Origin of the sequence: Paraburkholderia sp. J41 (genome assembly GCF_905220235.1) — a bacterium.
Taxonomy (GTDB): domain Bacteria; phylum Pseudomonadota; class Gammaproteobacteria; order Burkholderiales; family Burkholderiaceae; genus Paraburkholderia.
Genome location: NZ_CAJMZE010000017.1, coordinates 1 through 57671, shown reverse-complemented (window position 1 = coordinate 57671; position 57671 = coordinate 1). Strand labels below are relative to the sequence as shown.

The following is a 57671-nucleotide window of genomic DNA, read 5'->3' as shown; positions in this document are numbered from 1 at the left end:
CATCGAAGCCGAAATCCAGCGCGCGCTCTCGCGCCGCGTGGATCTCAAGTCGGGCGGCTATCTCGTGATCGACCAGACCGAGGCGATGACCACGATCGACGTGAACACGGGCGGCTACGTGGGCGCGCGCAACTTCGACGACACGATCTTCAAGACCAATCTCGAAGCGGCGCACACCATCGCGCGCCAGTTGCGCCTGCGCAATCTGGGCGGCGTGATCATCATCGACTTCATCGACATGGAGAACGTCGAGCACCGCGACCAGGTGCTCGGCGAACTCAAGAAGGCGCTCTCGCGCGACCGCACGCGCGTAACCGTGAACGGCTTTTCGCAACTCGGGCTCGTGGAAATGACGCGCAAGCGCACGCGCGAGTCGCTCGCGCACGTGCTGTGCGAGCCCTGCCCCACGTGTCTCGGCAAGGGTCAGGTGAAAACGCCGCGCACCGTTTGCTACGACGTGCTGCGCGAAATCCTGCGCGAGTCGCGCCAGTTCAATCCGCGCGAGTTTCGCGTGGTGGCGTCGCAGCAGGTCATCGACCTGTTTCTGGAGGAGGAGTCGCAGCATCTGGCCATGCTGATCGATTTCATCGGCAAGCCGGTTTCGTTGCAGGTCGAGTCGAATCTGAGTCAGGAGCAGTACGACATCGTGCTGATGTAAGGATTTTTCGCTCTCACGGAATATCAGCCCGGATCACAAAGCGCCCGGAAACCCCCACCAGACGGGATCTTTGTTTCAGGCGGAATCATTGAGTATCATTCACGATCAGGGCATCGCGCCTCAAATGGGTAGCTAGATGACGGATTTGCCGTCAACGCCTACTGTGCGCTCGACATGCTACGTTTCTGGCTCAACGGCGACCTGCCGTTGCCCCCCGAATACGAGCCGGTGCTCCCGCTTCTCGCAAAGCCGTTCGGTACGCCTGAGACCACGCAACTCTGCGAGGCCGAACCGCCCGACTGAGAATCCACCCGGAAGACGGGCACGGGAAGCGGATCCGGGAGGGTATGGCCGCACCACCCCAGAACCATCTGCGCGTATCGGCAAAAGGTCTGATAGCATCCGGCACTTGTCGAGACGGATGCCAACCGATGATCGAACCCATTGCCCCACGCTGCCAGCAAGCCACGATCGAGGTAGCGCATTGGGAGGTGGACGCCGAATTTGGGATTTTCCCCCAAGGGGCGCGGGCCAAGGATGCAGTGTTCGCCCCAGACTTACCGGCTGACCCGTGTGTGGCTCCCCACAAGCGCTACCTGTTCAAGCGATCAAAGCGCAGTTATCCCGACCAGTTCTGGGGTGAGATCGTCGCGTACCGCGTTGGCTGCCGGATCGGCTTGCAGGTACCGCCCGCCTTTTCCGCCGTGAATTCAGAGACCGGCTACCCCGCCGCATTGATTGAATGGTTCTACGATGACCAGGAGCGCTTTGTCCTCGCCGGGGACTATCTCCAGTCCATCGTGCGGGATTTTGATCGGGTCAAGGGCTGAGTGGATTCTTCGAGCGCTGGCGCTCGGAAAAACCCTGACGGAAGACTGGCGTCAATGGCTCGCCGATATGTGCTGTTCGATGCAGTCATCGGTAACACCGACCGGCATCAAGACAACTGGGGGTTCGTTTTCGCGCCAGGACATCAGGAGGGCCCTGTGTCATGTCGCATCGCGCCGCTCTTTGACAACGGAACGAGCCTCGGGCACGAGCGATTCGCGGATCGTGTAAAGAACTGGTCCGACGCTGACTGCGACCGATACATTGCATGCGGCACCCATCACATCGGGAAACGGCGCGAGACCGGAGCAAGTACAGAGAAGCATCCCGACCTGGTGGGCTTTATTGTGGATATGTGGCCTGCCACGCGCGCGGTTCTGGTGGATCGTCTAACCTTACTGGAAACGGGATTGCCTGAGTTGCTGGATGATCTGGGTCCGCTTGGCGGGCCGGTGGCGTTTTCACCAGATCGTGCGGCCTTCGTTCGCCGACTACTGGAGCGCAGGATAGCGCTGCTCCAAGGAATTATTAATGAACCGCATATCCCTCATCCGTGAGCCTCAGAGGCTGTTGCTCACCTGGCAACCGCCCGTTACCGAGCCTTAAGCACGGACAAGGCGCGTTGTCGCGGAGATCGTGCGCTCTGGAAACGAAGTGGTTTTTCGATATCTGCCCGACGCCGACGATTACAAGGCTGCCGTGAAGTGCGGGTTTTCGGGCTATCCGGCTTTCCGGCCGGGTACCGTCGAGCACCATCAAGGAGTGCTCGAAGCGTTCACGCGTCGATTGCCGCCGAGAGCACGCGAAGACTTCAGCGACTTTCTGGCACGGCATCGCCTGCCTGACCCGTTCCCGCTTTCGGACATGGCATTGCTTGGCTACACGGGTGCAGCACTGCCGAGCGACGGCTTCGCACTGGTGCCTGACTTTCCAGATGAGCCCGAGTCCTTCGACTACATCACGGAACTGGCCGGCGTGCGACACGTACACGGCACGGATCTTTCCGATGTTTCAGCCGGAGACGAGGTGCAGTTTGCTGTCGATCGAGAAAATCCGGTGGAACGTGACGCACTCTTCGTCACGCACAACGGCAAGCCACTCGGCTACGTCAATCGTGCGCTACGTAACCGGGTCGCCCATTGGGCAGCGAAAGGGCATCTTTCCGCGCGCATTGAACGCCTGAATGCAAAGCCCGAGCGTCCGCTGGTCTACGTGCGAATCGAATATCGGTGACGCCTCAGGGGAGCAAACGCCACAAGCAGCCCGCGTAACCACTGTCGACGCCCATTAAAAGCCGACCCTCGCGAGTCGGCTTTTAATGGGCGTCAAGCTTTCGCCTCACACCCCGAGCGTGCTTCTTGGGTATACGCAATCATGTTCGCTGCGGCTGGCGTACCGCGGCGTCCCGGGAGCGGGACTCCGAACGCGCCGGGATTACTGCGCGAGTGCCCGGATCATCACCCTAAACCCGCAGAGCCTGTGGACGGGTTTGCCCCCGGCGCGACAGGCCCCTATTCCTGCTCTCGCTTTGCCTGATGCCCTTGGTACGTTTGGACGTGCAATGCACATCGTCATCAAACCACCAAAGGAATTCGCATGAAAACCTCAGTACCGCCCTGTTGCTTGTGGCATCAGCCGCCAGTTTGACTGGCATGTATCGTCCCGCGCCGATGGAAACCGCACAAGAGCCGGTAGGTGTAGCAACGGCCGGGGTTGCTGTTGGCTGGTATGGCGACCGATACTATGACGGCCATCGCTATTGGCAGCGCGACGAGTGGATACATCGCCACCCCAACAATCAAAACTGGAATGCCCAGCACGACGAGCGCCACCACGAAGCCAGTCACAGCGACGCTCGTAACGGCAGCGATCACCGGAGTGACGAGCGCCGCCGCGATCGCTACGACCAGTAACGATCCGAGCACCGCCGCGAACCTACGGAGACGGGGACAAAAAGCCGACTTGCGAGGGCCGGCTTTCGCGTTTGGGCTAACCGTCCGGGACCGGCCCAAATAACGGTCGTGACTTCCATCTCTTCTCCCAACGAACATGAAACCCGGATTAGCGATATACCTTGCCGCGTGTCTCGCGCTGGCCACCCACGCCGCCGAGTCACGCGCGGACCAACCGCAGCAGTTCCACTTCGGGGCCAGCGCGCCGGAGGAGCCCAGTGAGGAGGTCAAGCACATGCGCCTGAACTGGGCACAACATGGGGCGCAGCTCGCCCTTGCCGACAAGGTTAGAGAACGCGTGCGGTTGCATCTCAAGCCCCACGACCCGAACACTCCCGGCAATGCTGCGGCTTTAATCGAGGTCCACCTCGCTGATGATGGGAAAATCACAAGTGCAACGCTCTTGCGCAGCAGCGGATATCCCGAATGGGATGAGAAAGCGATGGCAGCAGTAAGAGCGGCTTCACCTCTTCCGGCTGGCATGCGGAAACTCAAGATCACCGTCCAGGCCGATTGCCGCCTAGCTCAAACTCCATGACGAAACGACACAACCGCCGCCAACGCAAGAAGCTGCGCCTTGGCGAATTTCAGGAACTAGGGTTCGCTGTAGCGGCATCGCTTCGCCACGGGCTCGACACCGTGCAACGCGATGCCCTGATCGATGCCTTTATCGTGGAGTGCGTTGAGGCGCATTGCATGTTCTTCGGCGGCGGCATCAATGAGGCGCTGAACGGCTACATCGTCGCGGACGGGGTGCGTGCATCGGCCACTGACGTACAGCGTGCACTCGTTCACAGGTGGCTTGCTGCATGCCCCGAAGTCACTGGCGTAACCGTCTCGCCGCTCTCCGACGCGCGGCACGGACACGACTGAAGCGTGCCCACATTGGCAAGCTGATGACCGGCTTCCCCTTGACGAAGCTTCGCGCGACCGCTGTGGACCGCATGCGCCGCCATGTCTTGATGTGCGACGGCGCCCGTCCACGAAGATGCGATGCTGGAGAGTGATACGGTCGCGATTCCCGACTTGCGAGGATCGACTTTCGTGTTTCAGTCAGCGGCATCCGGTTCGCTATCGCCGGAAAGCAGATCGGATAGTTCATCGGGACGCAGACGCCGCATCGCCCTCTCAACATTCCTGTCGTAGTGACGATCATTGGGATTGTGGCCGGCGTGCGCCCTGCGCGCGTACTTCTGCACGAAGAGACCAAGCGCACCGACCAGGCGGGCGCGCTTTCGATCGTCACTCACGCCAAACTCCAAGGTTCGACCTTACCGCCTTGGATCACGAAGTGCTTTCTGTCGGAGCCCGGTTCAAAAAAGCGCCAATCTTCATCGTCGGGCGCGGCATCAGTAACAATGGTGAGACACAGTCGCCGCGGCATTGAGATGGACACGTTGCCGCTATCACCGACCACCACGCGCTCGACAGTGAGCGGACCGCCGTCGGCAATGAGACCTCGTATCCGCTCTAGCGTCGCGCGAGTGCCCTCGTCTGAAACGGTGAAATCCGAGGCATCTGCGAAGATCTCATTGGCGCGCTCGATTTTCCAGTCGCATTGGACGTGCAGCGCCCACGCACCAACTCGCTTGACGGTCCCGCGCTTCGTTGTCATTTCGCGAAGGGGGCCGAACTGCAAGGTGAGCATGTCCGCTGCTCGCCCGGCTGCGCTTAGGTCCAGCCCGATAAGGACAGAAAGACGCTGCTCAATTTGTTCCCGCGTATCAATCATTTCAATCACTCCCGCCAAACAAGTCTTGAGCGCGGTCCATGAGTCCGTGGTAGTCCATTTCGTCATCGTCCTGTATGTCGTCGTGGAGTTGCCTGGCCTGATCCTGATTCAAGCCGAGGGCCTTAACCACCGCCCGGAATTGCTTGTTTTGCGCCTGATTATTCCCTGGCCGCCCATCGCCGGCCGCAAGCTCCTCCGCGTCGCCATCCGGCATATCGGGCTGGTAATCGAACGGCTGGGCATCGCCAAGCGGCGTCGCACCGTCACCGGAATCCGCGCTGAACAGGTCATCGTCAGAAGCGCCGGTGCCATCACCGCCGTCGCTGTCTGAATCTTCGTCACCACCGCCAAGCATCGCACCTGCCGCCGACTCAACGAAGCCAAAACCATCGTCAGCCGTGGCGGGGACGCCCAAGGGCGGCCTTGGGTCAAGTATCACACTCACGATCCCAGCCCCCGAGTCCAGCGGTGGCAACTCATCATTGGCCCGCTTCAGCGCCTCAAACTCAAGGTAGTTATAGACCTTGGACGGGTAGGCACCACCGCCGCCGCTCGTCGCGGGCCAGCGCTGCGGCAGGTGGGCCGGCGGCGCAACGCGCGGCACTCCCCGGTATTCACGGTTCACAACCGGCACGAGCTGCCCGGATGCCACCGCATCACATAGGAGTTTCTTGACCCCGGCGTTATCGGCCGGCAGGTTCCAGTGCGCCAGCTTCAACCGGTCGCGCACAAACGCCTGAACGTCGCGCAGCGCCCTTTCGCCGGTAATCGTGCGCAAATCCCAGTTCGGGAGGAAATGGCGGGCAAAGGTCGCCGTATCGTCCGCGAGTCGCCTGAGCCGGTCTTTCTCCCACAACTCGCTCTTGTCCACTTCGCTCAGTGGCCGCGCATTCCACGAGTAAGAGGCGCTGTCCCGCCCCGCGTTCGGATAAAGCTGGCGGGCCGACATATTGCGGTAGCCGCGCCCCCAGCTTGTCAGGTCGTAATATTGTGGTCCCGGAACCAGTGTGCACAGCCACCCGTTTTCCAGCGGTACGTCGAGCGTGTTCCACGTCATGCGCTACCCCGTCAATTGCCATTGGCGACGGCAGGTATACGTAGCACGCTGGCTGGCGTAACACCTTGCGCGATCTGGACCGACGCTCATTTGATGCGAAAAGTATTGGCGGGCGCCCGACGCGAGAATGTTCAGGTCCGGCGGAAACGGTGGCATCGATCTCATGTATCAGCAGGTATCATTAAATACCAGTCCATCACGCCTCAAATGGGTAGCTACGTGGGTAGCCAGCCACAAAATTCCGCACCAATCACAGATCAATTCGTTGATTTCATGTGGATTTTTTAGCAATACATGAGCAATATGATCGTGCTGATGTAGCGCGCCGCCTCGTACCTGGGCATCACCGGAGCATCGCAGTTTGAATCACCAGCGCGTCACCATCGAACACCTCGGCGAATTCGACGAAATCGTCGACGTGAGAACCCCGCTCGAATTCGCCGAGGATCATGTGCCCGGCGCGATCAACGCGCCCGTGCTCAGCAACGAGGAGCGCGTGCTCGTCGGCACGCTGTATCGCGAGTCGCCGTTCGACGCCACGCGCGTGGGCGCCGCGCTCGCCGCGCGCAACATCGCGCATCATCTGGACACGACGTTCGCGGATCGCCCGCGCAACTGGCGTCCGCTCATCTATTGCTGGCGCGGCGGCAAGCGCTCCGGCTCGATGACGACGATGTTCAACATGATCGGCTGGCGCGCGAAGCAACTCGAAAACGGCTACAAGGCGTACCGGCACAGCGTGCTCGAAGCGCTCGACGCGTTGCCTCGCGCGTTCGGCTACATCGTGCTCGCGGGCCCGACGGGCAGCGGCAAGACGCGGCTTCTGAACGCGCTCGGCATGGCGGGCGCGCAAACGCTCGATCTCGAAGGACTTGCCGCGCATCGCGGCTCGTTGCTCGGCGCGCTGCCCGCGCGCGCGCAGCCCGCGCAGAAGTGGTTCGACACCACGCTCGCGCAAACGCTGCGCGGCTTCGACGCGGCGCGCCCGGTGTTCGTCGAGGCGGAAAGCAAGCGCATCGGCGCGATCACGCTGCCCCTCGCCCTCGTCGAACGCATTCACAGCGCGCCGTGCGTGGTGGTCGAAGTCGGCCGCGAGGAACGCGTGTCGCTGCTGCTCGAAGAGTACGGGCATCTGCTCGACGAGCGCGACTACTTTCGCGAGCAGCTCGTCAAGCTCGCGCCGCTGCACGGGCACGAGCGTATCGACAACTGGTGCGCGCTGCTTGCGCAGAACCGGCGTGTGGAGTTGTCGGAAGCGCTGGTGGCCGAGCATTACGATCCGGCGTACACGCGCAGCACACGGCGCAATTATCAAAAGTTCGCGAAGTCGCTGCATTTCGCGTTTCGTCCGATGACGGGCGATACGCTCGCTCAGGCGCGTGCGCTGCTCGAGCAGATCGACGCCTTGCCGGCCGATGCCACGGCAACGGCAACGTCGCGCTCCGTCTAGGCCTGTTGGCTGAAAAAGCGCCCGGGCCGCACGACAACGCGCGGCCCGGGCAAAGCCGCCGGCGTACCGGCGGCGGAGGTATTGCTGACGCTCGCGAACCAGGGTGCCGTGCGAACGGCGCGGCGAACCGGCGAAGCGCAATAGTCGCGACCGGCGCGGCTTAGCGCGAGTACATCGCGTTCCAGTCTTGATTCGACACGGCGGCACGGCCGCCTGCCTGCGACGCGTTCGCGACGCCGCCGTAACCGGTGTTCGCGCCGTTGGCCGCGGCGACCTTCGCTTCGGCGGCCTGGATCGCTTCGGGATAATGGGCGTTGTCGCCGTCGCCCACGCGGTAGCCCGCTTGCTGGAGCGCCGCGAGTTCGGCGCGGACCTGGGCGCGCGTCACGGGCGAGGATTGGGCGAACGAAGCGGCGGGTGCCACGAGCGCGGAAAGGACGACGGCAGCGGCGACGGTTTGAAACAGGGACTTCATGTTACGACCTCCATTGGACTGTAGCGGTCTCGATGCGACGACATGTGCAGGTGACCGATGCATGCAGTCTATGCCTCGCTCACCCCAGGGTTAACCCCCAATCCTCCAAAGGAATGTTCCTGAACGGCGCACAATCGCCGCAAACCTCGCTGGGCGCGCGAACGCGCCTCGGCGCTTGCCGGACGCAAGCTTGGATCGAACACGAAGAAAAACGGAGCGCGCGCGAGAACGGCTCGCGGAGAAAGCGGCGTTGCGCGCGTAAATCGGCCGTCTCGATTAGCCGTCTAAATTGGCCGCCTCGATCAGCCACCTGAATTAGCCGCCTGAATTGGCCGTCTCAGTGGGCCACGTCAGTCAGCCGTGAATCACCGCACGATGGACGCGAGCGGCGCGGACGCGCCGGTGTCGGGCAGCACGGCCGAGATCGCTGCACAGACTTCGCCGACTTCGGCGGGACGGCCCGCGTCGCCGAGCGACATCGCGCGGCCCGGCACGTCGATGCCGAAGTGGCGCACCGAGGTGGCCGTGAAAATCATCACCGTCGGGCGGCCCACGGCGCTCGCGAGATGCACGAATCCCGTGTCCGTGCCCACGACGAGCGCCGCCGCGTCGATATGCTGCGCGACCTCGGTCAAGCTGAGCCGGGGCAGCACGACGGCACCCGGAATGCCCGCCGCAATGGCCTCGCCCTCGCGGCGCTCGGCTTCCGAGCCCCACGGCAGCAGCGCCGTCAGGCCGCGTTCGCGCAAATGCGCGCCCACGCGGTGCCAATGTGCCGCGGGCCACTTCTTTTCGTCGCTGGACGTCGCGTGAAACAGCAGCGCATACGGCGCATGCACGGCGCCCGCGAGCGGCGCCGCCGGCCTGGGCACGACGAGCCCGAAATCGGGCGCGCTGTCGACGGCATAGCCGAACGTGTCCCCCACGGTCTTGCGCAGGCCTTCCCACGCGAGCAGATCCTCGCGCGGCGGATAGCGCCGGTTGTAGGCGAACGCCGCGCCGGCCTCGCCCAGACTCTCGCGGCGGTAGCCGTAGGTCAGCCGTCCGCGCGCCAGAAACGCAATGATCGCGCTCTTGTAGACGCCGTGCAGGTCGAGAATCGCGTCGTACTTCACGCTGCGCAGCTCGCCGATCGAAGCCGCGATGGACTTGAGGTCGTTCAGGCTGCGCGCGCGCTTGAAGCGGCGCAGCGGCGCGCACAGCACGCGGCCGATGCCGGGATTCCAGCTCAGGATGTCGGCGAAAGCGGCGTCGGCGGCCCAGTCGACCTGCACACCGGGAAAGGCGCGGTGCAGGTCGGCCACGACGGGCTGGCCATGGACGATGTCGCCCATCGACGTCACTTTGACTATGAGAATGCGATCCATGGCGGGCAAGGCGAGGGAAACCGAATGAAAGGTCGCGGCCGGCCGGGGCGGTCCGCCGCTGTCCGAAGGACCGGCGATTATACTTCAGCGCCTGTCCGCCGACCGGCCCGCGCCGTCAGAACCGCACCGGGCACGGGGCCAGAACCAATCGGAGTGGGATGAGGTCGATGAGTTAAAATCGGACGCCCGTGATCGCCCGCGCCGATATCCCGCTCATCTGGCCCCTACGCAGCCCCGGAAGGTGGCGCGAGGCCCCGCGAGCATGCCACCGGGCTGGAGTCCACTGTTTGAAGATCCTGCTGACCAATTTCCATTACGGCCGCGGCGGCGGCCACGACACCTACGTCGGCGTGATTGCCCGCGGCCTCGCGCAACGCCACGAGGTGTTCGTCGCCGCACCGGCCACGAGCCGGCTGTATGCGCACGTCAGCGCGATCGCGCAAGTCCGGGCCTTGCCGCTCGAATTTCCCGCCAAGCTCAAGGAAGTGCGCCGCATGGTGCCGGCGTGGCGCGCGCTGCGCGATCTGCTCGAGCGCGAGCGCTTCGACATCGTGCATGCGAACGGTTCGCCCGATCACCGTCTGCTGATGTTCGCGATGATGGGCATGAAAGGCCCGCGCCCGCGCGTGGTCTGGACCAAGCACAATTCCATCGCGATCAAGGCCGATTTCCTCACGCGTGTGCGCGCGACGCGCGCCACCGACGCGGTGATCGCCGTTTCGGATTCGACGGCCGCGTTCGTGCGCGATTCGGTCTACGGCGGCAAACCGGTCACGGTGGTCAAGAACGGCGTCGACATCGACGCGTTTCAGCCCGCCAGCGCCGCGCAAACGCTCGCGGCACGCGCCGTGCTGCTCGGCGAGGCAAATGCCGGCAAATTCGTGCTCGGCACGGTCACGGGATTCGACTGGTACAAGGGCACGATGGACATGGTCGCGGCCGTGGCCGCCCTGCCCGCCGAAGCGCGCGACGCCATGCTGATCGTCGTGGTGGGCACCGAGCCCAGCGAGGAGCAATGGCGCGAGATCGACCGGCTCGGCATGCGCGGGCAGGTGCGCGTGGAAGGTTTCGTGGAGGACGTGAAAGCGTACGTGCGCGCGTTCGACGTCGGTTTCGTGGTGTCGTATGCGATCGAAACGGTGTCGTTCGCGTGCCGCGAAATGATGGCGATGGGCAAGCCCGTGATCGTCGCGCGCTACGCGGGTCTGCCCGAAAACATCGAAGACGGCGTGGACGGCTGGATCGTCCCGCCGCACGACCCGGCGGCGCTCTGCGTGACGCTCGCGCAGATTTTCGCGCGGCGCGATCAACTCGGCGCAATGAGCGTGCGCTCGCGCGCGAAGGCCGAACGCGAGTTCTCGCAGCAGGATTTCGTCGATCAGACGGAACAGGTGTATTTGCAGCAGTTACCGAAGTCGCCACCGGCGCGGTCCTGACGTTCGGGACACGCGAGCAACATCGGCCCCGGCTGTCCCCACTCACGAGCCACGGGTCCATTCTTATTCATTACGACATGGCGAATCGGGTCATTCATCTCTTCAACGGGTTTCTGAATCCGCACGGCGGCAGCGAAACCGAGGCGCTCGCGCTCGCGGAGCAACTGCGCGCGCACGGCGAAGTGAAACTCTGGGCGACGTCGTCGCGCAGCCCCGCCGAACTGCGCGAGGCGCACGGCATCGAGCGCATCACGCTCGCGCGCGCGGTACGCGGGCGCCTCGCCCACGGCTCGGGGCGCGACGCCGGCCCGGACGGCGGCACCTACGTGTTCGTCGGCGCGCACTGGCGCAACCGGCTCTGGACGCTCGTGGTGCCCCCGCCGCAGCGGCTCATCTACGTATTCAACACGTTTCATCCGAAGATTCTTTCGTTGACGTCGCAACATCCGCCGCTGCTGCGCTGGCCGAAAACGGAGTACGTGTTCATCTCCGAATTCCAGAAGACGCTGCTCGCAACGCCGGGCGTGATCCATCCGTCGCCGATCGACATCGCTCGCTTCACGCCGGCCGCCAACGCGTATGCGAAACCGGCGGGGCATCGGCCCGTGGTCGGCCGCCTGAGCCGCGACACGCTCGCCAAGCACGACCCCGAGGACTTCGCGCTTTATCGCGAATGGTCTGCCAATGGCGCGGACGTGAAGCTCCAGGGCGCGACCTGCATCGCGGGCGCACTCGAAGCCGATCCGCACCTCGAACTGCTGCCCGAGGGCGCAAGGGCCGCCGTCGATTTCCTGCGCTCGCTGGATGTGTTCTACTACCGAACAGGCAGCCACGTCGAAACCTTCGGGCGCGTGGTGTTCGAAGCCATGGCGTGCGGGCTGCCCGTCGTGTGCCACCGGCGCGGCGGCTACGCGGCGAGCATTCGCCACGGCGAAAACGGTTTCCTCTTCGACACGACCCAAGAGGCTCGCGAGATCATGCGCGTGCTGCTCGATCAGCCGGCGTTGCGGGCGAAGATCGGCGCCAATGCGCGGCGCACGGTCGAAGCGCTCTATTCGCGCAGCGCGCTCGAGCGCCGCGCCCAGTTCTACCACGGCCAGGCAATGGCTTGAGATCGCAAACAAGGAACCGCAACGTATGCAAATGACGCTCTCCGATCGAAGCCGGCCGGCTCGGGTGGAATCCTGGCCCCTGCTATTCGCCCGGTTTTCGGCGGTGCTCACGCTCGCGGCCGTGCCCGTTTCCACGGCGGGCGTGAATCTCGCGAGCGCGCTCGTGCTGCTGTTCGCCGTGTGCTCGCCCGAGGCGTGGCGCGGCTTGCGCAAGATCGGCGCTTCGCCCACGAGCGTAGCGGCCATCGTGCTGTTCGCTGCGCTCTCGCTGAGCCTGCTCTACACCACGGCCAGCATGAACGAAGCGGTCAACTTCCTCATGAAGTATCGCAAGCTGCTGATTTTCCCGATCCTGCTGCTCGTGTTCCAGGGCGAAGGCAGCTCGAAATGGGGGGGCGCCGCGATCTGGGCGCTTTTTGCCGCGCTCACGGTAGCAATGCTGCTCACCTACACGAACTTTTTCGGCTGGACCGCGATCGGGCCGATGCACGACACGCAAGGCCCCGTAAGCAAGCCTTGGGTGTTCAAGGATCACATCTCGGGCGGCCTGATGATGGCGTACCTCGTCTGGCTCTCGGTCGCGCTTGGCCGCGCCGCAACCCGCGCCGTGTGGCGCTCGCTGCTCTATCTGACCGCGCTGCTCGCGCTCGTGAACGTGCTGTTCGTGCTCCAGGGGCGCACGGGCCAGGTCGTCGCGCTGCTTTACATCGGGCTTTTCATCCTCTGGCAGCTCGCGCAGATCCTGAAGGCGCGCGCCGGGCGTAAGCAGATGGCGGCGACGCTCGTGTGCATCGTCGCGTGCGTGGGCCTCGCCTGGTATGCGTTCACGGCCAAGGATTCGCGTCTCGCCGACACGGGCCAGGAAATCACCACTTTCGAGAAGAAGAACGAAGATACCTCGGCGGGCGTGCGCCTCGAGTTCTACCGGCGCAGCGTCGATCTTTTCGCGCACCGGCCCGTCGCGGGCTATGGCGTGGGCAGCGTGCTGCCCGAGTTCGAGCGTCTCACGAAAAACCAGACCGGCGCGCGCGCCACGATGGCCGGCAATCCGCATAACGAATTTCTGCTGATGGCGGTGCAGCTCGGCGTGATCGGCGTGGCGCTGTTCGTCTGGCTGCTCGTCGCGCTCTATCGCGAATGCCGACGCGTGGAACCGCTTGCGCGCATGCTCATCTACGGTTACCTGCTCGCGTTCGTGGCCGGATGTTTCGCGAATTCGCTGCTGCTCAATTTCACCGAAGGCAGTCTGTTCGTGCTGCTGAGCGGCACCCTGCTCTACAGCCGGCGCGCTCCGGAAAACGCCCTGTAACGGCCTATCACGCTCTGTCAAGCGCTGCAACGGCCGCGCCCGGGGCGATAACCACGAAAAAGGCGACCCGCGGGTCGCCTTTTTTCATTCGATGCCGCCGCCGTTCAGCGCCCGGCGTTCACGCTTCGCCCTGCTGATACTGGATGCGATGCAGGTGCGCGTAGAGCCCCTGCTGCTCCAGCAGTTCGCGGTGCGTGCCGCGCTCGACGATACGCCCCGCCTCCATCACCAGAATGCGATCCGCGCGCTCGATGGTGGAGAGCCGGTGCGCGATCACGAGCGTCGTGCGGCCCTTCATGAGCGTTTCGAGCGCGGCCTGCACGTGGCGCTCCGATTCGGAGTCGAGCGCCGAGGTCGCTTCGTCGAGAATCAGGATCGGCGCGTCCTTGTAGATCGCGCGCGCGATGGCGAGACGCTGGCGCTGCCCGCCCGAAAGCTTCGCGCCGTTATCGCCCACGAGCGTGTCGATGCCTTCGGGCAGCGCCGCGATCGTGTCCCACAGATTGGCCGCCTGGAGCGCCTTCTGCACGCGCTCGCGGTCGGCGGTCTCGCCATACGCGACGTTGTTCGCGACCGTGTCGTTGAACAGCACGACGTCCTGGCTCACCATCGCGATCTGGCTGCGCAGCGCGTGAATGTCGTATTGCGCGAGCGGCACGCCGTCGATCAGCAACTGGCCTTCCGTGGGATCGAAAAAGCGCGGCAGCAGGTTCACGAGCGTGGTCTTGCCGCTGCCCGACGGGCCCGCGAGCGCCACCATCTCGCCCGGCGCCACGCGCAGCGTCACGCTGTCGAGAATCTTGCGCGAAGCCTCGCCATAGCCGAACGACACGCCCCGAAACTCGATCTCGCCGCGCGCGCGTTCGAGCGGCTTGCCGCCGCCCACGGGCTCGGCCGGCTCGTCGATCAAGCCGAAGATCAGCTCGGCCGCCGTCATGCCGCGCTGAAGCGGCTGGTTCACGTCGATCAAATGCTTGAGCGGCGAAATCACGAGCAGCATGGACGTGACGAAAGCGACGAAGCCGCCCACCGTGGTCTGGTCGTGCGAAGCCTGCACCACGGCGATGGTGATGACGATGGCCAGCGCGATGGACGCGAGGAACTGCGTGAGCGGCTGCGCGAGCCCGCCCGAGATCGTCATGCGCATCTGGTAGCCGCGCAGGCGCTTGCTCAGCGCGCCGAAGCGGTCGATCTCGTACTGCTCGCCGTTATGAACCTTGACGACCTTGTAGCCGCCCACGGTTTCCTCGACGATGTACGAAAGGTCGTTGGTAAGGATCTGATGCTCGCGGTTCAGGCGCCGCAGCCGCCGGTTGATCTTGCTCACGAGCCAGCCGATGGCGGGCAGCAGCACCGCCACGATCAGCGTGAGCCGCCAGTTCAGGATGAACAGATAGCCGAGCAGGAAGATCACGGTGAGCGAATCGCGCACGGCGGTGACGAGCACGCCCATCAGCACGTTGAGGATCTGATTCACTTCGAACACGATCGCGTTGATGACCGTGCTTGCCGTTTCGCGCTGGAAGAAACCGACGCTCGCGTGAATCATGCGCTCGAACATCTTGAGGCGCAGTTCGAGCAGAATGCGGTTCGACACGTATTGGAGCAGATAGCCCGATGCGTATTGCGCGAGGCCGCGCACGAGCGCGAGGCCGATCACGGCAAGCGGCACGATCCATTTGGCGCTGGGGCTGCCCTTGGTGCCGAAGCCGTGATCGAGCAGCGGTTTGAGAAGCGCGGGAATGCCGGCCTCGGTGGCCGCCACGAGCGCCAACGTGAGAATGGCCCCGATCGCCACGCCGAGGAGCGGCTTCAGGTAGGGCCACAGCCGCCGGCCGACCGACATCGGGTTCGACGCCGCGCCGGAGCCGATAGGCTTGCTGAGTGTGGACTGGAGGGGCTTCTCGCTCAAGGCATCCTCTGAAATAAGGCGTTGTCGCTACGAACTGGAAATGCGGACTCGATGAGGCGGTGCGCCGCCTGGCCGTCGGGGTATCGCATTGTATATGGTCGGCACGGATGGCCGCAGGGGAAGCCGGCCGGCTCGCCTGGCCGCGCGGGAAGCCGCGTGGTGCTGTGTATACTCCCGATGCGCCCGGCGTGCGCCGCAGCCGGCGCGCGCTACGCAGCGCGCTGCCCCGCGCCGGCCCGCTTCCCTTACCGCCTGACCGGGCATCTCATCCCGCATCGAATCCGCATGACACACACCACGCTCGGCGTTGCCATCATCACGAAGAACGCGGCGGCACGGCTCGCGCAATGCCTCGCGTCGGTCGCCTTCGCCGACGAGATCGTCGTGCTCGACAGCGGCAGCACCGACGCCACGCTCGAAATCGCCCGCGCGCACGGCGCCCGCGTGATGGCAAGCGCCGACTGGCCCGGCTTCGGCCCGCAGAAAAATCGCGCGCTCGATGCGCTGGCAACCGACTGGGTGCTTTCCCTCGATGCCGACGAAGTCGTTTCGCCGGAACTGGCCGCGTCGATTCGCGCGACGCTCGCCGCGCCGCAAGCCGACGTCTACGCCGTGGACCGCCTGTCGAGCTTTTGCGGAACATGGATCAAGCACAGCGGGTGGTATCCCGACTGGATTCCACGCCTCTTCAAGCGCGGCAGCGCGCGTTTCTCCGACGACCTCGTACACGAGCGGCTCGTGTTCGACGCCCGCGCGCAACGCCTCGCGGGCAAGCTGCTCCATTACTCGTACGAGGACTTCGAAGGCGTGCTTCGCAAGCTCGATTCCTATTCGGGAGCCGGCGCGCGCCAGCGGGCGGCGGGCGGCAAAAGCGGCGGCTTCGGCAAAGCCGTGGCGCGCGGCGCGTGGGCGTTCGTGCGCACTTACGTGCTGCGCGCGGGTTTCCTCGACGGCTGGGCCGGTTTTCAGATTGCCGTATTCAACGCGGAAACCGTGTACTACCGCTTCCTGAAACTCGCGCTGCTCGGCCAGCAAGGCCAGCAGCGCGAGCGGCGCGATCCGTAGACGAATCAGTAGACGATCTCGATCGAACTGCCCGCGAACTCGCCGCGCAACGCGGCGAGCAGGTCGTCGGTGGGCTTGACGCGCCAGGCGTCGCCGAGGCGCACCTCGCCTTCCGCGCGATCGTTGCGATAGACGATTTGCACCGCCAGGCCGTTGGGGATCGCCGCCTGAGCGCGTTCGCCGCGATCGCGGCCGAAGCCGCCACGGCCGCCGCGCGTTTCGGCGGCGGGCGCCGGCAGCGAGTCGTCGGGTTTCGCGCGATGCGCTTCGAGCACCGAACGCAGCGCGAGCGCGTTGGCGTTGCCGTTCATCTGCACCTTCACGGCCTGCGCGTAGCGGCTGCGCGCGCGTTCGAGATCCATCACGGTGTCCACCGTGAAGCGGATGCCGCCCGTGAACGCGTCGTTGCGCGCGCTGCCTTGCACGACCAGCAGTTCGTCTTCCTTGAACAACGCCTTGTGCGCCTCGTACTGCTCGTTGAACACCGTCACCTCGCACTGGCCGGTGCCGTCGTCGAGCAGCGCGATCAGCATCTTGCCGCGCTGGGTCATCTGCGTGCGCAGCGAAGCGATCACGCCCGCAACGAGCTTGTCGCGCCCTTCCTTCAGTTCGCCGATCTTCTGGCGCACGAACCGGCGCACTTCGTCCTTGTAGGCGTCGAACAGGTGGCCCGAAAGATAGAAGCCGAGCGCGCCCTTTTCTTCCTGAAGCCGGCGCTTGTCGCCCCACGCCGGTTCGTCGACGAGTTCGTGCGCCGCGAGCGGCGCGTCGCCCATGTCGAAGAGACCGGCCTGCATGGCGTTGGCGCTCGCCTGGTCGGCGGCTTCCATCGCCATCGGCACCGAGGCGAGCAGTTGCGCGCGATTCGCGTGGATCGAATCGAACGCGCCCGCGCGGATCATGGCCTCGATCGTGCGGCGGTTCACGAGACGGCGGTCGATGCGCTCGCAAAAGTCGAACAGATCCTTGAACGGGCCGCCTTCCTCGCGCGCGCGCAAGATTTCCTCGATGGCGTTTTGCCCGCTGCCCTTGATCGCGCCCAGACCGTAGCGGATCGTGCGCGAGCGCTTGCCCTGCGCGACGTTCGCGTCGGCGACCGGCTCGAAGCGATACGCCGAGGCGTTTACGTCCGGCGGCAGCACGACCATCTTGTTGGCGAGGCAGTCCTCGAACAGGATCTTCACCTTGTCGGTGTCGTCCATGGCGAGCGACATGTTGGCCGCCATGAATTCCGCCGGATGGTGCGCCTTGAGCCACGCCGTGTGATAGGCGAGCAGCGCGTACGCGGCCGCGTGCGACTTGTTGAAGCCGTAGCCCGCGAACTTTTCCATCAAGTCGAAGGTTTCGTCGGCTTTCTCGGCGGTGAGGCCGTTCTTCGCCGCGCCTTCGCGGAACAGCTCGCGATGCTTGGCCATTTCCTCGGGCTTTTTCTTGCCCATCGCGCGGCGCAGCAAGTCCGCGCCGCCGAGCGAGTAGCCGCCGATGATCTGCGCCATCTGCATCACCTGCTCCTGATAGACCATGATGCCGTAGGTCTCTTTCAGAACGGGTTCGACGCGCGGATCGGGATACTCCACCACTTCGCGGCCGTGCTTGCGCGCGCAAAAGCTCGGGATCAGGTCCATCGGGCCGGGGCGATACAACGCCACGAGCGCGATGATGTCCTCGAAGCGGTCGGGCTGCGCATCCTTCAGCATGCCTTGCATGCCGCGGCTTTCGAGCTGGAACACGGCAACCGTATTCGCTTTCTTGAGGATCGAGAACGACGCGGGGTCGTCGAGCGGCACCTGCGCGAGCGACCAGTTTTCCTTCGAAGGGTCGAGACGGCGGATATAGCGTTCGGCCCAGTCGAGAATCGTGAGCGTGGTCAGGCCCAGAAAGTCGAACTTCACGAGGCCGACGGCTTCCACGTCGTCCTTGTCGTACTGGCTCACCACGCCGCTTTCGTCGCCCTGCGTATAGAGCGGGCAGAAGTCCGTGAGCTTGCCCGGCGCGATCAGCACGCCGCCCGCGTGCATGCCCACGTTGCGCGTGAGACCTTCCACGAGTTGCGCGAGGTCGAGCAACTGGTGGACTTCGTCCTCGTTGTCGTAGCGCTCCTGGAGCAGCGGCTCCTCCTTCATCGCGTCGGCAATGGTGACGTGCTTGCCCGGCTTGAACGGAATGAGCTTGGCCACGCCGTCCGTGAAGTTGTAGCCGAGGTCGAGCACGCGGCCGATGTCGCGCACCGCCGCCTTCGCGGCCATGGTGCCGAAGGTCGCGATTTGCGACACCGCGTCGGCGCCGTACTTCTCCTTCACGTACTGAATGACGCGGTCGCGGCCGTGCTGGCAGAAGTCGATGTCGAAGTCGGGCATCGAAACGCGTTCCGGGTTCAGGAAGCGTTCGAACAGCAGGTTGTAGCGCAGCGGGTCGAGATCGGTAATGCCGAGCGCGTACGCGACCAGCGAGCCCGCGCCCGAGCCGCGGCCCGGACCGACCGGCACGCCGTTGTTCTTCGCCCAGTTGATGAAGTCCGCGACGATCAGGAAGTAGCCCGGAAAGCCCATCTTGACGATGGTGCCGCACTCGAAATCGAGCCGCTCGTTGTAGCGCGCGCGTTCGTTCTCGCGCTCGGTCTCGTTCGGATACAACTGCTCGAGCCGCTTTTCCAGCCCTTCGCGCGAAAGCTGCACGAGGTAGTCGTCGAGCGACATGCCGTCGGGCGTGGGAAAGAGCGGCAGCTTGGGCTTGCCGAGTTCGAGCGTGAGATTGCAGCGCTTGGCGATTTCCACCGTGTTCGCGATCGCCGAGGGCAGATCGGCGAAAAGGGCCGCCATTTCCTCCTGCGTGCGAAAACGCTGGTCGGTCGTGAAGCGCTTCTGGCGGCGCGGATTCGCAAGAATGTCGCCCTCCGAGATACACACGCGCGCCTCGTGCGCCATGTATTCCTCGTCGGTCATGAACTGCATGGGATGCGTGGCGACCACGGGCAGCTTCAGTTGCGCCGCGAGCGCCACCGCCTGCTCGATGTAGCGCTCGCCGCCCGGCTGGCCGCAGCGCTGCAACTCGATGTAGTAACCGTTCGGAAACAGCTTGGCCCAGCGCTGCGCATGGCGCTTCGCGCTTTCCTCGTTACCCGCCGCGAGCGCGAGGCCCACGTCGCCCTGCTGCGCGCCCGAGAGCGCGAGCAGTCCTTCGCCCAGACCCGCCTCGAGCCACGCGACGTCGACTTCGGCGCGGCCGCGATACTGGTTGGTGAGCCAGGCTTTGGAGAGCAGCTCGCACAGGTTCAGGTAGCCGTGCTTGTTTTTCACGAGCAGCAGCAGCCGCGAAGGCTTGTCGCGGTCGTCGGGATTCGTGATCCAGACGTCGCAGCCGGCAATGGGTTTGACCCCCTTGCCGCGGGCTTCCTGATAGAAACGGACGAGGCCGAATGCGTTGCCGAGGTCGGTGAGCGCGAGCGCGCCTTGACCGTCTTTGGCCGCCGCCTTGACGAGGTCGTCGAGACGCACGATGCCGTCGGCAATCGAGAATTCGGAGTGGACGCGAAGATGGACGAAGCGGGGATCTGACATGGACGGGATTGTACCTCTACGATCACGCGATTTTGCCCGCTGCTCGCAGGGGCAGCGCAACGTTGGCCTTTCGGACAAGGCCTCGCGCGCCAGCAGGCCCGCGACCTGCCGCCCGAAACGGGAGGCGGCCGGCAACGCGCGCGATTGAGGGATAATAGCGGATTGCGCCCGGTGCGCGCCCTGCCCCTTTTTGTGCGTTTTCGCTCGTCGCGCGCAGCTTCGGGGCGTTGGCCCAGGACGCGTCCGGCCCCGGTTTTCACGCGCGCCTTATCGCGCTTCTGTCGCGCTTTGCCGCGCTTTGGCCGCCGCTTGCGCCGCCTTTCCTGCGGCTTTTCCTGCGGCTTTTAGAGCGCCTTACATCGAGCGCCTTACACGTTGCATCATGCGTATTCTCAATCTGTCCGCTTATCAGTTCGCCACGCTCGACAAAACCGTCGAATGGCGCCCGCTCGTGCTCGAACGCTGCCATGCGCTCGACTTGCGGGGCACGATCCTGCTCGCGCCGGAAGGCATCAATCTGTTCGTCGCCGGCGACGAGCCGAACGTGCGCGCGTTCATGAATTACATCAATCACGATCCGCTGTTCGAGGGCAAATTCGCCACGCTGCGGTTCAAGGAAAGCTTTTCCGAAACGCGCCCCTTCAACCGCATGCTCGTGCGCCTCAAGCGCGAGATCATCACCATGAAGAAGCCCGCGATTCGCCCCGAGGAAGGCCGCGCGCCCTCGGTGGCGCCCGTCGTGCTCAAGCAATGGCTCGATCGCGGCCATGACGACGAAGGCCGCCCGGTCGTGATGCTCGACACGCGCAACGCATTCGAGATCGACGTGGGCACCTTCGACGCGGCGCTCGATTACCGCATCGACAAGTTCAGCGAATTCCCGGCCGTGATCGAGGCGAATCGCGCCGATCTCGAAGGCAAGACGGTCGTGTCGTTCTGCACGGGCGGCATTCGCTGCGAAAAAGCGGCCATCCACATGAAGGAAGTGGGCGTCGAGCACGTTTATCAGCTCGAAGGCGGCATTCTCAAGTACTTCGAGGAAGTAGGCGGCGCGCATTACCACGGCGACTGCTTCGTGTTCGACCAGCGCACGGCGCTCAATCCGCAACTCGAGCCGACCGGCACCGTCCAGTGCTTCGCCTGCCGCGCCGTGGTGACGGCCGCGGAGCAGGCTTCGCCGCTCTACGAAGCGGGCAAGAGCTGCCCCGCGTGCCATCCCGGGCGCGCGCAGGCGGCGCGCCCCGCAACCGCGCCCGCAACCACGGCGTAACGTTCGCATGAGACTCGCGTGAGCGCGCAGGCTCCGGCTTATCGCGGGCGTTTCGCGCCCTCGCCCACGGGCCCGCTGCATTTCGGCTCGCTGGTCTCCGCGCTCGCGAGCTGGCTCGACGCGCGCGCGCACGGCGGCGCGTGGCTCGTGCGCATCGAGGACATCGACGGCCCGCGCACCGCGCCCGGCGCCGCCGACGACATACTCGCCACGCTCGCGCGCTTCGGCTTTCACGCCGACGAGCCGCCCGAGTGGCAAAGCGCGCGCCTGGGCGTTTATCGCGCGGCGCTCGACCGGCTGATCGCGGCGGGCCACGTTTATCCGTGCGGTTGCACGCGCAAGGAAATCGCCGATTCGCAGTTGCGCGCGCATCAACGCAACACCACGCTGATTTACCCCGGCACGTGCCGTGGCGGTTTGCACGGCAAGCCCGCGCGCGCGTGGCGGCTGCGCGTGCCGGACCACGCCTCGGGCGGCACTTCGGACGACGCCGGCACTTCGGGCGCGGCGGGCACCTCGGGCACCTCGGGCGCAGCGGGCGCAGCGGGCACTTCGGGCACTTCGGGCGCGGCGGGCGCAGCGGGCGGCAATCCCGCGCTGATCCGCTTCGAGGACCGCTGGCAGGGCGCGCAAACGCAAGATCTCGCCACCGAAGTCGGCGATTTCGTGCTGCTGCGCGCGGACGGGCAATGGGCGTATCAGCTCGCCGTGGTCGTGGACGACGCGTTGCAGGGCATCACGCACGTCGTGCGCGGCGCCGACCTGCTCGACTCCACGGCGCGGCAAATCTGGCTCCAGCGCTGTCTGGGCGTGCCCACGCCCGCGTATCTCCACGTGCCCGTCGTCAACAATGCCGACGGCGAAAAGCTCTCGAAGCAGACCGGCGCGCAGGCGCTGGACGCATCGCGGCCGCTGGAGGCGCTCGTCGCGGCGTCCCGGCATCTGGGCCTCGCGCTGAGCCAACCCGCGCCCGCGACGCTCGAAGCGTTTCAGGCCGACGCCGTGAACGCCTGGAAACAGCGGCTCGCGCAACTCCCGGCTTGAGTTTTCAGCGCGGCAAAAACCGCCGTGAAATGCGAAAACGGCGTGCCGGACAACTCCGGCACGCCGTTTTTTATCGCCGCGAAAAAAGCGCCGTTAGTTCGACGAAGGCGTCGGCTTGTTGCGCCACGACGTTCCCAGACCGCCCAGAAGCGCCGCGAGCGGCTGCTTCGACTGCGACTTTTGCGGCGCGGCGGCGGCCGGCTGGCTGTCGTCGGCCTTCGAACGCGCGCCCGGCGACGGCTCGTAGGGCTTGAGGAAGAAGTCGTCGACCGGCTGCGCACGATGATGATGCGCGCGCTCGAACGACCCCGCGCGGCGATGGCCGCCGCTGCGTTCGCCACGGTCGCTGCGCTCGCCACGCTCGGCGCCCCGGCCTTCGTAGCCGTCGCGCTCGCGGCGGCGGCCGCCGCTTTCGTGATGCGCGATCGGCATGTCGACGTGAAGCCGCTCGACCGTCAGCGGGCGCTTGATGAGCTTTTCGATGTCGGCGAGCTGCTTCTTCTCGTTGGGGCTGCACAGCGAAAGCGCGTCGCCCGAGGCGCCCGCGCGACCCGTGCGGCCGATGCGGTGTACGTAGTCTTCGGCGTTGAACGGCAGATCGAAGTTAATGACGGCCGGCAGTTCGGCGATGTCGAGACCGCGCGCCGCCACGTCGGTGGCCACGAGCGCTTCGATCTCGCCGCGCTTGAAGGCGTCCAGCGCCTGCATGCGCTCGCTTTGCGAACGGTCGCCGTGGATCGCCGCCGCCACGATGCCCTGTTTCTCGATCTGGCGCGCGAGGCGGCTCGCGCCGATCTTGCTGTTGCAGAACACGATCACCTGCTTGAGACCGCGCGCGCGGATCAATTGCACGACCGCGCCGGTCTTGTCGCCCTCGGCGACTTCGTAGACGACCTGCGTGACGTTGGTGGCCGTGGAGTTGCTGCGCGCGACTTCGATGGTCTGCGGCGTGCGCAGATACGTGGACGCGAGCTTCTTGATTTCCGGCGAGAACGTGGCCGAGAACAGCAGCGTCTGGCGCTCCTTCGGCAGCAGGTTCAGGATGCGCTGGAGGTCGGGCAGAAAGCCCATGTCGAGCATGCGGTCGGCTTCGTCGAGCACGAGCATCTGCACCTGGCCGAGATTCGTGGTCTTTTGCTGAACGTGGTCGAGCAGACGGCCCGGCGTCGCGATCAGGATTTCCACGCCGCGGCGCAGTTCGTCGGACTGCGGGTTCATGTCGACGCCGCCGAACACCACCGCGCTGCGCAGCGGCGTGTGTACCGCGTAGGAACGCACGTTGTTGGCCACCTGGTCGGCCAGCTCGCGCGTGGGCGTGAGGATCAGCGCGCGCACCGGGTGGCGCGCGGGCGATGCGCTCGTGTTGCCGTTCGGCAGGAGGCGTTGCAGGATCGGCAGCGAGAAGCCCGCCGTCTTGCCGGTGCCCGTTTGCGCCGCAGCCAGCACGTCGCGGCCCGTGAGCACGACGGGGATCGCCTCGGCCTGGATCGGCGTGGGCGTCGTGTAGCCCTGGTCCTTGATGGCCCGCAGGATTTCGGGGGCAAGGCCAAACTGGTCGAAGGTCGCAGTGCTGGGCTTGACGGCTGTGTCGGACATGGTGGCTTTCGCTATAAAGGCGCTGTTCGCGCGAGGCGCGTTAGACGCCTCAAATGATCACTGCTGGGATATTGCCTGGACCTGGCCGGTGGCGGATGGAACTCGCCACCGGGCCTGGGTTCGCCCGGCCTTCCGCCTCGGGCCGGCTTGCGGCGGCGCCAGGCTCGCCGGCCGGGCCGCTTGAATCGCTTGAGGCTGCGCGGGACGCTTGCCGCGCAGGCCGTTTATTCGGGGCCGGAGCACCGGCCGCGTACTCCGCGTGCGCCGCGCCGGCTTTTTGCACCGGCTGCGCAACGCCCCGCGTTTCCGTCGCCGCCGCCGGCGGCGCGGCAAAGCTTGCCGAAGGCTTACGGCGCCTTTGCGCACGGTTGCCCGCCTGGTTGCGGCCACGGCGGGCGCAACCCGCCGAAAGGCCGGTATTGTAGCACCTTGGCATAAATCCCTATGGCCGCCGCCAACGCGTTCTGCCTCGCGCGCACGGCCGATGCCGCCACGTCGCGCGCGAGGCCGGCGCCCGGCCATCGCACCCCTTTTCGTCGCCCGCTCGCGCTCACCACGTCTCGCGCATCACCATCAGGCGCAATTCGGTCATGTCCTCGATGGCGTAGCGCACGCCTTCGCGCCCGAGCCCCGAATCCTTCACGCCGCCATACGGCATGTTATCGACGCGAAATGACGGAACGTCGTTGATCACCACGCCGCCCACTTCGAGCGCATCCCACGCGCGATGCGCGTTCGCGAGCGAATCCGTGAACACGCCCGCCTGGAGGCCGAAATCGCTGTCGTTGACGATCTCGAGCGCACGGCCGAAATCGTCGAAACGCTCCAGGATCGCCACAGGCCCGAACGCCTCCTTGCGGTACAGGTCCGTGTCGCGGCGCACGTCCTCGAGCAGCGTCGCCTCGAACATCGCGCCCTCCACCTGCCCGCCCGCGACGATCTTCGCGCCCGCCAGCACGGCGCTCTCCATCCAGCCCGCGAGCCGCTTCGACTCCGACTCCGAAATCATCGGCCCGACGAAGGTTTTGTCGTCCTTCGGGTCGCCCATCCTGAGCGACTTGACCTTGGCGATCAGCTTCTCGCGCACCGCCTCGTAGATCGACGCATGCACGAGAATGCGCTGCACGCCGATACAGCTTTGCCCCGACTGGTAATACGCGCCGAAGGCGAGCCGATCGACCACGTAGTCGAGCTTGCCCGCCTGATCGCCGTCGACGATGGCCGCCGCGTTGCCGCCCAGTTCCAGCACCACTTTCTTCTTGCCCGCCCTGGCCTTCAGGTCCCAGCCCACGGCGGGCGAGCCCGTGAACGAGAGCAGCTTGAAGCGCTCGTCGGTGGTGAAGAGATCGGCGCCGTCGCGATGCGCGGGCAGGATCGAGAACGCGCCCTTCGGCAAGTCGGTTTCGGCCAGCACCTCGCCGATGATGAGCGCGCCCACCGGCGTGCGGCTCGCCGGCTTCAGCACGAACGGCACGCCCGCCGCGAGCGCGGGCGCAACCTTGTGCGCCGCCAGATTGAGCGGAAAGTTGAACGGCGAGATGAACGAGCACGGCCCGATCGGCACGCGCTTCGCATAGCCGTGATAGCCCTTGGCGCGCGGCGAGATTTCGAGGTTCACGATCTCGCCGTCGATACGCACGCTCTCTTCGGCGGCCACGCGAAACGTGTCGATCAGCCGCGTGACTTCGCCCTTCGAGTCGTTGATCGGCTTGCCCGCCTCGATGCACAGCGCCATCGCGAGTTCGTCGAAGCGCTCGCGAAAGCGCGCGACGCAATGGTCGATCACGGCCTGGCGCTGGAACGGCGCGAACGCGCGCATCGCGGGCATGGCGGCTTCGGCGGCGGCGATCGCCTGGTCGATGGCTTTCGCGTCCGCGAGCGCGACGCGCGTGGCCACTTCGCCGCTGAATTTATCGGTGACTTCGAGATCGGTGTTGGCGGCCACCGCTTCATTGGCCAGATAGTACGGATAGGTCGGTTTCAGCATGACGGTTCTCCGGAAAGACAGGGCGAGTACGCGGGCACGCGCGCACATCGGCGGATAAAGGCGGACGCGAGCAGAGGAAAGCCGGAACGAGCCGCGAACAACTCAGAAGCAAGCCACGAACAAGCCAGAAGCAAGCCACGAACAAGCCACGAACAAGCGGCCCACGAGTGAAACGGGCGGCGCAAGCCCTGCGCCCGCGCGCATCCCACGCGGCGCGTTCACAGTTGCGCGCTCAGCCGCTTGATCTCGCGATTGAGCACGCGCTCGTTGTCCGAATAGTCGATCGGCACGTCGATCACATGCACGCCCGGCGTCGCGAAGCACTGCGCGATCAGCGGCGCGAGTTCGTCGGCGGCGCGCACGCGATGACCGTGCGCGCCGTAGCTCTGCGCGTATTCGACGAAATCGGGGTTTTGCAGCGTCATGCCGTAATCGGGGAAATTCATGTTTTCCTGCTTCCAGCGAATCATGCCGAACGCGTCGTCGCGCAACAGCAGCACGACGAGATCGAGCTTCAGGCGCACGGCCGTTTCCACTTCCTGCGAGTTCATCATGAAACCGCCGTCGCCGCACACGGCCACGACCTTGCGCTGCGGATGCACGATCTTCGTGGCGATGGCCGAGGGCAGCCCCGCGCCCATCGAGGCGAGCGCGTTGTCGAGCAGCATGGAATTGGGCTCGCGCGCGCGGTAGTAGCGCGCGAACCAGATCTTGTACATGCCGTTGTCGAGACACAGAATGCCGTCCTCGGGCACCGCCGCGTTCACGTCGTGCACGAGCCGCACCGGATACATCGGAAAGCGCGCGTCGTGCTGGCCCTTTTCCAGATGCGCCTCGAAATGGCGCTTGATTTCCTCGAAGCGCGCGAAATCCCACGCATGCTCGCGCGGCTCCAGTCGCTCCTTGAGCTGCCACACGGCGTTGGCGATGTCGCCCACCACTTCGATCTGCGGGAAATACACGGGATCGACTTCCGCGCCCAGGAAATTCACGTGGATCACGGTCTTGTCTTCGGCGCTGCGCATGAAGAACGGCGGCTTTTCGATCACGTCGTGGCCGACGTTGATGATGCAGTCGGCGTGCTCGATCGCGCGGTGTACGAAGTCGCCGTCCGAGAGCGTGGCGTTGCCGAGCCAGAGCGGATGCGATTCGTCGATCACGCCCTTGCCCATCTGCGTGGTGAAAAACGGAATGCCGGTTTCGTCGACGAATTCGCGCAGCACGTTGCGCGTGGTCTTGCGGTTTCCTCCCGCGCCGATCATGAGGAGCGGATGGCGCGCCGAACCGATCGCGGCCGCCGCGTGCGCCACGGCCTTTTCCTCGGCCACGGGCCGGCGGCTGAAGCTTTTCGGGATCGGCTTGCCGTCGCCTTCCTCGTCGGCCACGTCCTCGGGCAGTTCGAGATGCACGGCGCCGGGGCGCTCCTGCTCGGCCTGGCGAAACGCCTCGCGCACGAGCGCCGGAATATTGCCGATGGAGACGATCTGCCGCGCGTACTTGGTGAGCGGCTCCATCATGCGCACCACGTCGACGATCTGAAAATGGCCCTGCTTGCTCGACTTGATCGGCTTCTGGCCCGTCACCATCAGCATGGGCATGCCGCCAAGCTGCGCGTAGGCGGCGGCGGTCACGAAATTGGTGGCGCCGGGGCCGAGCGTGGCGAGGCACACGCCGGTGCGCCCCGTCAGGCGGCCGTAAGTCGCGGCCATGAAACCCGCGGCCTGCTCGTGACGCGTGACGATCAGGCGGATCTTCGAGCGCCGCAGCGACTCGAGCAGATCGAGATTTTCTTCCCCCGGTATGCCGAACACGTATTCGACGCCTTCGGCTTCGAGCGCCTTGACGAACAGATCCGATGCTTTCATCGACCACCTCGCTGGCATGTGCGCAACCTGTGCGTGGCCGTGCGCGCGGGGCGGCGGCCTTCACGATGCCCGACAGATTACTCCGCCACGGCGAATGGCGTCGGCCGGCGCGCAGGCGCGCGAGGAGCGGCCGCCGCGACGCGCGGGCGGGCGGCGCTTCGCGTCAGCGCATGATAGTGGCGCAACCGGCGATCAGCGGCTTGGCGCTGTCGCCGGAAGTCGTGTCGTAGAGATCGGCGCCGGGGCCCTTGGTCCACCACGTATAGCGGTCGGCGACATAGCGCACGCCCGACGCCGCGATCACGCCGACGAACAGCAGCTTGCGTCCGTCCACGGGCACGAGCGCGAAACTCTGGCCGTTGGCCGCGTTGAAATACGTGACCTTGAAGGTCGCGCCGCTGGCGCAGGTGTAGCCGAAGGTGTGGCGCGCCTGGACCTTGATGTCGCGCACTTCGAGCGGCGTTTGAGCGGCCACGCGGCCGGCAACGCCAGTGGCGGCGCGCGCGGCGCCCGCCTGAAACGCCGCGGGCAGCGCGGCCGCGAGCGCCACGCACGCGAGCGCGGCGCGCCCCCGGCGCGAGACTACGGAGGCGGCGCGCGATGGGGCAAAACCGCGCGCGGCAGCGCCGCTTCGATCGTCGATCATGAAGTTCTCCGGTGATGGCCCGCGAACAGGACGGCTACGCGCGAAACGGGCGGGTTCAAAACGGGCGGGTTCAAGGGTCGATCGCGGCCGCGCAGGCGTCGGTGGGCGTGGCCGCCGCATGACCGACCACGGGCACGATCTTGAGCCCCGCCGACACCACGCGGCACGGCGCGGCGGCAAGCCCGCAGCCCGAAAGCGCCGCGCATGCCACGCACGTCAGCGCAACGACAGAACCACGAACGGTTCGAAACGCACGGGACGCCCCGCGCAACACAATCGACTGACTCATTTCACCTTCTTTCCGCAAAACGGCAAACCGTCGCGCGCGGCGTGCGCGAGCGCCGCCCGCGCGCGACATGGCGCACGGCGCGCCAATCAACCGGCCGCAGCCGACGTATCCGACGTATCCGACGTATCCGACGTATCCGACGTATCCGACGTATCCGACGTATCCGACGTATCCGACGCAGCCGCCGCGACCGGCCGCACCGCCGCCGCCGCCGCGCGTGCGCGCGCCCGGGCTTCATCGAGATCCGCGCCCGTGGCGAGCGCAACGCCCATGCGGCGCTTCACGAAGCTTTCGGGCTTGCCGAACAGGCGAATGTCGGCGCCCGGCACGGACAGCGCGTCGGCCACGCCCTCGAACGCGATGCCGCGCGCGTCCACGCCGCCGTAAATCACCGCCGACGCCGACGGCCCGCGCGCCGTCGTATCGACGGGCAAGCCGAGAATTGCGCGCGCGTGCAGTTCGAATTCGGAAAAACGCTGCGACGCCAGCGTGACGAGCCCCGTGTCGTGCGGACGCGGGCTCACTTCGGAGAACCACACCTCGTCGCCGCGCACGAACAGTTCGACGCCGAACAGCCCGCGCCCGCCGAGCGCCTCGGTCACCTTGTGCGCGATCTCGCGCGAGCGCGCGAGCGCCTTCGCGCTCATCGGCTGCGGCTGCCACGACTCCACGTAGTCGCCGTCCACCTGCTTGTGGCCGATCGGATCGCAATAGTACGTTTGCACTTCGCCGCTCGACGGATCGGTCGCGCGCACCGTGAGCTGCGTGATTTCGTATTCGAAGTCGATGAAGCCCTCGACGATCACGCGGCCGTGATTCACGCGGCCGCCTGCGAGCGCGTGCTGCCAGGCGCGCTCGACGTCGTCGTCGCCGCGCAACACCGACTGGCCTTTGCCCGACGACGACATCACCGGCTTCACCACGCACGGATAACCGACCTTGGCGATGCCCGCCTTCAGTTCCTCGAGCGAGTCGGCGAACGCGTAGGGCGAGGTGGCGAGGCCGAGTTCCTCGGCGGCCAGCCGGCGGATGCCTTCGCGGTTCATGGTGAGCTGCGCGGCGCGCGCGGTGGGAATGACTTCGGCGAGGCCCGCGGACTCGACGGCCGCCAGCGCCTCGGTGGCGATGGCCTCGATCTCCGGCACGATCAGATGCGGACGCTCGGCGTCGATCAGCGCGCGCAGCGCCCTGGGATCGGCCATGTCGATCACGTGCGCGCGATGCGCGACCTGATGGCCCGGCGCGTTCTCGTAGCGGTCGACGGCGATCACTTCGACGCCCAGGCGTTGCAGCGCGATGATGACTTCCTTGCCCAGTTCGCCGGCGCCGAGCAGCATGACGCGGGTGGCGGAAGGGGAAAGCGGCGTGCCGATGCGGGGGCCGGTCTGCATGATGTCTCCAGAATGACGGTGTGGCGGGAATGCCTGGGAGCGCCGATGTTAACACGCGGCCTTCCCCCCGGGCCGCCCGCCACGGCGCGCTCGCCGGACAAACGCATGCGCGGTGGCTCTCGCGTGGCGAAGCGCGGTGCGTTACGCTTACGCCTTCGTCGATTACCTGGACCGATGCGATGTCCTCAAGCCTGCGCTTGCGCCCGTTGCGCCCGCTGCGCCCGTTGCGCCCCTCGCGGCGCGTTTTCGCGCGACTGCTCGCCGCGCGCGCGGCGCCGCTCGCCGCCGCCCTGCTCGTGAGCGCGTGCAAGCTGCCCGTCCACCAGGACGCGTCGGCGCCGCCGCCCGATCCGTTCGCGCCCGCCGCGACCCAACTGCTCGACAACACGCACTGGCAGCTCGCCGAATGGAAGCGCGCCGACGGCTCGGTGCGCGCGCTGCCCGGCGCAGCCGCCGACCCGGCCACCGCCGCGCCGGGCGCCCGGCCGATCACGCTCGATCTGTCCACCGAGAGCGGCCAGCGCCGCGCGAGCGGCTATTCGGGTTGCAACCGTTATTTCGGCAGCTACACGCTCAAGAACGGCCTGCTTTCGTTCGGCCAGCTCGGCGGCACGCGCATGGCGTGCGTGGGCGCGGGCAGCCAGATCGAAAGCGCCTATCTCGGCGCGCTCTCGCACATCGCGCGCTCCGGGGTGCAGATGCGCAGCCCGCAGGCGCTGCTGCTCGTGCTCGACGACGGCGACCGTCTGACCTTCGCGCAGCCGGCCGAGGCCGGCGCGGCGGCATCATCGGCATCATCGGCATCATCGGCATCATCGGCATCATCGGCATCATCGGCATCATCGGCATCGCCCGCGTCGGCTGCGCGATTGCAGCCTGGCCGCCCGGTGCAATGAGCGTGACACCGCGCGGGACACCCGACGGGACAAGAAGCGGGGCACCACGCGGGACCACAAGCGGGACACCACGCGGGACAGCGGGTAGCGCCCGCGCCATCGGCCGCGCCTTCGTCCGGCGCGGCGCTTTTTTTGCGGTGCGCGAAAGTTCGCGCGCATCGCCGCGTCGATGCGGATCTCGGGCCACACGGGCCGAGCGGTTACACTCGACACGTCGCACACCTTCAATACGTTCATCTTCGGCATGCACACGGTAGTTCCTGGCTGGTTCGGCATCTCGGCCGTCTGGTTCATTCCTCTGATCTGGCGTCTCGTGAAAACCGTGCTGCCGGGCGGCGCGGGCCTGCGCGGCCCCGGCACGATCCGCCTTTGGCTCGGTTTTTTCGGCGTAATCGTCGCAAGCTGCGCGCTGGAGGCGTCGCTCATCGACGTCGCCGGCTTCGACGCGTTCGGTCACGCGATCTCGGGCGGCCTCGGCAAGCTCGTCGGCCACACCGCCGCGCCGCTCGTCATGCTCGCGCTCATGGCGGCGAGCCTGCCGTGGCTGCTCGACTTCCGCTGGCGCGAATTCCTCGCGTGGGCCGACATCTCGCTCGGCCTCGGCCTCAATATCCGCGCCTCGCGCGAACGCAGCGACGACGCCGAAAGCAGCCGCGAACGGCGCCGGCGCGAACTCAGCGAGCGCGGCAGCCGACGCGAAACCCGCCGCGAAGCGCCGAACGACGACGAATCGTTCGCGCACGGCGCGGCCTCGCTCGCGCAAGCGCCCGCCGACGGCCAGCGCCGCCGCCCGACGATCTGGCGTCCGCCCGCGCGCAATGCGCGCCGTGAAGAACGCGACGATGCGCGCGCGGCCGCGGCGACTGGCGCGACCGGCGCGATGGCGGCGAGCGCCACGGTAGCATCCGCGACGGCCTCCGCCGCCGCGCAAGGCGTCGCGCGCGGCAGCGCGATGGGCGAGCCGGCAAGGCACAGCGAGCCGGGGTTTTCCGCGCCGCTCGACACCTCCGCGCCGTGGGCACGCGCCGAGCCGACCGCTTCCGCCGACTGGCTGCGCGGCACGCGCTCGCCGGTCCCGGCGCACGCCGCCTCCGCCGCGCGCGCGACGGCCGAAACGCCCCGCGCGCCGCTTCGACCCGGCGCACCGCTCGCCGATACGCGCCGGCCGACCGCGCGCGGCATGGGCAACGTCCCCAGTAGCGGCGCGCCCGCGCAACCCAACGCGCCGTGGCGCGCGGACGCCGTTGCCGCACGCACCGCAGGGAGCGCCGTTTCCGCAGCGACGCGTGCCACGACGGCCACGACAGCCACGGCGGCCACGACGGCCGCGACGGTCGGCACCGCCTTGCACGCCGGGCCGCTCGCGGGCGCCGCTGCGGGCGCCGCGCGCGGTTTCGGCGCTGCCGTGCCGCCGCTTTCGTCCGGTTTCGTGGGGTCGCCGGGGTCGGCTGGTTCGTCCGGCGCTTTGCCGGTCTCTTCGCCGGTCTCTTCTCCGCCCGGTTCGCCGCTTGGTTCGCCACTTACGTCGCCGCTCGTTTCACCGTTCGCACAACCTGCTACGCTGCGTCGCAGCGCGCCGCCGCCCGTCGCGGGCAGCACGGCCGCGCGCGCCGCGGCCGCCGCCCCGCCCCGCGCGGTGGCGAGACCGCCGCGCCCGTTCGTTTGGCCCGCGCAGCCCAACCGCACGATCGGCCGTCCGCCGGTCCCGGCCGCACGCGCCGATGCGCGCTCGCCGCTGTCGTCCGCGTTGCCCGCGTATTCGCGCCCCGTACCCGCGAGCCCCGCGCAGCCCGACGCGCCGCTCTCGACGAGCGTGCTGGAAACGCTGCGCTCTATCGAAGAAAACGCCGCGCGCTGGACGACGCTTGCAGGCGCCAGTCTCGCGCGACGCAACCTGGACGAAACGAGCGCGTTGACGAGCGCCGATGAAGTCCGTGATCTGGATACGCCGTTGCGGTCTCAGGAGACGCTATCTCCGTCGCAGGCGCAGATCCAGTCGTCGCAGGCGCAATGGCAGTCGCAATCGCTATCGCAGTCGCAGTCGCCGTCGCAGCCGCAGCCGCAGTCGCCATCGCCATCGCCATCGCCATCGCCATCGCAGTCGCTATCGCAGTCGCAGTCGCTATCGCAGTCGCAGTCGCTATTGCAGTCGCAGCCGCAATCGCAATCGCCGTCGCAATCGCAGTCGCAGTCGCAGTCGCAACCGCGATCGACTGCCGAGCCTGAACCGCGCGCGCAGTTTCCAATCACCGCACCGCAGATTTCGATGCCGACGGCTTTCGCGCCGCCAACGTCGACGCCACAGCCCACGCACGCGGAAACATTTACACCGACGCCGCTCTCGCCGACCACGCCCGTTGCGCACGACCTCGCGCCGACTCAGGAACATCCCGCGCGCGCTTCCGAAGCCGACGAAGCCGCGCACGAAGCGTTGCGGCCGACGACGGCGCGCACCGGCGCATCGGAGCCAACGGCGACTGAATTCGCTGCTGACAGGCCGAGCGCGTCGGAAGCCGCCGTGCCCGAGGCCGCTGCACCCGCCACGCCCTCCCCCGCCGCCGCAGCGACGCCGGGGCCGGGGCCGGCACCCGCGAGCGCGCCATTGCAAACGCTCGACAACGGCATGCCCTGGATGCTGCTCGACGACGAACCGTCGTCCGACGCCGAAAGCATCGCCGACGAAAGCGCCGATGCCATCGACATCGCCTTCGATTCGACATCGACGCACGAGCCGCAAGCTCCGGTCGCAGCATCGAGCGCAGTGCAAACCGCATCGCCGATCACGCACGAGACGACGCCGCCGAACATCGTTCCGAACATCGTTCATTTCCCGCGCCTTGCGCACGATGCCGCGCATGCGCCGCAAGCACTTCGCGCGGCCGACCCAACCGCTGAGCCGGCGTCGACGGACAACTGGGACGACAGCGCGTTCGACCCAACGCCGGTGAGCCGCAGCGGGCACGCCCTCGCGCCGCGCGACGCCGTAGCGCCGCACGCGCATGAAGCGCCGTTCGATCTGCCGCAAGACGTTGCCGGTGCAACGACGGCCGCCTGCGAGCCGGAATTCGCGTCTGCGCTAGCGGCTGCGGCAGTCGAAGCGACGCCCGCGCTTGCGCCCGAGCCCGCCATCGTGCCGCCGTGGTCCGCCGCACCGCAAATCGCGACGACTAATCCGCTGCCGGCCGAAGCACTGCAAACGCAAGCGCCTGAGCCTGCCATCGCACCGCCGTGGTCCGCCGCGCCACAAACCGCGACGACTAATCCGCAGCCGGCCGAAGCACTGCAAACGCAAGCGCCTGAGCCTGCCATCGCACCGCCGTGGTCCGCCGTGCCACAAACCTCGACAACCAACCCGCCGCCGGCCGAAGCACTGCAAACGCAAGCGCCTGAGCCTGCCATCTCACCGCCGTGGCCCATGCCACCGCACACGGCACCGCTCAACCCGCAGCCGGCCGAAGTGACACGGGCGCAAGCGCCCGAGCCTGCCATCGCACCGCCGTGGTCCGCCGTGCCGCAAACCGCGACAACCAACCCGCCGCCAGCCGAAGCACTGCAAGCGCAAGCGCACGAGCCCAAACCCGAGGCCGCCATCGCACCGCCGTGGCCCATGCCACCGCAAACGGCACCGCTCAACCCGCCGCCCGCCGAAGCACCGCAAGCCTTCGACGCAGCGCCCGAACCCGTCGCCGCCCAGGAACCGGCCGCGCGCCAGCCCGTGCGCGGCCACGCGCCCACGACATTCGTGTTCCAGCCGCTCACCGCGTCCTCGGTCGAACTGCCGGGTTTCGACCTGCTCGATCGCGCATCGTCGGAAATCGAGCCGGTTTCGGAACAGAAGCTCGCCGAAACGAGCCAGTTGATCGAGCAGCGTCTGCAAGAGTTCAAGGTGCCCGTGACCGTGGTGGGCGCATCGGCGGGTCCGGTCATCACGCGCTTCGAGGTCGAACCCGCGCTCGGCGTGCGCGGCAGCCAGATCGTCGGCTTGATGAAGGATCTTTCGCGCGGCCTCGGCCTCACGTCCATCCGCGTGGTCGAGACCATTCCCGGCAAGACCTGCATGGGCCTCGAACTGCCCAACGCGCGCCGCCAGATGATCCGCCTCGCCGAGATTCTCGAATCGGCGCCGTATCAGCGTTCGCCGTCGAAGCTCACCATCGCGATGGGCAAGGACATCGTCGGCCTGCCGATCGTCACCGATCTCGCCAAGGCGCCGCACATGCTCGTCGCGGGCACGACCGGCTCGGGCAAGTCCGTGGCGATCAACGCGATGATCCTTTCGCTGCTCTACAAGGCGACGCCCGAGGACGTGCGGCTCATCATGATCGATCCGAAGATGCTGGAGCTTTCCGTCTACGAAGGCATCCCGCATCTGCTCGCGCCCGTCGTGACCGACATGAAACTCGCCGCCAACGCGCTCAACTGGTGCGTGGGCGAAATGGAAAAGCGCTACCGGCTGATGTCGGCCGTGGGCGTGCGCAATCTCGCGGGCTTCAACCAGAAGATCCGCGACGCCGCCGCGCACGAGAAGAAGATCGGCAATCCGTTCTCGCTCACGCCCGAGGCGCCCGAGCCGCTTTCGCCGCTGCCGATGATCGTCGTCGTGATCGACGAGCTTGCCGACCTCATGATGGTCGCGGGCAAGAAGATCGAAGAGCTGATCGCGCGCCTCGCGCAGAAGGCGCGCGCGGCCGGCATCCACCTGATTCTCGCCACGCAGCGCCCGTCCGTGGACGTCATCACGGGTCTCATCAAGGCGAACATTCCAACGCGCGTGGCGTTCCAGGTGTCGTCGAAGATCGACTCGCGCACGATTCTCGACCAGATGGGCGCGGAGTCGCTGCTCGGCCAAGGCGACATGCTGTTCCTGCCGCCGGGCACGGGTTATCCGCAGCGCGTGCATGGCGCGTTCGTCGCCGACGAGGAAGTGCATGCGGTCGTCGAATATCTGAAGCAGTTCGGCGAGCCCGAATACGTGGAAGGCATTCTCGACGGCCCGGCGTCCGAAGGCGCGCCGCAGGATCTGTTCGGCGACTCGCCGGACGCCGAAGCGGACCCGCTCTACGACGAGGCGGTGTCGTTCGTCGTGCGCACGCGGCGCGCGTCGATTTCCTCGGTGCAGCGGCAATTGCGCATCGGCTACAACCGCGCGGCGCGTCTCGTCGAGCAGATGGAGGCCGCCGGTCTGGTCTCGCCGATGGGCATCAACGGCAGCCGCGAAGTGCTCGTGCCGGGCGGCACGGCCGAATAAGCCGGCGCGTTCGCGCCTCGTTCACGCGGGGTTATCGGCAAGAGAAAACGCGGCTGCGGCCGCGTTTTTCTTTGGCTTTTTTCTTTGGCGTTTTTTCTTTGACCCAGGGCCGCGCCTAGAACTCGTAGCGCGCCCAGAAAAACCCGAGATCGCCGGGATTCGCGCCGCCCGGCAAGCGCGGAATGAACGTGCCCATCAGCGAAGCCTTGCGGTAACGCAGCGAAACCACGGGCAGCACGAGCGGAAAAGGCACGTAATGCGCGACGTCGTTGCGCGCGGAAATACCGGCGAAATAGCCGCCGCCGAGCGACAGGCCGCCGAGCACCGGTTTCGTGTACCACTGGCGCGCCCAGCCGCCGATCGGCTCCGGGCTGTTGTGGGAATTCAGGAATACGAAGAAAAACAGGATGTCTTCGTTGCCGTCGGCGTCGGTGTAATGCTTGCCCACGCCGCCTCCCCACGACTTCGAGTTGATCGCGTGACGCTCTTCGGCCGTGAAGCCGTCGATGTGCCAGCCATAGCCGGTCACGTAAGCGTCCCACGATCCGTCGTTCCAGACGCGCGCGATGCGCGAGCATGCGCCCTGCATCCACGTGCTCGAATAGTCGCAGGCCGCGTGCGCGTCGAGCGGCGCGGCCAGCCCGCCCGCGAGCGCGATCAAGCATGACGTCGCGCCAAGCCGCAAGCGAACGGCGCGCAGCCGTTCCGCCACCATGGGCCCCACCACCATAAGGTCGCCTCGCCGAAGTTTTCACGCGCGCCCGCCGGCGGCGACGCATGATGCAGGAATCGCAAGCGCAAGCACGCCGCATGCCGCGCGGGGCCGGTTTCAGGGCGCGACGAACTTGAAGTCGACAGGCGAGCCGATGTCGATGCGCTTGGGGTTCGGTGCGAGCAGGCCCGTTTGCGCGTCGCGGCGGAACACGTAGGCGGTGTCGCTGTTCTGGTTGCCGACGATCAGCCACTGGCCGGTCGGGTCGATCGCGAACTCGCGCGGCGATTTGCCGAGGCTCGACTGGCGCCCCACGCGCCTGAGCTTTCCGCTGGCCGCGTCCACGGCGAAGATCGAGATGTCGTTGGCGTCGCCGCGATTCGACACGTAGAGGAACTTGCCGTCGGGCGAAAGATGCAGCGCGGACGCGCCCACGGCGCCCGCGAAGCCCGGCTCCGCGAGCTTCTCGACCTGCTCGACGGTGAAATGGCCGTCGGCATAGCGCAGCGTGCTCACGGTGCCCGCGAGTTCGCTCGTGAGATACGCGTAGCGGCCGTCGTTGCCGAACACGAGATGGCGCGGGCCGGTGCCGGCCTTGACGTCGGTGTAACGCCATTCGGCCGGACTCACGAGGCCGCGGCTGCCGTCGGGCGTGTAGCGGTAGGCGTAGAGCTTGTCGGCGCCGAGATCCTGCGTGAAGAGGTAGCGGCCGTCGGGCGAGAACACCGTCGAATGAACGTGGGCGTTGTCCTGGCGTCCCTTCACGGGGCCGCCGCCTTCGTGATGCACGGTGAGCACCGCTTCGCCGAGCTTGCCGTCCTGCTGGACCGGCAGAACCGAGAAGCTGCCGCCGGGGTCGGCGGCCACCGAATAGTTGGCAACGAAGAGATAACGCCCGTCCGGCGAGAGGCTCAGGTAGCACGGATCGTTGCCTTGCGCCGACACCTTGTCGAGAAACGTGAGCTGGCCGCTCGCCGCGTCGAAGCCGAACGCGCTCACGTCGCCGCGCACGCTCGCCGGCCCGTTGTCGCCGGGCAGTTCGTTGACGGCGTAGACGAAGCGCTTGTCGCGGCTCACGACGAGATACGACGGGTTCACCGTTTTCGCGACGCTTACCGGCTGCGCGTCGCCTGTTCGGGTGTCGAAGCGATAGACGTAGAGACCTTCGCTCTTGCCGCCCGTATAGGTGCCGACGATCAGATCGTAGACGCCGTCGGCGCCGGGTGCGGTGTGGGTGGTCGAGTTCGCGGGCGAGTTCACGGTGGAGTCGGCGGAAGAGGAGGACGGTGCAGCGGACTGTGCAGCAGATTGCGCGAACGCGGAGGTCGCGGCGAGGGTAGCCATGAGCAGGAGACCTTTGACGAGCGTGTTGAGGGAGGCTGCGGGCATGGCGTTTGCAATGGTACGGCGAGGGTACATGTCGACCTCCTTTTTGTGGTCTGAGTATAAGAGAGCTTGCGCGAGCAAGGCCTCGAAGCGTCCACTTGGCGGCCGGCAGGTGCCCGGTCGGCGTGCGGTTCGATGGGCACGCGGTGCGACGAAGCAACCTCACGATTCGCCTTCAACGGCGCTTTCAAACCCGCCTTCACGAAGCCTCCAGGAGCCATCATGAACGTACATCTCGCCATCGGGCCGCTCGCCGCGCTCATCGCGGGCATTCTGATTCTCGCGGTGCCGCGTCTGCTCAACTACATCGTGGCGCTCTATCTCATCATCATCGGGATCATCGGCCTGTTCGGCACGGGCGGCCATTTTTGAGGGCGCGCTCGACACGGTGCGGGTCGGAAACCGGCGCATCGCCAAACGTTTGTTGACATTAATGCAGCGCGTTATTGCGCGCGATGTCATGGAAAACGCGTTGCGCTGTCAGCGCCCCTGCCACTACTCTTGTGCGTGCATGCCGCAAGAACGCGGCCGCAATGAATCCGGTTGCGGCCGCTTTGTCTTTGATATTCGCGTAACGCTGTCAATCTGCTTACCATGCCCGCTCCCTTAGAAGATTACGCATTGATCGGCGACGGCCACACGGCCGCGCTCGTTTCCCGCGCCGGCTCCATCGACTGGCTGTGCTGGCCGCGCTTCGACTCCGGCGCGTGCTTCGCCGCGCTGCTCGGCACCGAGGAAAACGGCCGCTGGCTTCTCGCGCCCGCGCAGCCGGAAGACGGCACGCCCGTCGAGGTGAAAATCACGCGCCGGTATCGCGGCGGCACGCTGATCCTCGAAACCGACTTCGAAACCCCCGAGGGCGCCGTCACGCTGATCGACTTCATGCCGCCGGGCAACGGCTGGTCGGAACTCGTGCGCATCGTCGTCGGCAAGCGCGGCACGGTGCGCATGAACTGCGAATTGTTCCTGCGCTTCGACTACGGCTATTCGGTGCCGTGGGTGAGCCGGCTCACTTACGAAAGCGGCATCAAGGCGACGGTCGGGCCGGACACGGTCGTGTTGCGCACGCCCGTGGACCTGCAAGGCGAGAACATGCACACGACCGCGCAATTCGACGTGAAGGAAGGCGAGCGCGTGCCGTTTTCGCTTTCGTACGCGGCCTCGCATCTGCGTCTGCCGCCGCCGCGCGATCCGTTCACGGCGCTCGCGCGCACCGAAAACTTCTGGACCGAATGGGCCGCGCGCGGCACCGTCAAGGGCCGCTGGGCCGAACCGATCCGCCGCTCGCTCATCACACTCAAGGCGCTCGCCTACGAGCCCACCGGCGGCATCGTGGCCGCGCCCACCACCTCGTTGCCCGAGCAACTGGGCGGCACGCGCAACTGGGACTACCGCTACTGCTGGCTACGCGACGCCACCATCACGCTGCTCGCCATGATGCGCGGCGGCTACTACGACGAAGCGCGCGCCTGGCGCGCCTGGCTCGGCCGCGTGATGGCCGGCTCGCCCGAGCAGTTGCAGATCATGTACGGCATCGCGGGCGAGCGCCGCCTGCCCGAATTCGAACTCGACTGGCTGCCCGGCTACGAAGGCGCGAAACCCGTGCGCGTGGGCAACAACGCGGTCGGCCAGTTGCAGCTCGATGTCTACGGCGAAGTGATGAACGCGCTGCACCTCGCGCGCGTGGGCGGTTTGCAGGCCGACGAAACCGCGTGGTCGATCCAGTGTGCGATGCTCAAGCATCTGGAAACGATCTGGTCCGAGCCCGACGAAGGCATCTGGGAAACGCGCGGCGGCCGTCAGCACTTCACGTTTTCAAAAGTGATGGCGTGGGTCGCGTTCGACCGCGCGATCAAATCCGCGGAAAAATTCGAGCTGCCGGGACCGATCGACCACTGGCGCGAACTGCGCGACACCATCCACGAAACCATTTGCGAGCGCAGCTTCAACGCGGAAAAAAACTCGTTCACGCAGATCTACGGCGGCGCCGACCTCGACGCGAGCCTGCTGCTGATGCCGCTCGTGGGCTTTCTGCCGGCCGCGGACCCACGCATCAAGGGCACGGTCGCGGCCATCGAGCGCGAGCTGCTTTGCGAAGGTTTCGTGATGCGCTATCGCACCGCCGATTTCAACGACGGCCTGCCGCCCGGCGAAGGCACCTTCCTCGCGTGCAGCTTCTGGCTCGTCGACAATCTCGCGCTGCAAGGCCGTATCGACGATGCGCGCAGCATGTACGAGCGCCTGCTCTCGCTGTGCAACGACGTCGGGCTGCTCGCCGAGGAATACGACCCGATCGAAGGCCGGCTCGTCGGCAATTTCCCGCAGGCGTTCTCGCACGTGGCGCTCGTGCATACCGGGCTCAACCTGATGCGCCACGAGCAGGAAATGGCCTCCGAGACCGGGCACCCGGAAATGAACGCCAATTTGATCGAAGCGGATATCGCGTCGACGCCTTAATGTGACAAAACGTTAAACGACGGCGTGTTGGACAGCGCCCTATGCGTTTCCCCAAGCTGGGGTACACTGAGGTTGTTGCGTTGCACAACGAACGGACGTGCTGGGAGGATGACAGGCTGGCGTGGTGCCGGCTCGCCCTAAAGCCCGTCCGGCCGCGGCCGATAACCAGCGTGACTGGCTGGTATGCATTCCAGCCTTTACCGACAGACCGACCAACCCGCCGGACCGCACGGCGCCGCGCCACGAGCGCGGCCCGGCGCGAGCCGCCCCATGTAGACGGAGCGCCCATGCTCTACCAAATCCGTGAATTCCAGCGCGCGTTGCTGAGCCCGCTGACCGCCTGGGCCCAAGCCGCCTCGAAATCGTTTACGAATCCGTCGAGCCCGCTTTCGCTCGTGCCCGGCGCGCCGCGTCTCGCGGCGGGCTACGAGCTGCTCTACCGGCTCGGCAAGGATTACGAAAAGCCCGAATTCAACATCCGCCAGATCACCAAGGACGGCTTCAACATTCCGATCGTCGAGCAGACCATCGTCGAAAAGCCGTTCTGCCGCCTGCTGCGCTTCAAGCGCTACGCGGACGATCCCGGCGCCGTCTCCGCGCTCAAGGACGAGCCCGCCGTGCTCGTGTGCGCGCCGCTGTCGGGCCACCATTCCACGCTGCTGCGCGACACCGTGCGCACGCTGCTGCAAGACCACAAGGTCTACATCACCGACTGGATCGACGCGCGCATGGTGCCGCTCGAAGCCGGCCCGTTCCATCTCGACGACTACGTCGCGTACATCCAGGACTTCATCCGCCATATCGGCGCGAAGCATCTGCATGTGATCTCGGTCTGCCAGCCCACCGTGCCCGTGCTCGCCGCCATTTCGTTGATGGCGAGCCGCGGCGAGGACACGCCGCTCACGATGACGATGATGGGCGGCCCGATCGACGCGCGCCGCAGCCCCACGGCCGTCAACTCGCTCGCCACCGAGCACTCGCTCGAATGGTTCGCGAACAACGTGATCCATCCGGTGCCGGCCAACTATCCGGGCGAAGGCCGCGAGGTGTATCCGGGCTTCCTCCAGCACGCGGGCTTCGTGGCCATGAATCCGGGCCGCCACACCACGGCGCACTGGGACTTCTACAAGAGCCTGCTGCGCGGCGACGAAGAAGACGCCGAAGCCCATCGCCAGTTTTACGACGAATACAACGCCGTGCTCGACATGGCCGCCGAGTATTACCTCGAAACCATCCGCACGGTGTTCCAGGACTTCAGCCTCGCCGAAGGCACCTGGGACGTGGCGGGCGAGCGCGTGCGTCCGCAGGACATTCGCGACACGGCGCTGCTCACGGTCGAAGGCGAACTCGACGACATCTCGGGCGCCGGCCAGACACGCGCCGCGCACGATCTGTGCACGGGCATTCCCGAGCAAAACAAGCATCATCTGACCGCCGAAAAATGCGGCCACTACGGCATTTTCTCGGGCCGCCGGTGGCGCACCATCATCTACCCGCAGTTGCGCGAATTCATCCGCCAGCACGAACTGGCCGCGGGCAAGCCGGCTTCGCGCGGACAAACGGCAACGAGCGTGATCGCGTGACGCGGCGGCGCTGAAGCCGCTCGAGCCACATCGCGTCGGCAATCGCGCCCGCCTTCGCGTTCACCCTCGCGTTCAGCTTTGCGCCCAACCTCGCGCAGCGCATGTCGACGCGCGCCGTACCGGGAAACCGGACGGCGCGCGTCGTCGTTTGCGCGGAACGAAAGGAAGCGAATTGGCGCGGCTAGTTGCGCATCGCTATTTGCGCATCAGATACGCCAGCAGCATTTCGGTATTGAGCTGGATGATTTCGGCGCGCTCGGCGGTCGTGCTGAAGTCGCGGCCGAGCGTGGCGCTAAGCGTATAGCGATTCGAAACGATGTAATAACCCATGCCGGACAGCGTAACGTAAAGCCGCAGCGGGTCGATGCCCGGACGAAACAATCCCGCCGATTCGCCGCGCGTGAGAATCGAGCCGAGCGTGGCCACAATCGGCGAGATCATCTCGCGAATTCGTGAGGACTTCTGCATATAGCGTGCTTCATGCAGGTTCTCGTTGTTCACGAGACGCAGCAGTTCGGGATGATCGCGGTAGTAATCCCAGACGAAATGCGCGAGCCGCGTGATGGCCTCGACCGGCGCCAATCCGCCCAGATCGAGCGCGCGTTCGGCCTCGTTGAGCGCGCCGAAGGCATGCTCGAGCACCGCGGTAAACAATTGCTCCTTGCTGCCGAAGTAGTAATAGAGCATGCGCTCGTTGGTTTCCGCACGACGCGCGATCTGGTCGACGCGAGCGCCGAACAGGCCGCCATTGGCGAATTCTTCGGCCGCCGCAAGCAGGATGCGGCGGCGCGTGCCTTCAGGATCTCTTTTGATTTTTGGTTGATTCATGGTGGCAGGATCTCGGTAAGCCGCGTTGTCCGGTTCACGTTGCCGGGCCATTGCTGGCCAAGCCTCACGCGGGCCTCTCCTAGCCCGCGAAAGCGGCAACGTGGTGCGGGGCGCGCCAGGTTAATGGACAGACACCCTCCGACCTACGGTCTTGCGTTCGTTATTGTGCGACGCCGGTCTATGCCGGCGACGTTCGCCCTCGGGTATGACTCCCGCGCATCGCCGTGCTGCCTGCCTGACGTCGCATGCCGTTCGGGACCAAAGCGCTTCGTACGACTTGATAATGCTTCGTGACTTCGCCGTGGCTTCGGGGTTCGCGTCACGGCTCGCTTCACATTAAGCGCTTTGATTATGGCACATGGTCCGCCGATGGCAATGCGGGAAATCGGCGATAATGAAAGCTTTGGCGCCGCGCGTGCGCGCCTTGCCGGAACGCGCCGGATGGATTGAAAGCGCACCGGCCCATGAGGCCGCGCCGGACCTTCGGCCCGCGCGGCCCGCCCAGAAGTCGCCACAGTGAACGATCCCAAGACACTCGCAGACCGCATCGAAGATCTGCTTCCCCAGACGCAATGCACGAAGTGCGGCTATGACGGCTGCCGGCCCTACGCCGAAGCGGTCGCGGCCGGCACCGCGAACTACAACCAGTGCCCGCCGGGCGGCGTGCAAGGCGTCGCGCGCCTCGCGCATCTGCTCGGCAAGCCCGTCATTCCGATCAATCCCGACAACGGCGTGGAGCGCCCGCGCCCGGTCGCATTCATCGACGAACCGTTGTGCATCGGTTGCACGCTGTGCATGCAGGCGTGTCCCGTCGATGCCATCGTCGGCGCGCCCAAGCAGATGCACACCATCGTCGCGGAGTTGTGTACCGGCTGCGACCTGTGCGTCGCGCCCTGCCCCGTCGACTGCATCGCGATGATTCCCGTGACCGGCGACGCCACCGGCTGGGACGCCTGGACGCAGGCGCAAGCCGACGCGGCGCGCGTGCGCCACGACCGCCGTCTCGCGCGTCAAGCCGCCGAACGCCATGCGGCCGAAGCGCGCGCCGCCGCGCGCCGCGCCGCCGCGACCGGCACGCCCGCCGCGCCTCACACGGCAGCCGGCGCGGCAGTCGGCACGACAGCGGGCACGACAGCCGCCACGGCAACGGCGGCATCCCCGGCGAACACCGCGCCGGCCGGCGCGCAACCCGCCGGCACGCTCGCGGACGACGCCGAGGCAAAGAAGAAAGCGATCATTCAGGCCGCGCTCGAACGCGCGCGCCGCAAGAAAGCCGAACTCGCCGAACAGGGCGCCGGGCCGCGCAACACGCAGAACGTGAGCGCCGAGGTCCAGGCGCAGATCGACGCCGCCGAAGCGCGCCGCAAGCGGCTTGGCGTGAGCCCGGATGCTCCAGATTCTCCGGATGTTCCGGATGCATCGAGCGGCGAACCCGGGAAACCCGCCAGGGCGCAACCCGGCGACCCCGACAAATCCGCGTGATCCACGCCCCGCACGCACGACCAGCATGAACGCCACCAAGCGCCGCGCCATCTACGAAACGCTGCAAAGCATCAATCCGCATCCGACCACCGAACTGGAGTTCACGACGCCGTTCGAACTGCTGATCGCCGTGATGCTTTCCGCGCAAGCGACCGATGTTTCGGTGAACAAAGCGATGCGCAGGATGTTTCCTGTCGCGAACACGCCTCAGGCGGTGCTCGCGCTCGGCGAGGAAGGCGTGGCCGATTACATCAAGACCATCGGCCTGTACCGCACGAAAGCGAAGAACGTGATCGCGACCTGCCGCATCCTGATCGACCAGCACGGCGGCGAGGTGCCGCAAACGCGCGAGGCGCTCGAAGCGCTGCCCGGCGTCGGGCGCAAAACGGCGAACGTCGTGCTCAATACGGCGTTCGGCCATCCCACCATCGCCGTGGACACGCATATCTTTCGCGTGGCGAACCGCACGGGCCTCGCGCCCGGCAAGGACGTGCGCGCGGTGGAAATCGCGCTCGAAAAATTCACGCCGAAGGAGTTCCTGCAAGACGCGCATCACTGGCTGATCCTGCACGGGCGCTACGTTTGCAAGGCGCGCCGGCCGGAGTGCTGGCACTGCGTGATCGAGCCGCTCTGCGAATTCCGGCCGAAAACGCCCGCGCCCGAACTTTGAGCGCCCGAACGCGCTTCGCCCGCGCGGCGTAAAATTATCGAATCCCGCAGCACGCGCACGCGGCATGCGCATTTCGCGCCATGCTCGCGCGCCTCAACGCCGACCGAAACACGATGTTCAATCCCAGCCGCGACGAAGTCCGCCGCTTTTTCACCGAGACCTGGCGCAAACAGCGCGCGGGCGAAATTCTCACGCCGCTCGAGGCCATGGCCGCCGACTGGATCGTCGAGCATCCCGAGTATCACGCCGAACTCGCGGACGCCAGCGCCGCCGCCGCGCAGGATTATTCGCCCGAGCGCGGCCAGAGCAATCCGTTCCTGCATTTGTCGATGCATCTGGCGATCAGCGAGCAATTGTCGATCGACCAGCCGCCCGGCATTCGCGCCGCGCACGAGCGGCTCGCCGCGCGCATGGGCTCCACGCACGACGCCCAGCACGCGATCATGGAATGTCTTGGCGAGACGATCTGGGAAGCGCAGCGCACCAATACGCCGCCGGACACCGACGCCTATCTCGCCCGCATCGAACGCCGCGCCACGCGCGACCGGGGCTGAGCCCGCCTTTCGCTTCCATCGGGCGGGCAAGGCGCAAAAAAACACCCCGCGCGCGGGGTGTCGTCATTCGACGATGCGACGCGCATCACATCACGCATCACGCATCACGCATCACGCATCACGCATCACGCATCACGCATCACGCATCACGCATCACGCATCACGCAACACGCAACATGCGCGCACCGCTTATTTTTTCTCCACCAGATCGCCCTTGAGCGACTCGATATAGGCGGCCAGATCCTTCATGTCGCTTTGCGAAAGGCTCTGCACCTGCGCCTGCATGATCGGATTGCTGCGCCCGAGATGCGGGTTCCCGTTGCCCATCTGGTACTGGCGCAGCGCCCAGTAGATGTAATCGGCGTGCTGGCCCGCGAGCTTCGGATATTCGGGGCTCACGGGCTTGTTGAGATTCGCGCCATGGCAGGCCGCGCAATTGTGACTGTCGGCGAGCGCCTTGCCGTTCGAGACGTCGGCGGCGCGCACGCTCAGCGGAGCGCACGCGGCGGCCAGTGCAAGCGTTGCGCCCGCAACCTTCAGCGCCGCGCGCGACAACCCGCCGGCAAACGAAGGCACGGCCTTAAAGGGCTTGTTCATACGGTCTCCTCAGCCGGTTACTTCTCGGGATTGTTCTTCGACGCGGCCGTCTGCGACGAGTAATAGGCCGCGATGTCGGCGATGTCCTGATCGGAAAGCGAGGTGGCGACGGCGTGCATCGTCTCGAAGTGCCGGTCGCCTTTTTTGTAGCCGTGCAGCGCATTCGCGATGTACTGGGCGTTCTGGCCGCCCAGGATGGGCACGTGATAGACCTCGGGGTAAGCGGTGCGGTAGTCGGGAATACCATGACAGCCGATGCACATCGCCACTTTGCCCTGACCCGCTTTCGCATTGCCCACGACGTCCGCGTGAGCCGAGACCGCGAAGCCCGCCAGCACCGATACCGCTCCGATGACGACGTGCCTGCCGACAATTTTTTTCATAGCATCCAACCTGGCTTGAGGGGATTCGAACGCCCGAAACCGCAGGCCACGGCCTGCGCCGCATTACTGCCGTTTTACTTTTGGGTCGCCGTGCAGGCCGAAAAAAATCGGTCCGAGTATACCGCGACGCCGCGCCGCCCGTCCATCGGCCGTCCCACGGCTGGCGGGCTTCGGCGGGTTTTTCCGGAGTGCCGCGGGGGGTCTCGCCGCGCGCCGCGTCCCGCGTGGCGGGCGCTGGCGGCGCGCGTGTGAGGGTCATCCCTGGCGGGCACGCCGCGCTTGCGCGAAGCGCGACTCGCGCAGCCGCGAAAACGCGCGGCGCGTCGTGACCTGCGGCGGCCCGCGCGCCTTCGCCAAAACGCATTCCGGCGTGGTTTCAAGCGCCGGGTCACGATACGCGAGCCCCTCCCGACGCACCACCTCATCTGACTTATACTGGGATTTTTTCCAAGCGAGCGGATTCACCATGCCGTCCACGCGTTTCGAAGGCTCCTCGCAGTACGTCGCCACCGACGACCTCAAGCTCGCGGTCAATGCCGCGGTCACGTTGCAGCGTCCGTTGCTCATCAAGGGGGAACCCGGCACCGGCAAGACCCTGCTCGCCGAGGAAGTGGCGGCCGCGCTCGGCATGCCGCTCATGCAGTGGCACATCAAGTCCACCACGAAGGCGCAGCAAGGTCTCTACGAATACGACGCCGTTTCGCGCCTGCGCGACTCGCAGCTCGGCGACGAACGCGTGAAGGACATCGGCAACTACATCGTCAAAGGCGTGCTGTGGCAGGCGTTCGAGTCGGAGCAGCAATGCGTGCTGCTGATCGACGAAATCGACAAGGCCGACATCGAGTTCCCGAACGACCTGCTGCGCGAACTCGACCGCATGGAGTTCTACGTGTACGAGACGCGCCAGCTCGTCAAGGCGAAGCAGCGCCCGCTCGTCATCATCACCTCGAACAACGAGAAGGAGCTGCCCGACGCGTTCCTGCGCCGCTGCTTCTTCCACTACATCAGCTTTCCCGATCCGGCCACGATGCAGCGCATCGTCGAAGTTCACTATCCGGGCATCCGCCAGCAGTTGCTCACCGCCGCGCTCGAAAGCTTCTTCGAACTGCGCAACGTGGCGGGCCTGAAAAAGAAACCGTCCACCTCCGAACTGCTCGACTGGCTGAAACTGCTGCTCGCCGAGGACATTCCGCCCGAAGCCTTGCGCGCCGCCGACGGCTCGAAAACCGTGCCGCCGCTCGCGGGCGCGCTGCTCAAGAACGAGCAGGACATGACGCTGTTCGAGCGGCTCATCTACATGAACCGCCACAACCGCTGAGCGCGCGCCCGCACGGCCCGGGGAGACTTCCGCATGCTGATCGACTTCTTCTACACGCTGCGCGACGCGAAGCTGCCGGTCTCCGTGAAGGAGTACCTCATGCTCGTCGAAGCGCTCAAGGAGCGCGTGATCGCGCCGTCGCTCGACGACTTCTACTGGCTCGCGCGCATGACGCTCGTGAAGGACGAGCAATATTTCGATCGCTTCGATCAGGCGTTCGGCGCGTACTTTCGCGGCATCGAAAAGAAGTCGGACCTCGCCTTCGAGATTCCCGGCGACTGGCTCAAGAAGCGTCTCGAACGCGACTTCACGCCCGAGCAGCGCGCGCAGATCGAAGCGATGGGCGGCATCGACAAGCTCATGGAGCGCCTGAAAGCGCTGTTCGACGAGCAGAAAGGGCGCCACGAAGGCGGCAGCAAGTGGATCGGCACGGGCGGCACCTCGCCGTTCGGCAACGGCGGCTACAACCCGGAAGGCATTCGCATCGGCGAGGCCGACGAGCGCGGCGGCCAGCGCAGCGCCGTGAAGGTGTGGGACGCGCGCGCGTATCGCGACTACGACGATCAGGTCGAGATCGGCACGCGCAACATCAAGGTGGCGCTGCGCCGCCTGCGCCGCTTCGCGCGCGAAGGCGCGGCCGAGGAACTCGATCTGAACGACACGATCCGCAGCACGGCCGCCAACGCGGGCTGGCTCGATCTGAAGATGGTGCCGGAGCGCCACAACAACGTGAAAGTGCTGATGCTGCTCGACGTGGGCGGCTCGATGGACGATCACATCAAGCGCACCGAAGAACTGTTTTCCGCCGCCAAGGCCGAGTTCAAGCATCTGGAGTTCTACTACTTCCACAACTGCGTGTACGACTACCTGTGGAAGAACAATCGCCGCCGCCACGCCGAGCGCACGCCCACGTGGGACCTGCTGCACAAGTTCACGCCCGACTACAAGCTCGTCTTCGTCGGCGACGCGACCATGAGCCCGTACGAAGTCTTGCAGGCGGGCGGCTCCGTCGAGTACAACAACGCGGAGCCGGGCGCGGTCTGGCTGCGGCGCCTCGCCGACCAGTTCCCGCATTTCGCGTGGCTCAATCCCGAACCCGAGCGGCTGTGGGAATATCGGCAGTCGGTGTCGATCATTCGCGACCTACTCGGGCACCGCATGTATCCGCTCACCGTCGCCGGGCTCGAAACGGCGATGCGCGCGCTAAGCAAATAGCCGCCGGCGCCTTGCCATTTTTCACGGCGGCGCGTTTTTCACGCGCCGCCGTTTTGTCGTCATCCGCACGCTCGAGGAGATTTCCAGCATGACCGCGCCTTCCGCCCCCGACCTGCCCGCGAGCACGGCGCCCGCGCACCCGCGACGAAGGCCGCTGCGGCCTTTCGCCGACACCTCGGTCGCGACGATCGTGGCGGGCTTCGTCGCGATGATGACCGGCTACACGAGTTCGCTCGTGCTGATGTTTCAGGCGGGCCAGGCCGCGCACCTCACCGACGCGCAGATTTCCTCGTGGATCTGGTCGCTTTCCATCGGCATGGCGGTGACCACCATCGGGCTTTCCATGTGGTTTCGCGCGCCGATCGTGGTCGCGTGGTCCACGCCCGGCGCGGCGCTCCTGATCGCCTCGCTGCCGCATGTGCCGTATGCGCAAGCGATCGGCGCGTATATCGTCTGCGCGGTGCTGCTCACGGCCGTGGGCCTCACGGGCTGGTTCGACACGCTGATGAAGCGCATTCCGGCCGGCATCGCGGCGGCGCTGCTCGCCGGCATCCTGTTCGAGATCGGCATCGAGATCTTCCACGCGGCGCAGGTGCAAACGCCGCTCGTGCTCACCATGTTCTTCGGCTATCTGATCGTGAAGCGCTTCGTGCCGCGCTATGCGATCGTGGCGACGCTCGTGATCGGCATCGCGGCCGCCGCCGCGCTCGGGCTGCTCGATTTCAGCCAGTTCCGCGTGGCCGTCGCCAAACCCGTGTTCACGATGCCCGCGTTCTCGTTCACGGCCGTGGTGAGCATCGGCATTCCGCTTTTCGTCGTGGCGATGGCCTCGCAGAACGTGCCCGGCATTGCGGTGCTGCGCGCCGACGGCTACGACCCTACGGTCGCGCCCTCGTCGCCGCTCATCGCCACGACGGGCCTCGCCTCGCTCGTGCTCGCGCCGTTCGGCTCGCACGGCGTGAATCTCGCCGCCATCACCGCCGCGATCTGCACCGGCCCGCACGCGCACGAGGACCGCAACAAGCGCTACATGGCGGCCGTCTGGTGCGGCGTGTTCTACCTGATCGCGGGCACCTTCGGCGCGACCATCGCGGCGCTGTTCGCGGCGTTCCCCAAGGCGCTCGTGGTCTCCATCGCGGCGCTGGCGCTGTTCGGCTCGATCATGAGCGGCCTCACCAACGCCATGCAGAACCCGAAGGAGCGCGAGGCGGCGCTCGTCACCTTCATGGTGACGGCCTCGGGCCTCACGCTGCTGTCGATCGGCGCGGCGTTCTGGGGGCTCGTGGCGGGCGTCGTCACGCAGATCGTGCTCAACGCGCGGCGCGATTGAGGCGATTGAGGTAATCGGCGCGCTGACGTGCTCAATGCGCCTGTAGCGTGAGGCGCTTATCTCGCGGGATGCGTCCGATTTGCCGATGTGCCGATGCACCGCTGCGCTGATCTGCCGATGTGCCGCTGCCCCGCTGCCCCGCTGCGCTGATCTGCCGATCTGCCGATGCACCGCTGCCCCGCTATGCCGATGCACCGCTTTCGGGACGCCCGCGCCGCATTCCCGGCACGCGGCCTGCGGCAGCCTCAGGAAAGGCGTCCGCGGGCGCCGTGCCCACGTCGTCGCAAGACGGGGCGATCCGCCATAAAATGACGGAATGAGCCGCGTTCATCCGCGCGGCGCCGCCGCCGGCACGCCAGAGTCGTAAGGCCGCCGGCTGCATGCAGCGCGCGTTCCGTTTCGCCCGGCGCACCGAGCCGCAATCGGGCGCGCCGGCCGTTCCACACTCACCGACACCGGCGCGCACGCGCCCACAAGGCCTGACATGACTACCGCACTCGACCAGCTCAAGCAGTACACCACCGTCGTCGCCGACACGGGCGACTTTCAGCAATTCGTGCAGTACAAGCCGCAAGACGCCACGACCAATCCGTCGCTGATCCTCAAGGCCGTGCAGAAGGACGAATATCGCCCGCTGCTCGAAAAAACCGTGCGCGATCACGCGAGCGAATCGCTCGAATCGATCATCGACCATCTGCTGATCGCGTTCGGCACCGAAATTCTCAAGATCATTCCCGGCCGCGTCTCGACCGAAGTCGACGCGCGCTTCTCGTTCGACACCCGGCGCTCGATCGAAAAAGCGCATCACATCATCGAGCTGTACAAGAACGCCGGCATCGGCCGCGAGCGCGTGCTCATCAAGCTCGCCTCCACGTGGGAAGGCGTGCGCGCCGCGGAAGCGCTGCAAAAGGAAGGCATCCACTGCAACATGACGCTGCTGTTCTCGCTCGCGCAGGCCGCCGCGTGCGCGGAAGCGGGCGCGCAACTGATCTCGCCGTTCGTCGGCCGTATTTACGACTGGTACAAGAAGGCCAAGGGCGCCGACTGGGACGAGGCGAAGGACGGCGGCGCGAACGACCCCGGCGTGCAGTCGGTGCGCAAGATCTACGCGTACTACAAGAAGTTCGGCTACAAGACCGAGGTGATGGGCGCGAGCTTCCGCACCACGAGCCAGATCGTCGAACTGGCCGGCTGCGACCTGCTCACCATCAGCCCGGACCTGCTGCAAAAGCTTCACGACAGCAACGAAAAGGTCGAGCGCAAGCTTTCGCCGGAAACGGTCAAGAACGAGCAGATCGAGCGCGTGAACGTGGACGAGCCGACCTTCCGCTTCCTCCTGAACGAAGACGCGATGGCCACCGAAAAGCTCGCCGAAGGCATCCGCGCATTTGCCGCCGACGCCATCAAGCTCGAAAAAATGATCGAGGCGCTGCGCGCGAAGTAAGCGTTTGCTGATCTGACGATCCAGGAATCGCGCGCGCTGGGCCATTTCTGCCGGCGCGCGCGTTAGTTTATCGTCACGTATTCGTCTGACCGATCGCCGGGCCGCCGTTCTCGCGGCCCGCGAAACTCCTCCGCCCAGACGCGTTTCGCGTCAGCAACCCCCGTTCCAGTCTGCGCTCTCGCAAACCCTGGCCACATGCGCCTCGGTGGTGCGCGCTCGCGCACCTAGAATCAGGGCAGCGGCGCTCCCGCCGCTTTTTTCCACCCGCTTTTGACCCGCTTTCGCCCCGGTCCGCACGCCGCGACGGCGGCCTCAATCCGCAAGGAACCACCATGCAAATCCAGCCTTATCTGTTCTACAACGGCAACTGCGAAGAGGCGATCGACTTCTACGCGGCCGCCATCGGCGCGAAAGCACTCTTCAAGATGCGTTTCAAGGAAGCGCCGCCCGATGCCGGGCGCCCCATGCCTCCCGAACTCGGCGACAAGATCATGCATGCGACGATCGAGGTCGGCGACGCGCAGTTCATGGTGTCCGACGGCGGCTGCATGAGCCCGATCAAGAAGTTCGAAGGCTTCGGCGTCTCGCTCACGGCGTCCGATCACGCCACCGCCGAACGCTTTTTCAACGCGCTTTCGGAAGGCGCGCAAGTGACCATGCCGTTCCAGAAAACCTTCTGGTCGCCGGGCTTCGGCATGCTGACCGACAAGTTCGGCGTGCCGTGGATGGTTTCCGCGCCGCACGGCGACATGCCCGCGACCTAACCCTGCTCGTCCGCGTGCGCGGCCTCACGCCACGCGGTGCGAGGCCGCGCGCTCGATGTTCCAGCGCGGCTCGATGTCGAGCAGCAGCGCGCGCAGTTGCTCGACCTGTTCTTCCACGCGCAGGCTCAGCCAGTACGGCCCCTGCATCTGCGGCGCGAGTGCGCCTTTCTCCGGCGGCGCGAGCGCCGCGGCCGGGCGCAGCGCATGCGCCGCCGCGCCGGGATGGCGCGCGCCGCCAAAGCGCAGCGCGCGCGCCGTGGCAAGCAGCGCGCGGCGCACCGTTTCGCCGCGCTGCGCGAACGCCACGCGCACGAGCGCCTCCTCGTAGCTGCCGGTGCCCGTCGAAAGCATTTCGAGCGCGCTCAGAATCGAGCGATGGAGCCGTTGCACCTGTTCGAGCCGCGCTTGCGGCACGTCGATCTCTTTCGCCACCGAAGGCATCAGCGCGCGCAACTGCACGAGACGCGTGTTCAGCCGCATGAAGATCGCCACGTGCGCTTCGTTGTCGAGGTGCGCGCCGCTCGCCACTTGCGCGTAGACGCGGGCGCAGTCGCGCAGGTTGTCGGCGAGCCGGTAGCGCCACGAATACGTCGCGTGCAGCGGCAGCGCGAACGAAAAGGCGAGCGCGATGACGATGCCCACCATCACGTTGAGCGTGCGCCACAAACCGGTGTCGATGAGGTTGTCGCCGTGCCCCGCGACGATGCACATCGTGATGGCCGTGAGCAACGCCACGTAGCCGGGCTTGCCGATCGCGTAATAGCCGCACACCGCCGCCACGAGCGACATCAGCCCGTAAGTGAGCGGCGCCGAATCCGTGAGCGCCTGCACGACGATCAGCAGCAGCCCGATCACGGCGCCGAGCAGCGTGCCGAGCGCGCGTTCGGCGGCCTTCTTGCGGATATTGCCGTGATGCTGAAGCCCGCCGATCACGACGAGCAGCGTGACCGACGACCAGATGCCGTGCGGAATGTCGATGCCCGTGGTGGCGAGAATCGAGGCGAGCATCGCGAGACCCACGCGCACGCTATGAATGAGCCGGGCGTTGCGGTAGCGGTAATACGGCGAGGCGAGCGCGCGCCACATGCGCGCAAGCCGCGAGCGGCGGCGTTTCGGGGCAGCGGAAAGAACGGCGGATTCGTGGTCGGATGAAGTCATGGCGCGCGCGGGACGGGACGTCTGCGCCCTATCCTGCACCCAAAAAACGAATGCCCGCAACGTTTCGTTGCGGGCATCGTCGTCAAGAAATGCAGCTATGCGGCGCGATCAGCCTTCCACCACGTCGAGATAGTCCTCGGGACGCGTGCGGTCCTCGCCCTTTTGCATGCCGAACACATGCACGAGCGCCGACACCACGACCGACACCACGAGGTTCACGACCAGCGCCCACACGGCGGCGTAGCCGGGCACGTCGGTGCCGAGCAGATGCAGCACGAAGATCGAGCCCTTGAGCTTGAGCGACACCGCCATCCACGTGCCCGTGGCAATGCCGGCCGCCCAGCCGATCAGCAGGCCGCGATAGTCGAGCATGCGCGTGTAGAGACCGAGCACGATCGCGGGCAGCGTCTGGATGATCCAGATCCCGCCGAGCAATTGAAGCTGGATCGCATAGGTGAGCGGCAGGCCCAGGATGAACGCCACCGCGCCCACCTTCACGATCAGCGAAACCAGCTTGGCGATGTTGGTTTCCTGCTCGTGATTCATGTTGCGGTTGATGAACTCCTTGTGGATGTTGCGCGTGTAGAGGTTGGCCGCCGCGATCGACATGATCGCCGCCGGCACCAGCGCGCCGATGCCGATGGCCGCGAACGCCACGCCCACGAACCACGAGGGGAAGAAGTGCAGGAACAGCGCCGGCACCGCGAAGTTCGGGCCGAACGCCTTGAAGTACGGCGCGAATTCCGGCATGTCCTTCACGCCCGAAGCGAGCGCCATGAAGCCGAGCAGCGCGAGCAGGCCGAGCACGAGCGAGTAAGCGGGCAGCATGGCCATGTTGCGGCGGATCGTGTTGCCCGACGACGAAGAAAGCACCGCCGTGATCGAATGCGGATACAGGAACAGCGCGAGCGCCGAACCCACCGCGAGCGTCGCGTAGGCGCTATAGCCGTTCAGGCTCGTGGCGTCCGGCGCCTTGAGCAGCAGCTTGGCCGGCGGCACGGCGCTGAAGATGTGGCCGAAGCCGCCCATCTGCGCGGGAATCACGATGATCGCCACCGCAATGGTGATGTAGATCAGCAGGTCCTTGACCACGGCGATCATTGCCGGCGCGCGCAGGCCCGAGGTGTACGTGTATGCGGCCAGAATCGCGAACGCGATGATGAGCGGCAGGTCGCCCACGAAGCCCGTGGTGTCGAAGCCAAGTGCGCCGATCACCACTTCGATGCCCACCAGTTGCAGCGCGATGTACGGCATGGTCGCCACGATGCCCGTCACGGCGATGGCGAGCGCCAGCATGCGGCTGCCGTAGCGCGCGCTCACGAAGTCGGCGGAAGTCACGTAATGGTGGCGCTTGGCGATGGCCCAGAGCTTCGGGAACACCACGAACGCGAACGGGTAGATCAGGATCGTGTACGGCAGCGCGAAGAAACCCGTTGCGCCCGCACCGAACACCAGCGCCGGCACGGCCACGAACGTATAGGCCGTGTAGAGGTCGCCGCCGAGCAGGAACCAGGTGACGATCGTGCCGAAGCGGCGCCCGCCCAGACCCCATTCGTCGAGATGCGCGAGATCGCCCTTGCGCCAGTGCGCGGCCAGAAAGCCGATGATCGTCACACCGATGAAGAACAGCACGAAGACGAAAGTTGCGGTGATGTTCATCGTGCGCCTCCTGCGCCGGCCCTATTGCGGCTTTTCGTCTTGTGATAGACGAGCGCGGTGATCACGGCGCTGATCAGCACCCAAAGCAGTTGATACCAGTAGAAGAAAGGGAAGTCCCACAGTGTGGGCTCGACCTTGTTGTAGGACGGCACCCAGATCATCGCGATCCAGGGCAGCAGCAAAAGCCACAGCCAATGCTTGCTCGATTTTCCGGCGTCGGCGTCGTGAGCCATGACGTCTCCTCGTTTACTTGTGTAGTTATGCGGCTTTGTTTTGCCTGCGTTCGCACCGCGTCATGCGGCCGATGGCCTCGCAGACGGATAGCCCGCAAGGTCCCCGAAAGCGCTGAAAAGAGTATCGACGCGGCGCGGCACGGTCAAGCAGGGCGGACCCCAATCCGGGCGGCGTTGTCAAGGGCCAACGGCTTGCGCCAGGTCGGAAAATCGTCCGAAACCGGCGCGATCGGTGCCGGATAGGGGGTGCCGGTTTCACGCGCTTGCCTGCGGCTGCGCGAAAAGCCGCGACTGGGTGCGATGCAGCCGGCATCGGCGGCCAATGGAACAAGCAGGAACGCGGAGGAACACGCAGGAACGAGCAGGAACGCGCGGGAGCGCGGAGGAGCGCACGGGAGCGCATTGGCGGCACAGGCCGGGCGCGGGCGCAAAAAAACCGGCCTCGCGGGCCGGCTCGGGCGAAAGCTGACGCAGCGGCGAGCGCCGCGCGCGCAGGCTCAGATCGTGAAGTTCGCGCCGTTCTGGCCGCTCGCCTCGCGCAGCGCCTTGACCCAGCGGTGCGCGGGCAAACCGAGCTTGCTTTCGAGCACGCGCGCGCGCTTTTCGAGCGCCTCGTAGGCGACGTCGAGCGCCGGACCCGAGAACGCCAGCGCCACGCGGTTGCCTTCGTGAACTTCGGGCAGCGCGATCACGCGGCCGTCGAAGGCTTCGTTCAGGCGCTTCATGTTGCGCACGAAGCTCGGATGGTCGCCGAACAGGTTGATCGTGGCGATGCCCGCATCGGCGAGACAGGCGCGCACGGCGCGGTAGAACGCCACGCTGTCGAGCACCGGGCCGCGCGCGGTCGCATCGTACACGTCGATCTGCATCGCGCCGATCGTGCCGTGATTCGCGCGGTCGTGTACGAAGTCCCATGCGTCGAGTTCGTGTACGGCGAGGCGCGCGTCGTCATGCGGCAGTTCGAACATCGTGCGCGCCGCCACCACGACGGCCGGATTCAGCTCGACCGCCTCGACCTTCGCAGGACGCAAATAGCGATGCGCGAACTTGGTGAGCGCCGCCGCGCCGAGGCCGAGCTGCACGATGCGCGCGGGCGTGGCGAGAAACAGCAGCCAGGCCATCATCTGCTGCGCGTATTCGAGTTCGATCTGATTGGGCTTCGCGAGACGCATCGCGCCTTGCACCCATTCGGTGCCGAAATGCAGATAACGCACGCCGCTCTCTTCCGAGAACGTGACCGGCGCGAAGCGCGGCTTGCGCGGCGATTCGATCACGGGCGCGTGGTCGAGATCGTCCGCGGCGGCGGCGCGGCGCGCGGCCGCTTTCGAATTGGCCCGGGTCTTGTTGAATGCGCGCGCTTCAGCCGAGGCGCGCTTGATGAGAGTCGTCATGGAAAAATCGCTTGCTGTGGGTGCGGCGGCGAAAGGCCGCCGCGGGTGTCCGGCTTGAAATCGGCGGGCGTCGGGCTGGAATCCGGCTCCCGCCGTTTGGGCGACCGAGAGCATAGCATCGGCGCGGGCGCGCCTGCGTTTGGGCAACTTCGCCTGGAGGCTGCGCGCGCGACTTCGTTTGGGCGACCTTGTTTGCGCGCTCGTGTGCGTGCGTTTGTTCGGGCTTTGTTCGGGCGGCTTTGTTCGGGCGGCTTCGTTCGGGCGGCTTCGTTCGGGCGGCTTCGTTCGGGCGGCTTCGTTTGGGCGCTTCGTTTGGGGGCTTCGTTTGGCAGATTCGTTTGGGCGCTTCTTTCGGGCCTCGTGTG

The 57671-nt window shown here is 66.2% G+C and carries 49 protein-coding genes and 1 pseudogene (1 of these 50 running past the window's edge); 27 read left to right on the top strand and 23 right to left on the bottom strand.

The genetic code is table 11. The features are described 5' to 3' along the window. The 7 genes from rng to U5805_RS18620 all read left to right on the top strand — a co-directional run. Positions 1-658: the end of a ribonuclease G gene (rng, locus tag U5805_RS18650; protein WP_322104975.1), read on the top strand. It extends 812 nt beyond the left edge of the window; 658 of the gene's 1470 nt are visible here — the last part of the coding sequence; the start codon falls outside the window, past its left edge; its stop codon occupies positions 656-658. Between the two features lie 431 nt (positions 659-1089). Then, positions 1090-1488 (top strand): hypothetical protein, encoded by a 399-nt coding sequence (locus tag U5805_RS18645; RefSeq protein ID WP_322104974.1) that lies wholly within the window; start codon positions 1090-1092, stop codon positions 1486-1488. Positions 1489-1542: 54 nt separating this feature from the next. Further along, complete coding sequence (locus U5805_RS18640; RefSeq protein WP_322104973.1) at positions 1543-2043, top strand: hypothetical protein; 501 nt, start codon at positions 1543-1545, stop codon at positions 2041-2043. Positions 2044-2140: 97 nt separating this feature from the next. Continuing rightward, positions 2141-2719: an HIRAN domain-containing protein gene (locus tag U5805_RS18635; protein WP_322104972.1), complete on the top strand. Its 579-nt coding sequence runs from the start codon at positions 2141-2143 to the stop codon at positions 2717-2719. Between the two features lie 437 nt (positions 2720-3156). Then, positions 3157-3399, top strand: a complete 243-nt coding sequence (locus U5805_RS18630; protein ID WP_322104971.1) for a hypothetical protein — start codon at positions 3157-3159, stop codon at positions 3397-3399. A 274-nt stretch (positions 3400-3673) separates the two neighbouring features. Next, entirely contained in the window at positions 3674-3976 is a 303-nt protein-coding gene (locus U5805_RS18625) for an energy transducer TonB (RefSeq protein ID WP_322104970.1), read from the top strand. Then, the gene (locus U5805_RS18620) at positions 3973-4311 is read left to right on the top strand and encodes a YggL family protein (RefSeq protein WP_322104969.1); all 339 of its coding nucleotides are present in this window, start codon (positions 3973-3975) and stop codon (positions 4309-4311) included. Before U5805_RS18625 ends, U5805_RS18620 begins: the two co-directional genes overlap by 4 nt. 176 nt (positions 4312-4487) lie before the next feature. On the opposite strand, the gene U5805_RS18615 is transcribed toward U5805_RS18620, so the two are convergent. From U5805_RS18615 to U5805_RS18605, 3 genes are read right to left on the bottom strand one after another with little or no spacing between them, the layout of a single operon-like run. Further along, a complete protein-coding gene (locus tag U5805_RS18615) occupies positions 4488-4688 on the bottom strand; it encodes a hypothetical protein (protein WP_322104968.1) in 201 nt (66 codons plus the stop codon). Continuing rightward, complete coding sequence (locus tag U5805_RS18610; protein WP_322104967.1) at positions 4685-5170, bottom strand: hypothetical protein; 486 nt, start codon at positions 5168-5170, stop codon at positions 4685-4687. Before U5805_RS18610 ends, U5805_RS18615 begins: the two co-directional genes overlap by 4 nt. Before the next feature lies 1 nt (position 5171). Continuing rightward, positions 5172-6227: a hypothetical protein gene (locus tag U5805_RS18605; protein WP_322104966.1), complete on the bottom strand. Its 1056-nt coding sequence runs from the start codon at positions 6225-6227 to the stop codon at positions 5172-5174. A gap of 361 nt (positions 6228-6588) precedes the next feature. On the opposite strand from U5805_RS18605, the gene mnmH reads away from it, so the two are divergent. Beyond that, a complete protein-coding gene (gene mnmH / locus U5805_RS18600) occupies positions 6589-7677 on the top strand; it encodes a tRNA 2-selenouridine(34) synthase MnmH (protein ID WP_322104965.1) in 1089 nt (362 codons plus the stop codon). Positions 7678-7837: 160 nt separating this feature from the next. Here the strand turns inward: mnmH and U5805_RS18595 are convergent, their stop codons facing one another. Beyond that, on the bottom strand, positions 7838-8152 hold the full coding sequence (locus tag U5805_RS18595) for a DUF4148 domain-containing protein (RefSeq protein ID WP_322104964.1): 315 nt from the start codon (positions 8150-8152) through the stop codon (positions 7838-7840). 365 nt (positions 8153-8517) lie between these two features. Further along, complete coding sequence (gene waaC, locus U5805_RS18590) at positions 8518-9519, bottom strand: lipopolysaccharide heptosyltransferase I (RefSeq protein WP_322104963.1); 1002 nt, start codon at positions 9517-9519, stop codon at positions 8518-8520. A gap of 287 nt (positions 9520-9806) precedes the next feature. Between waaC and U5805_RS18585 the strand changes: the two genes are divergently transcribed. The 3 genes from U5805_RS18585 (at position 9807) to U5805_RS18575 (ending at position 13376) form a co-directional block, all read left to right on the top strand. Continuing rightward, a complete protein-coding gene (locus tag U5805_RS18585) occupies positions 9807-10955 on the top strand; it encodes a glycosyltransferase family 4 protein (RefSeq protein WP_322104962.1) in 1149 nt (382 codons plus the stop codon). 77 nt (positions 10956-11032) lie between these two features. Next, on the top strand, positions 11033-12067 hold the full coding sequence (locus tag U5805_RS18580; RefSeq protein WP_322104961.1) for a glycosyltransferase family 4 protein: 1035 nt from the start codon (positions 11033-11035) through the stop codon (positions 12065-12067). 64 nt (positions 12068-12131) lie between these two features. Further along, complete coding sequence (locus U5805_RS18575) at positions 12132-13376, top strand: O-antigen ligase family protein (RefSeq protein WP_322104960.1); 1245 nt, start codon at positions 12132-12134, stop codon at positions 13374-13376. Between the two features lie 118 nt (positions 13377-13494). On the opposite strand, the gene msbA is transcribed toward U5805_RS18575, so the two are convergent. After that, positions 13495-15288, bottom strand: a complete 1794-nt coding sequence (gene msbA / locus U5805_RS18570) for a lipid A export permease/ATP-binding protein MsbA (RefSeq protein WP_322104959.1) — start codon at positions 15286-15288, stop codon at positions 13495-13497. Between the two features lie 285 nt (positions 15289-15573). Between msbA and U5805_RS18565 the strand changes: the two genes are divergently transcribed. Continuing rightward, entirely contained in the window at positions 15574-16353 is a 780-nt protein-coding gene (locus U5805_RS18565; RefSeq protein WP_322104958.1) for a glycosyltransferase family 2 protein, read from the top strand. Positions 16354-16358: 5 nt separating this feature from the next. On the opposite strand, the gene dnaE is transcribed toward U5805_RS18565, so the two are convergent. Next, entirely contained in the window at positions 16359-19919 is a 3561-nt protein-coding gene (gene dnaE, locus U5805_RS18560; protein ID WP_322105055.1) for a DNA polymerase III subunit alpha, read from the bottom strand. Positions 19920-20292: 373 nt separating this feature from the next. Between dnaE and U5805_RS18555 the strand changes: the two genes are divergently transcribed. Next, on the top strand, positions 20293-21180 hold the full coding sequence (locus U5805_RS18555; RefSeq protein ID WP_322104957.1) for a sulfurtransferase: 888 nt from the start codon (positions 20293-20295) through the stop codon (positions 21178-21180). Positions 21181-21198: 18 nt separating this feature from the next. Further along, positions 21199-22224 (top strand): tRNA glutamyl-Q(34) synthetase GluQRS, encoded by a 1026-nt coding sequence (gene gluQRS / locus U5805_RS18550; protein WP_322104956.1) that lies wholly within the window; start codon positions 21199-21201, stop codon positions 22222-22224. Positions 22225-22317: 93 nt separating this feature from the next. On the opposite strand, the gene U5805_RS18545 is transcribed toward gluQRS, so the two are convergent. From U5805_RS18545 to purT, 6 genes and pseudogenes are all read right to left on the bottom strand, one after another. Beyond that, a complete protein-coding gene (locus tag U5805_RS18545; RefSeq protein WP_322104955.1) occupies positions 22318-23820 on the bottom strand; it encodes a DEAD/DEAH box helicase in 1503 nt (500 codons plus the stop codon). Between the two features lie 550 nt (positions 23821-24370). Beyond that, positions 24371-25807, bottom strand: coding sequence for an aldehyde dehydrogenase family protein (locus U5805_RS18540; RefSeq protein ID WP_322104954.1), 1437 nt, complete (start codon positions 25805-25807; stop codon positions 24371-24373). A gap of 218 nt (positions 25808-26025) precedes the next feature. Further along, positions 26026-27672 (bottom strand): acetolactate synthase large subunit, encoded by a 1647-nt coding sequence (locus U5805_RS18535; protein ID WP_322104953.1) that lies wholly within the window; start codon positions 27670-27672, stop codon positions 26026-26028. 163 nt (positions 27673-27835) lie between these two features. Next, complete coding sequence (locus tag U5805_RS18530) at positions 27836-28204, bottom strand: MliC family protein (RefSeq protein ID WP_415914631.1); 369 nt, start codon at positions 28202-28204, stop codon at positions 27836-27838. A 184-nt stretch (positions 28205-28388) separates the two neighbouring features. Then, a complete protein-coding gene (locus tag U5805_RS18525; protein ID WP_322104951.1) occupies positions 28389-28607 on the bottom strand; it encodes a DUF6726 family protein in 219 nt (72 codons plus the stop codon). 182 nt (positions 28608-28789) lie between these two features. Then, positions 28790-29998, bottom strand: a pseudogene (gene purT, locus U5805_RS18520) (formate-dependent phosphoribosylglycinamide formyltransferase); the annotation flags it as partial. Between the two features lie 179 nt (positions 29999-30177). On the opposite strand from purT, the gene U5805_RS18515 reads away from it, so the two are divergent. Then, on the top strand, positions 30178-30894 hold the full coding sequence (locus U5805_RS18515) for an META domain-containing protein (RefSeq protein ID WP_322104950.1): 717 nt from the start codon (positions 30178-30180) through the stop codon (positions 30892-30894). A 169-nt stretch (positions 30895-31063) separates the two neighbouring features. Then, positions 31064-36142 (top strand): DNA translocase FtsK, encoded by a 5079-nt coding sequence (locus U5805_RS18510; RefSeq protein WP_322104949.1) that lies wholly within the window; start codon positions 31064-31066, stop codon positions 36140-36142. 115 nt (positions 36143-36257) lie between these two features. On the opposite strand, the gene U5805_RS18505 is transcribed toward U5805_RS18510, so the two are convergent. Both U5805_RS18505 and U5805_RS18500 read right to left on the bottom strand, forming a co-directional pair. Then, positions 36258-36872, bottom strand: coding sequence for an antimicrobial peptide resistance and lipid A acylation PagP (locus U5805_RS18505; RefSeq protein ID WP_322104948.1), 615 nt, complete (start codon positions 36870-36872; stop codon positions 36258-36260). Between the two features lie 99 nt (positions 36873-36971). After that, positions 36972-38198: a lactonase family protein gene (locus U5805_RS18500; protein WP_415914630.1), complete on the bottom strand. Its 1227-nt coding sequence runs from the start codon at positions 38196-38198 to the stop codon at positions 36972-36974. Between the two features lie 264 nt (positions 38199-38462). Here U5805_RS18500 and U5805_RS18495 point away from each other — a divergent pair, with 264 nt between their 5' ends. The 3 genes from U5805_RS18495 (at position 38463) to U5805_RS18485 (ending at position 42280) form a co-directional block, all read left to right on the top strand. Further along, a complete protein-coding gene (locus tag U5805_RS18495) occupies positions 38463-38612 on the top strand; it encodes a DUF3096 domain-containing protein (RefSeq protein WP_322104946.1) in 150 nt (49 codons plus the stop codon). 222 nt (positions 38613-38834) lie between these two features. Then, the gene (locus U5805_RS18490) at positions 38835-40697 is read left to right on the top strand and encodes a glycoside hydrolase family 15 protein (protein ID WP_322104945.1); all 1863 of its coding nucleotides are present in this window, start codon (positions 38835-38837) and stop codon (positions 40695-40697) included. A 287-nt stretch (positions 40698-40984) separates the two neighbouring features. Then, positions 40985-42280, top strand: a complete 1296-nt coding sequence (locus U5805_RS18485; protein ID WP_322104944.1) for a polyhydroxyalkanoate depolymerase — start codon at positions 40985-40987, stop codon at positions 42278-42280. A 195-nt stretch (positions 42281-42475) separates the two neighbouring features. On the opposite strand, the gene U5805_RS18480 is transcribed toward U5805_RS18485, so the two are convergent. Further along, positions 42476-43108, bottom strand: a complete 633-nt coding sequence (locus tag U5805_RS18480; protein ID WP_322104943.1) for a TetR family transcriptional regulator — start codon at positions 43106-43108, stop codon at positions 42476-42478. A gap of 516 nt (positions 43109-43624) precedes the next feature. Here U5805_RS18480 and rsxB point away from each other — a divergent pair. The 3 genes from rsxB to U5805_RS18465 all read left to right on the top strand — a co-directional run bounded on the left by rsxB (position 43625) and on the right by U5805_RS18465 (position 45814). Next, complete coding sequence (gene rsxB, locus U5805_RS18475) at positions 43625-44590, top strand: electron transport complex subunit RsxB (protein WP_322104942.1); 966 nt, start codon at positions 43625-43627, stop codon at positions 44588-44590. 25 nt (positions 44591-44615) lie between these two features. Further along, positions 44616-45260 carry an endonuclease III gene (gene nth, locus U5805_RS18470; RefSeq protein WP_322104941.1) on the top strand — a complete coding sequence of 215 codons (645 nt, stop codon included), beginning with the start codon at positions 44616-44618 and terminating at the stop codon, positions 45258-45260. Positions 45261-45373: 113 nt separating this feature from the next. Then, positions 45374-45814 (top strand): DUF1841 family protein, encoded by a 441-nt coding sequence (locus U5805_RS18465; protein ID WP_322104940.1) that lies wholly within the window; start codon positions 45374-45376, stop codon positions 45812-45814. 189 nt (positions 45815-46003) lie between these two features. Here the strand turns inward: U5805_RS18465 and U5805_RS18460 are convergent, their stop codons facing one another. From U5805_RS18460 to U5805_RS18450, 3 genes are all read right to left on the bottom strand, one after another. Further along, positions 46004-46411 (bottom strand): cytochrome c, encoded by a 408-nt coding sequence (locus U5805_RS18460; protein ID WP_322104939.1) that lies wholly within the window; start codon positions 46409-46411, stop codon positions 46004-46006. A gap of 17 nt (positions 46412-46428) precedes the next feature. Further along, positions 46429-46794 carry a cytochrome c gene (locus U5805_RS18455; protein WP_322104938.1) on the bottom strand — a complete coding sequence of 122 codons (366 nt, stop codon included), beginning with the start codon at positions 46792-46794 and terminating at the stop codon, positions 46429-46431. A gap of 255 nt (positions 46795-47049) precedes the next feature. After that, on the bottom strand, positions 47050-47262 hold the full coding sequence (locus U5805_RS18450; protein WP_322104937.1) for a hypothetical protein: 213 nt from the start codon (positions 47260-47262) through the stop codon (positions 47050-47052). On the opposite strand from U5805_RS18450, the gene U5805_RS18445 reads away from it, so the two are divergent. The 5 genes from U5805_RS18445 to U5805_RS18425 all read left to right on the top strand — a co-directional run bounded on the left by U5805_RS18445 (position 47261) and on the right by U5805_RS18425 (position 52865). Further along, a complete protein-coding gene (locus U5805_RS18445; RefSeq protein ID WP_322104936.1) occupies positions 47261-48112 on the top strand; it encodes a MoxR family ATPase in 852 nt (283 codons plus the stop codon). The genes U5805_RS18450 and U5805_RS18445 overlap by 2 nt on opposite strands. A gap of 33 nt (positions 48113-48145) precedes the next feature. Then, the gene (locus tag U5805_RS18440; protein WP_322104935.1) at positions 48146-49327 is read left to right on the top strand and encodes a VWA domain-containing protein; all 1182 of its coding nucleotides are present in this window, start codon (positions 48146-48148) and stop codon (positions 49325-49327) included. Positions 49328-49415: 88 nt separating this feature from the next. Further along, the gene (locus U5805_RS18435; RefSeq protein ID WP_322104934.1) at positions 49416-50657 is read left to right on the top strand and encodes a benzoate/H(+) symporter BenE family transporter; all 1242 of its coding nucleotides are present in this window, start codon (positions 49416-49418) and stop codon (positions 50655-50657) included. A gap of 484 nt (positions 50658-51141) precedes the next feature. Further along, complete coding sequence (gene tal, locus U5805_RS18430; RefSeq protein ID WP_322104933.1) at positions 51142-52101, top strand: transaldolase; 960 nt, start codon at positions 51142-51144, stop codon at positions 52099-52101. 332 nt (positions 52102-52433) lie between these two features. Continuing rightward, on the top strand, positions 52434-52865 hold the full coding sequence (locus U5805_RS18425; RefSeq protein ID WP_322104932.1) for a VOC family protein: 432 nt from the start codon (positions 52434-52436) through the stop codon (positions 52863-52865). Between the two features lie 24 nt (positions 52866-52889). On the opposite strand, the gene U5805_RS18420 is transcribed toward U5805_RS18425, so the two are convergent. From U5805_RS18420 to U5805_RS18405, 4 genes are all read right to left on the bottom strand, one after another. Continuing rightward, positions 52890-54023 (bottom strand): FUSC family protein, encoded by a 1134-nt coding sequence (locus tag U5805_RS18420; RefSeq protein WP_322104931.1) that lies wholly within the window; start codon positions 54021-54023, stop codon positions 52890-52892. Between the two features lie 108 nt (positions 54024-54131). Continuing rightward, on the bottom strand, positions 54132-55682 hold the full coding sequence (gene mctP, locus U5805_RS18415) for a monocarboxylate uptake permease MctP (RefSeq protein ID WP_322104930.1): 1551 nt from the start codon (positions 55680-55682) through the stop codon (positions 54132-54134). Then, on the bottom strand, positions 55679-55915 hold the full coding sequence (locus U5805_RS18410; protein WP_322104929.1) for a DUF3311 domain-containing protein: 237 nt from the start codon (positions 55913-55915) through the stop codon (positions 55679-55681). Before U5805_RS18410 ends, mctP begins: the two co-directional genes overlap by 4 nt. 497 nt (positions 55916-56412) lie before the next feature. Beyond that, entirely contained in the window at positions 56413-57306 is an 894-nt protein-coding gene (locus U5805_RS18405; protein ID WP_322104928.1) for a spermidine synthase, read from the bottom strand. Positions 57307-57671 lie beyond the last annotated feature (365 nt).

Excerpts from the sequence above, each read along its gene's own strand:
- U5805_RS18640 (WP_322104973.1), top strand. The coding sequence starts at position 1,543 with ATGGCTCGCCGATATGTGCTGTTCGATGCAGTCATCGGTAACACCGAC.
- U5805_RS18535 (WP_322104953.1), bottom strand. The coding sequence starts at position 27,672 with ATGAAAGCATCGGATCTGTTCGTCAAGGCGCTCGAAGCCGAAGGCGTC.
- U5805_RS18410 (WP_322104929.1), bottom strand. The coding sequence starts at position 55,915 with ATGGCTCACGACGCCGACGCCGGAAAATCGAGCAAGCATTGGCTGTGG.
- U5805_RS18445 (WP_322104936.1), top strand. The coding sequence starts at position 47,261 with ATGCCGTCCACGCGTTTCGAAGGCTCCTCGCAGTACGTCGCCACCGAC.
- U5805_RS18505 (WP_322104948.1), bottom strand. The coding sequence starts at position 36,872 with ATGGTGGTGGGGCCCATGGTGGCGGAACGGCTGCGCGCCGTTCGCTTG.
- U5805_RS18555 (WP_322104957.1), top strand. The coding sequence starts at position 20,293 with ATGCGTATTCTCAATCTGTCCGCTTATCAGTTCGCCACGCTCGACAAA.
- U5805_RS18510 (WP_322104949.1), top strand. The coding sequence starts at position 31,064 with ATGCGGATCTCGGGCCACACGGGCCGAGCGGTTACACTCGACACGTCG.
- U5805_RS18450 (WP_322104937.1), bottom strand. The coding sequence starts at position 47,262 with ATGGTGAATCCGCTCGCTTGGAAAAAATCCCAGTATAAGTCAGATGAG.
- U5805_RS18490 (WP_322104945.1), top strand. The coding sequence starts at position 38,835 with ATGCCCGCTCCCTTAGAAGATTACGCATTGATCGGCGACGGCCACACG.
- U5805_RS18500 (WP_415914630.1), bottom strand. The coding sequence starts at position 38,198 with ATGGCTACCCTCGCCGCGACCTCCGCGTTCGCGCAATCTGCTGCACAG.
- tal (WP_322104933.1), top strand. The coding sequence starts at position 51,142 with ATGACTACCGCACTCGACCAGCTCAAGCAGTACACCACCGTCGTCGCC.
- U5805_RS18440 (WP_322104935.1), top strand. The coding sequence starts at position 48,146 with ATGCTGATCGACTTCTTCTACACGCTGCGCGACGCGAAGCTGCCGGTC.
- waaC (WP_322104963.1), bottom strand. The coding sequence starts at position 9,519 with ATGGATCGCATTCTCATAGTCAAAGTGACGTCGATGGGCGACATCGTC.
- U5805_RS18630 (WP_322104971.1), top strand. The coding sequence starts at position 3,157 with ATGGAAACCGCACAAGAGCCGGTAGGTGTAGCAACGGCCGGGGTTGCT.
- U5805_RS18525 (WP_322104951.1), bottom strand. The coding sequence starts at position 28,607 with ATGAGTCAGTCGATTGTGTTGCGCGGGGCGTCCCGTGCGTTTCGAACC.
- U5805_RS18565 (WP_322104958.1), top strand. The coding sequence starts at position 15,574 with ATGACACACACCACGCTCGGCGTTGCCATCATCACGAAGAACGCGGCG.
- U5805_RS18620 (WP_322104969.1), top strand. The coding sequence starts at position 3,973 with ATGACGAAACGACACAACCGCCGCCAACGCAAGAAGCTGCGCCTTGGC.
- U5805_RS18435 (WP_322104934.1), top strand. The coding sequence starts at position 49,416 with ATGACCGCGCCTTCCGCCCCCGACCTGCCCGCGAGCACGGCGCCCGCG.
- U5805_RS18545 (WP_322104955.1), bottom strand. The coding sequence starts at position 23,820 with ATGTCCGACACAGCCGTCAAGCCCAGCACTGCGACCTTCGACCAGTTT.
- U5805_RS18405 (WP_322104928.1), bottom strand. The coding sequence starts at position 57,306 with ATGACGACTCTCATCAAGCGCGCCTCGGCTGAAGCGCGCGCATTCAAC.
- U5805_RS18595 (WP_322104964.1), bottom strand. The coding sequence starts at position 8,152 with ATGAAGTCCCTGTTTCAAACCGTCGCCGCTGCCGTCGTCCTTTCCGCG.
- U5805_RS18610 (WP_322104967.1), bottom strand. The coding sequence starts at position 5,170 with ATGATTGATACGCGGGAACAAATTGAGCAGCGTCTTTCTGTCCTTATC.
- U5805_RS18425 (WP_322104932.1), top strand. The coding sequence starts at position 52,434 with ATGCAAATCCAGCCTTATCTGTTCTACAACGGCAACTGCGAAGAGGCG.
- U5805_RS18540 (WP_322104954.1), bottom strand. The coding sequence starts at position 25,807 with ATGCTGAAACCGACCTATCCGTACTATCTGGCCAATGAAGCGGTGGCC.
- nth (WP_322104941.1), top strand. The coding sequence starts at position 44,616 with ATGAACGCCACCAAGCGCCGCGCCATCTACGAAACGCTGCAAAGCATC.
- U5805_RS18460 (WP_322104939.1), bottom strand. The coding sequence starts at position 46,411 with ATGAACAAGCCCTTTAAGGCCGTGCCTTCGTTTGCCGGCGGGTTGTCG.
- U5805_RS18605 (WP_322104966.1), bottom strand. The coding sequence starts at position 6,227 with ATGACGTGGAACACGCTCGACGTACCGCTGGAAAACGGGTGGCTGTGC.
- U5805_RS18465 (WP_322104940.1), top strand. The coding sequence starts at position 45,374 with ATGTTCAATCCCAGCCGCGACGAAGTCCGCCGCTTTTTCACCGAGACC.
- U5805_RS18580 (WP_322104961.1), top strand. The coding sequence starts at position 11,033 with ATGGCGAATCGGGTCATTCATCTCTTCAACGGGTTTCTGAATCCGCAC.
- U5805_RS18480 (WP_322104943.1), bottom strand. The coding sequence starts at position 43,108 with ATGAATCAACCAAAAATCAAAAGAGATCCTGAAGGCACGCGCCGCCGC.
- U5805_RS18645 (WP_322104974.1), top strand. The coding sequence starts at position 1,090 with ATGATCGAACCCATTGCCCCACGCTGCCAGCAAGCCACGATCGAGGTA.
- U5805_RS18485 (WP_322104944.1), top strand. The coding sequence starts at position 40,985 with ATGCTCTACCAAATCCGTGAATTCCAGCGCGCGTTGCTGAGCCCGCTG.
- U5805_RS18495 (WP_322104946.1), top strand. The coding sequence starts at position 38,463 with ATGAACGTACATCTCGCCATCGGGCCGCTCGCCGCGCTCATCGCGGGC.
- U5805_RS18455 (WP_322104938.1), bottom strand. The coding sequence starts at position 46,794 with ATGAAAAAAATTGTCGGCAGGCACGTCGTCATCGGAGCGGTATCGGTG.
- U5805_RS18515 (WP_322104950.1), top strand. The coding sequence starts at position 30,178 with ATGTCCTCAAGCCTGCGCTTGCGCCCGTTGCGCCCGCTGCGCCCGTTG.
- mctP (WP_322104930.1), bottom strand. The coding sequence starts at position 55,682 with ATGAACATCACCGCAACTTTCGTCTTCGTGCTGTTCTTCATCGGTGTG.
- U5805_RS18420 (WP_322104931.1), bottom strand. The coding sequence starts at position 54,023 with ATGACTTCATCCGACCACGAATCCGCCGTTCTTTCCGCTGCCCCGAAA.
- U5805_RS18625 (WP_322104970.1), top strand. The coding sequence starts at position 3,674 with ATGCGCCTGAACTGGGCACAACATGGGGCGCAGCTCGCCCTTGCCGAC.